We start from the raw sequence: 56,794 nt of genomic DNA, 5'->3' as shown, positions 1-56,794 counted from the left end.
GTGTGCCGACGTCGCCCGAGCTGCGCAGCAAGGTGTAGCCGGCGCCAGGAGGCGGCGCCATCAGCGCCAGCGTCGCGGTTTCCTCAATGCCGGTGACGTTGCTGGTCCAGGTGGGCTTGGCCGCCGACGCGTTTCTGGTTTCCCACACGCCGCCGCCATGCACATGCAGGATGTGCTCGCGATCGTTTGGGTCGATCTCGACGTCGTCGACCCAGCCCGACCAGCCGTCCTTGTCGGTACCGTGCGGTGCCATGGCGGAGATTTCGCGCCAGGTGGCGCCGGCGTCGTCCGACAGTTGCACGATGGGCTGGCCATCCCAGTTGCCCCAGGAATTGGTGGTGCCGAGCGCGATGCGGGTGGTGGCGCCGGCGCCCGACACCGACAGGCCGCCCATGCCGAAGTTGACCCATTGCTCGAGGTCGTACTTTTTCAGCAGGGTCCAGTTGGCGCCGTCGAACTTGTACAGCCGCGACGCGCCGGGTGCGCCGGGACCGGTTTCCTGGGCGAAGGCCACGTACATCATCCCGTCCTTGTTGCGCACCATGTGGGGAATGTAGAAGCCGGCAACTTCGGCGGGCGTGCCAATGCCGTGCCAGGTGGCGCCGCCGTCGGTGGTCTTGTACATGCTGTAGCCGAGTCCGGCCACGGCGGCGTAATCCTTGCCGACGGCCGTGTAGATGGTCTGCGTGGCGTTGCCGGTGCCCTTGGTGCTGGTGTCGAAGATCACCTGCTCCATGCCGACCACGCCTTTCCAGAAGACGGCTTCGATTTCCTGTTGGCTCATCGTGTGCGTCGCCAGCGAACCCACCTGGTTCCATGTGTGGCCATAGTCGGCGCTCTTCCACAGGCCGCTGGTGCGCGTGGCGTAGAACAGGATCGACGGCTGGTTCGGATCGACCATCAGGCGCTCGCCGATGGCGCGGCCCTGGCTGTTGCCGCCCGCCTGGAACGGCAAGTCGACGTGCTCCCAGTTGTCGCCGCGGTCGGTGGACATGTACAGGCGCGCGTTGCGCCCTGCCCCCAGATACAGCCCGGCGCTCATGTAGACGCGCTTGTCATCGTTCGGATCGAGGGCCATGGTTTCGCTGCCGTGGTAGAACTCGTCGGTGACGCCCATCATGTCGGTGATCGCCACCCAGGCTTTGGTCGGGGCGTCCCAACGGTAGGCGCCGCCGATGTCGGTGCGGGCGTACAGCACGTCCGGGCTGGTCGGATGGTAAATCAGCCCGGGAACGTAGCCGCCGCCGCCGAACTTCACGCTGCCCCATCGGGCGGGCGCCGCCGCCCTGGCTGCGGCGCCCACGAACGTCGTCGCGGCAAACCGGGGTGTCGCCGTCGAACCGGTGCTTTCACGGCCGCTACCGCAGCCGGCCACCAGGGCAGCCAGCACGCTGCTGAGGCCAATGATATTTTTTTTGTTCATATCGAGTCTCCAGGAATAATAGTGAATTGGCGAATCTTCCGCTTCAGTACGTGTAGCGCAGCGCCAGGCGATAGCTGCGGCCGGGCTCGAACCAGGCACGGGTCATGTTGCCGATATGCTGTTGCTGGGTCTGCTTAACGATGGTGTCGAGCAGGTTGCTCGCCGAGAAGCTGGCCTGCACATGCTCGGTGATCTTGTAATCGAAACCGAAGTCCAGCTGACCGGTCGCCTCCTGCCAGGTCGGCAAACCCCAGGCGACGTCGGTCGGATAGACCGTCTTGCCGTTGACAACGCTCGCCCGGCTCGGATCGGCGCTGGTGGCGCCGCCGTTGCCGTCGGACGTGCCATTGACCGCCACACCCTGCAGGAAACGGCTGCGCCAGCTGTAGGCTAGCCGCATCGACAGCGGACCCTTGTCGTACAAGAACATCAAGTTGAAGGCGTTCGGCGACAGATACTGCAAGGGCATGTCAGTGAACGGCAGGCCGTCGGTGTCGCAGCCGTACATGCTCAATGAACTGTTGTTGAACGAGCCGGCGGCCGGGCAGTATTTCAGATTGAACGGCTGGTGCAGCTTCTGCTTGCTCTTAAGGTAGGTATAGTTGGCGGAAATGCCGAAGCCCTTGGCCCATTCCGGCAGCTTGCCTTCCAACCCCGGCACATTGTTGAAGTAGGTCTGGCCGGCGAGCTCCAGCCCGGCAACGTGGCCGTCCGATGCATTGGTCGGCGCGGTGATCAGGAAGGTTTGCGGGTTGCCGGCCAAGTCGTTGTAGTCGGCCACGTAGGCCGAGTTCATGATGATGTCGCGTACTTTTTTGTAGAAAAAGGCGGCGGTCAGCGACGAGCCGTTGCCTGGATACCATTCGAGCGTGGCGTCAAAGCTGTTGGCCCGGATCGGGTTCAGCTTGACGTTGCCCTTGTTTTCACCCTTGTAGTTGATGTTCTGGATGGCGTTGTTGGTATCGTAGACGATCTGTTGCTCCAGCTTCACGTACTCGGCCAGGTCGCCAAAACCCGGCCGGTACATCGACTGCGCGAAGGCGAAGCGCGCTTGCAGCTTGTCGGTCAAATCGACCTTCAAGTTAAGACTCGGCAGCACGTCGACATAGCTGTGGCTGGAATCGATCGGCTGGTTGATCGGACCGAACTGCGGCACCGACGGCGCGATGGTGGCGCTGTAGGTCGGCAGGAACACGGTGTAACCGTGGGCCGTCGTTTTGGTGTGAACCACGCGCACGCCGGCGCTGCCCTCGACCGGGAAGCGCAGATCGTCGAAGCCAAAGCGTGTCGACAGGTAGGCCGCCTGCGTCTTTTCCGATTGCAGCCTGGTTTTGGACGGGTCGCCGTCGTAGGCGAACGGCTTCCAGTCGCTGCCCGCCGTCGAGCAGTCGTCGGTTTTGTGCCAATACGCGTTGTTGTCCTCGCATTGGTATTTTTTGACCAGCGCCAAATTCGCGTAAGTGTTGGGATAGTCCTTGACGGCGGCCATCGTCGGCTGCACCAGGGTGCCCGGCGTCGGGACCTTGCCGTTGAAGAAGTTGTTGTAATTGAAGGTGGTGACCGGCATCAGCGCGGCGTACTTCGGATCGCTCAGGTAGCCAAAGCTGGCGCGCGGCTGCCAGCCCGGATCGCTCGCGGTGGGCAACTGGCCCGGCACGGTGGTGGGCCGCACCGACCATGGCTCGGCGATGCTGTACCAGGTCGAGCCGGTCGCCTCGGTATGGTTGGACGAGCGCTTGGTCAGGCGCAGGCCGAAGCGCACGTCGCGCATCACCGGATGGTCGAACTTGAAGCGCACATCGCTCTTCCACGCGTACAGGTCGGCGGTCGCCTTTTCCTGGCTCGGCTGCACATTGGAAACGTAGTAGTTGGCCGGATTGGCCAGGAATTTTTTCGCCGCGTCGTCGAACGTGATCTGCCCGGGATTGCCGGTCAGGTCGATATTCATGCTCGGCACAAAGGTGCCCAGCACGATGCCGCCACCCACACTCTGGTTCGTCGCGTGGACCCATTGCAGGTCGTTCTGCAGCGACCAGCGCTCGTTGATGTTCCACTTGGCGTTCCAGGCGATCTCCCGGGTCTTCGAGTGCCTGTCGTAGTAGGCCTGGTTGGAGTTGAAGCCCAGGCCGCCCTCGGCGAAATTATTGGCGCCGGCGCCGCCGATCGGATAGGTGTACTTGGCCGATTGCAGTATACCTTTGCTATCGAACACGGGGTCGATGAGCTTGGACAGGTAGGGACTCTCGACACCGGTGAACAGCGCGTTCTCGGTGCCGCTTTCCTTGTAGGACGACTGGAAAAACGTCAGCGCCGACTCCATGCCGGCCTTTTTCCACTGCAACGCGCCGTAGACGCCGGCCCGGTCGTTGATGCTGGTATTGGTGCGCCACGATCCCGATTTCGGCACCCACACGGTTTTGCCATCGACGATGTCGGTGCGCGGGAAGTAGGCGTCCACCTGGATCGAGTCGTTATGGGTATTGCTGCGGCTGGCGGACAGGTCGAGCAGCGCGCCCCACTGGCCGAAGTCGTTTTCCCAACGCTTCGACACCAGGCCGGAGACGGCGGGCGATGATTTCGACCCCAGCTGGTTGTAGTTGACGTAGGTCGAGGCAGAGAATTTATCGCCCTTGTAATCGAACGGCAACGCGGTACGCAGGTCGACTTGTCCGCTGACCCCGCCTTCGACCAGTTCGGCCGGCGGGTTCTTGTGCACGATCACCGCCGACATCAGCTCCGGCGGTATGTCGCTCCAGCTCAATTCTCGCCCGGGCCAGCCGGCCGAAAACGATTCGCGGCCGTTCAAGGTCGACGAGCCCCAGCTCAGGCCGCGCACCGAAATGCCGGAACCCTCGACCGAATAGTGCTCCGGATCGCCGCGCGAGCGGTTGCGGTCCATCGTCACGCCGACGATGCGCTGCAGCACTTCGGTGATCGACTTGTCCGGCAGCTTGCCGGCCTCTTCGGCGACGACGCCGTCGATGACCTCCTCGGCATTTTGCTTGAGCTTGACGGCCGACTGCATCGCAGCGCGCTGGCCGGTGACCACCACGGTCGCCCCCTCCCCGTCCGTGGCGTCCGTGGCGGCACGCGCCGTTTGCGCCTGCGCGTCGCCGCTGTACAGCGCTGCGAGCTGCGCCGCCGCGAACGCCAGCGCGGTCATCCTCAAGGGTTTGCGCTTGATCGCTGTTTTGATGTTCCTCATTGTCTCTCTCCTCTTATCATCGTTGTAGTTGCTTTGGCTAACCGTCGGCCCTCATTGGAAGGTGATCGGTCCGGTCAGCATGTAGTCGGTCTTGGGCGCGTAGGGCGTCACCGGGGAGACAGTTGGCGCGCCGTGGCGGCGACGTCGCCGTCGCCGCCGGCCTGGTTGGCGCTCACCGAGCACTCGCCTCCCTCCAGCAACGCGGTGCAGGCGAGGCCGGTGGTCGTCATCTGGAATTTCCATCGTATGTCTCCTCATTGGAATTTTCCTTTTTATTGTGCCGGCGACAACTGTTCCCGCTCGCTGCGCAATCGGTCCCGGTACGCGCGCGGCGTGCAGCCAAGTTCGCGCTTGAACACGCGATGCATGTTATGGATGGAGGTCAGGCCGCTGCTCAGCGCCACGTCCGCGATGCTGCGGTCGCCGCTATCCAGACCGGCCTTGGCGGCATTGAGCTTGAAGTCCAGGATCACGTCGTGCACGCTGCAGCCGAGCTCCTCGCGGAAGTCGGCGTCGAGCGTCGAGCGCGACACGCCCACGTGTTCGGCCACCTGTCCGGTCTTGATGCCCTGGCAGGCATACTGGCGAATGAAGTGGCGCGCCCGCATCACGTTCGGATGCCTGATCAGCTGGTACTGGCTGGACGCGTGCACGTTGACGCCGGCCGGCGGCACCACGATCGGCGTGTCCCTGGGTTGCACGCCGTGCACCATCTGCTCGATCAGATGGGCCGCCGCGCGACCCATCTCCTGCGCGCCGTGGATCACCGAGCTGAGCGGTATGCGGGTGAGCCGGCGCACCAGCGGATCGTTGTCGATGCCGATGATCGCCACCTGTTCCGGCACTTCGATGCCGGCGATAATGCAGGCCTGCAATAGCTGACGTGCGCGCGCGTCCGAGACGGCGATGACGCCCACCGGTTTGGGCAAGCTGCGCAACCACGCGATCTGCCCCTGGACCGCCTCGCCCCAGGAGCCGACGCTGGTGCCGCAGCCACGGAAAATCTCCGCCGCCACCTGCTCGCCGCGCATCAGCCGACGGAAGGCGTTCTCGCGCTCCTGCGCCCAGCGGTTGTCGCCGGAGGCTGGAACGCTGAACATGGCGAAACGCTCCAGGCCGACATCGATCAGGTGCTGGCGCGCCAGTTCGACCAGCTTGACGTTGTCGGTCGCCACGTAGGGCACGCCGGCCGGATAATCGGCCGGGTCGGCATACGAACCGCCCACCGCCACCACCGGCACGGCGCAGCGCGACAAGGCTTGCGCCACGGCCGGATCGTCGAAGTTGGCGATAATACCGTCGCCTTGCCACTGCTCGATGCCTGACAGGCGCAACCGGAAATCTTCCTCCAGGAATAAATTCCAGGCCGCGCGCGTACTGCCGAAATAGGCGGCGATACCGGCCGTGACGTCGTGATCGAATATTTGGTTGGCGTTGAATAACAACGCGATCCGGTGCACTTTCGGCGTCTTCATGTGGCGGCTATTTCGTCGACAGCACCAGCACGGTCACCGAATACGGCGCGAAGCTGTAGCTGAACTGCTTGCCCAGGCCGCTCGCCTTGCTGGTCACCGGCGCCACCCTGGTCGGCTCGGCGATGGTGTTGGTGTCTTCCTTTTTAGCCGAGGCAAGCACGATGGCCTTGCCTTCCGAAGCGACGTTGCCGGCGCCGGCGAGGTCGACCCGCACCGCCTGCGCCGTGCCGATCGCGTTAACGACCTTCAGGTAGATCTCGCCGCGCTGCGCCGATTTGGTCGCCGAGAAGAACATGGTCGGCACTTCCCTGACCGGCGGCAGCACCTGCGGCGTATCCTCCCTGGCCGGCTGCTGCCAAGTCTGCGTAACGACCTTCTCCGCCGTCACCGGCAGCGACACGTTGCCCAGATAATTGCTGAACATCTTCTGCACGTGGTACGACGGCGAGCCGTAGCTGGTTTGCACGTCGTAGCCGACCAGGTTCGATTTCCACTGCATGCCGCCAGGGTTGACGTTCACCAGCAGCGGCGCGTAACAGGACATTTCGACGACGTCGGCATTGCGCTCCATGCCGGCCATGAAGGCGGCGTCGGCCAGCGCCGCGTGCAGGTTGGTGGTCGGATCGCCTTCGCGCGCGGCCCACTCGCCGATAAACACTTTCGGACCCTTGCGTTCGTAGCTATCGTAGCGCCCGGCGTCGTGCATCATCTCCATCGCGCTGTAATAGAAATGCTCGTCGACCAGGTCGGGCGCCCGGCTGGTCAGCGCCTGTTGCTGGCTCAGCCAGTCCTTGCCGCCAACGGTGGAGATCAGCTTGAGCTGCGGGTGCTTGGCCTTGATGGCGTCGTGGAACTGGGTGTAGCGGGCATCGTAGGTCTTGCCTTTGTCGAAGCCGTCCTCGTTGCCGATCTCGACGTAGCGCAGTTTGAACGGCGCCGGGTGGCCGTCCCTGGCGCGCTGCGCACCCCATTTGGTGGTGATGTCGCCGGTGACGTATTCGATTTCCTCAAGCGCTTCGTCCACGAAAGGCTGCAGCGCCGCGCCAGCGGGAATGGACTCGCCGTTGAGCGCGTAGCCGGCGAACACCGCCAGCACCGGCTCGGCCTTCATATCCTCGCACCATTCGAGAAATTCAAGCAGGCCCATGCCGTCGGACGAACGGTAGCCCCAGGTGCCGGGATGGCCGGGCCGCTGGTCGATCGGGCCCAGCGTTTCCTTCCACTTGAAGCGGGTGTCCACGGAATAGCCCTCGAGGTAATTTCCGCCAGGAAAGCGCAGGAAGCCCGGCTTCATGTCGACCAGCTTTTGCATCAGGTCGACCCGGTTGCCGTTCGGCCGGTTCTTGTAGGTCGGCGGGAACAGCGAAACCTGGTTGAACCAGACGGTGCCCGGGCTTTCGGTGGCGATCACCAGCCGCGCGTCGGCGGTCGGCTTGACGTTGGCGGCGGTGGTCAGGGAAACGTTGTAGCGCTGCCATTCGCCGCTGATGCGGCCGCCCTCGGCCCGGGCGTACACCTTCTTGCCGTCCGTCCCTTCGATGCTGACGGTTAGCGGCACGCCGCCCGCGCCGGTGGTTTTGGCGTAGAAGCTGGCGCGGTAGCGGGTGTTCGGCTTGACGGGAATGCCCCAATACCCGGCGTTGGCGATGCCGACCCGGTGGCCGCGCGCGGCGCCGGTGGCATCGAGCCGCAGGCTGGTGGTCAGGGCGGTGGCCGGGACCGGGTAGCGCTGGTCGAGCGCGATCGCGGCGCTGCCGCCGCTGTCCTGCACCACCGACCAGTGCGCGGGCGACCCGCCGTCGTCCTTGAAGACGCGGTTGCGCACCAGCTCGGCGTACAAGCCGCCATCGTAGGAGAAATTGATTTCCTCGGTCATCAGGCCGTACAAGGTGGGGCTGACCGGAATGCCCGGCTTGGCAAGATCTATCCTGACGGCGGTCTGGGCCGTCGCCAGCGGCGCGATCAGCGCAGCCAGCGACAGCACCAGGGTGGCGAACCCGTTCGAACCGAGCCAGCGCATCGGCTGGCTGCGTCCATCCGCGTTAGTGTCGATTGTCATTTTCTTCAACTGCATCGTATCTCCCTGTATTTGTTCTTTAACTTACGGGCCGCCGCCATGCGCAGCGCACCAGTCTGAAAAGAATAGGCCAGCGAGCACGGGCGACGGTATCGCCGCGAATCGATTCCTTTGCAAACCGCAGAAATTGCAAGCAATGTTAGCTATGGTAGAAATCGGCCCGTGGCCGGCGGCGGGAGGTCGGGCAGGCGGATTGGGAGATGGCGGGCGGACCGGCGCCTGGCGGGCGCTGGAGGGCGGCGCCTCAGCCGGGCGCACGCCGGGCAATGGGGACGGACGGGATCAGGCCGCGTGGTCGAAACCAGGCGGCGTCAGTGAGGGGTTGGGATGAAGCGGGTCAGGCGGGTGGTGTCGACGGCGCGCCGTCGGCGGGCTGCTGCTGTCGCTGGGCCGCAAGCAGCCGGAAGGACTTCGGCGTGCAGCCAAATTCTTCCTTGAACAGCTTGTTAAAGTACGGAACATTCGAGTAGCCGACCAAGTACGCGATTTCCGACACGGCGGCGCTGCTTTTCTCAGTCAACAACCTGGACGCCTCGGTCAGGCGCAGTTTATTCAGGTAACTGGTGAATGTCATGCCGAGTTCGGATTTCAGTACCTCATTGATCTTATAGCGGTTCGCGCCGGTCCCCTCCACCACGGCCTCCAGGTCCAGCTTGGGATCGGTGTAGGAACTGGCGATATAGCGCAAGATCGACGCTTTTTCCTTGTCCTTGTATGGCTCCAGCGTTAATTGCCGATAGGCCACCAACGGCAAGTTGATTTTCATCTTGGAATCGACACCGGCCAACAGCGCGCGGGAATACGCCAGGAAAAACCAGATACCGAACGCCACCCAGCCGCCAAGGACCAGGACCGCCAGCGCCGCCAGATAGCGGTAATCGCGGCCATGCAAGGTCAGTTCGCTGATTTCAACATGCGCATCGACATTGCGCGGCGTGGCGGTGGTCGTCCCGAACAGGACCTTCCCGACCCGGTCCAATTGATAACCCTGGCGCGCCAGGTCCAGCTTCATTGCGGGAAACCACCATTCGGGAATCAGCAGCCGGGCCAGGTCGAGCGCGACCGGCATGCCCTGTTCATTGCACGAAAAATACGTCCTGGGTGGACGGTAAGTCGCGAACGTGCCCGGCTTGGAGAGTTTTTCATCGAACGTGGACACCTCGAACATCATGGAAGTGGCCGGCGTACATCTGGCGATAAAGGTGATGGTGTGGAAATTCGACCAATCCTCGTGGACCGGCCGCCCCTCGGCGTCATCGAAGAACAGGTCGGCGGCGACAAAAGGATAGGCGGCCACCTCCTTCAGCTTGTAGTCGAAGCGCAACCGGTCGCGCGACGTGTCGTGCAAGCTGACCGACGACCCGCCGCCAGTGGCCACATCGGAATAGGTTCCGTAATGCCAGCGGTAGCCGCTTTTATACGACGGCAACAGTGTCTGGGTGGGAAAGGTCCGGTACAGGAAAAAAACCGCCAGCAGCGCGTCCACGACGAGCAGGGCAACCAGCGCCAGCAGCGCCTTTTTATAGAACTCTTGCATATAGTTATGGTGTTGAACTGTCTCGGCGCCGCACTCTTTAGCGGTGCGGTCCCGGCATCATAACAGGCGACCTACGGACGGTCCGATGAATTTTTGAAGCGGACGCATCTATGAAAAGACACAAACAACACCGCGCCCCCAACGCAAAAAGGGCAGCCACATGGCTGCCCTTCTACATACTGGAGCGGGAGAAGAGTCTCGAACTCTCGACCTCAACCTTGGCAAGGTTGCGCTCTACCAACTGAGCTACTCCCGCTTGGAGTTCAAATTGTCTGGAGGCGAGGACGGGAGTCGAACCCGTCTACACGGCTTTGCAGGCCGCTGCATAACCGCTTTGCTACCTCGCCAGAGGAAACTATTACCTGAGACGGCAGCGGGTTACGCGCTGCGATCCGAAATTCTGGAGCGGGAGAAGAGTCTCGAACTCTCGACCTCAACCTTGGCAAGGTTGCGCTCTACCAACTGAGCTACTCCCGCATTGGAGTTACGTTTTTATTACTTTTTACCGCACCGGCCAGCTTCAGGGAAACTGGAGCGGGAGAAGAGTCTCGAACTCTCGACCTCAACCTTGGCAAGGTTGCGCTCTACCAACTGAGCTACTCCCGCATTGGAGTCCAACATCATAGCAGCAAGCTGCTCGTAATTCTAGTCCTACTTGCTACCGACACCACGCTGTCCAGAGAACTGGAGCGGGAGAAGAGTCTCGAACTCTCGACCTCAACCTTGGCAAGGTTGCGCTCTACCAACTGAGCTACTCCCGCGTCGTCATCAGCAACAACAGGCCAGCATTATAGAGTATCTGGGCAGGCTGTCAATGGTCAAAACTTTGCCCAACGAAAAAGATTGAATATTGTTTATCCCAAGCCAAGTCCTACAAGGTCCCGGCTTTTTCCTTGATCAGCGGCCAAGCCAGGCGCAGGTAGTAGAACATCGACCACACCGTCAGCACAGCCGCGATCTCCAGCAGGCGCGCGCCCCAGAACTGGGTGTCGACCGTGCCGAACAGCACGTCGTGGTACAGCAGTAGCGGGATCGCGGTCATTTGCGCGGTTGTTTTAATCTTGCCTAGCGAACTGACGGCGACCGATTTGGAGGCGCCGATCTGCGCCATCCATTCGCGCAACGCCGAGATGGCGATTTCCCGCCCGATAATGACGAACGACAGCACGGCGTTGGCGCGGTCGAGCTGCACCAGCACCAGCAAGGCCCCCGCCACCATCAATTTGTCGGCCACCGGATCGAGGAAGGCGCCAAAGGCCGAGGTCTGGTTCCAGCGGCGCGCCAGGAAACCGTCGAACCAGTCCGTGACGGCGGCGATGATGAACACCAGCGTAGCCGCCAGGTTTTGATCGGCCACCGGCAGCATCGTCGTCGGCAGATAGTAGACGCCCACCACCAGCGGAATCAGCGCGACGCGCAACCAGGTTAACAGTATCGGTATATTGAAAGGCATAGGTTCGAAAGAAGGTGCGGGTGTGATTGTTTTCGCTGTGACTATTTTGTTACGCGCCGCTAGTCTACCTTGCCCCCGCACATTAAACCAGCACGTTTGCCCCAGGCTTCACCAACCCGCCCCGCCGCTGCCGGCCCTAGTGCAGCTGGCGGTAGATTTCCTCGGCCAGCGCGCTGGAAATGCCTTCGACCTGTTTCAAGTCCTCGACGCTGGCGTTGACCACGCCGCGCAGGCCGCCGAAGCGCGCCAGCAGGCGCTGGCGGCGTTTGGCGCCGATGCCTTCGATCTCCTCCAGCCGCGAGGTCTGGCGCGTCTTGGCGCGCTTGGCGCGCATGCCGGTGATGGCGAAGCGGTGCGCCTCGTCGCGGATCAGCGCCACCAGCATCAGCGCCGCCGATTCCTTGCCCAGTTCCTGCGACGGCCTGCCGTCGACGAACATCAGCGTCTCCAGGCCGACACGGCGCCCCTCCCCCTTGGCCACGCCGACGATCAGGCTGATATCGAGTCCAAGTTCGGCAAACACCTGGCGCGCCATCTCGATCTGGCCCTTGCCGCCGTCGATCAGCACCACGTCGGGCATCACGCCGTCGCCGTTGGCCACCTTCTCGTAGCGGCGGAACAGCACCTGCCGCATCGCCGCGTAATCGTCGCCCGGCGTGATGTCGTTGATGTTGTAGCGGCGGTATTCGCCGTTCTGCATCTGGTGGTGATGGAATACCACGCACGAGGCTTGCGTCGCCTCGCCCTGCGTGTGCGAGATGTCGAAGCATTCGATGCGCAGCAGGTCGATATCCTCCGGCTCCAGCGCCAGCGCCTCGACCAGCGCGCGCGTGCGCGACTGCTGCGAGCCCTGCTCCGACAGCAGGCGCGCCAGCGAGATCTCGGCGCCCTTCTGCGCCAGTTCCAGCCACTTGCGGCGCTGGTCCTGCGGCTGGAAGATCAGGTTGATGCGGTGGCCGCACTGCTCCTGCAACGCCACCATCAGCGCCGGCTGGTCGAATTCGATATTCAGGATCAGCGTGCCGGGGATGAATTTCTCGGTGTAGTGCTGGACCAGAAAGGCGGCCAGCACCTCCACTTCGATCGGGTCCTCGGCGATGGCGGCGGCGTCGCCGATGTGGTTGGGGAAGTAGGCGCGGTCGCCCAGGTGGCGGCCGCCGCGCACCATCGCCAGGTTGACGCAGGCGCGCCCGCCCTGCACCAGCACGGCGATGATGTCGACGTCGGCGTCGCCGGTGGTTTCCATGCTTTGCTGGTGCAGCACGCGCGACAGCGACTGGATCTGGTTGCGCACCGACGCGGCCTGCTCGAATTTGAGGTCGGCGGCGTAGGCGTGCATTTTCCGCTCCAGGTCTTCCATCACTTCGCTCTGGCGTCCGCGCAGGAAGCGCGCGGCGTTTTCCACATCGACCTTGTAGTCTTCCTTGCTGATCAAATCCACGCACGGCCCGCTGCAACGGCCGATCTGGTGCAGCAGGCAGGGGCGCGTACGGTTCGAGTAGACGCTGTCCTCGCAGGTGCGGATCAGGAATACCTTCTGCAAAATCTGCATCGATTCCTTAACCGCCCAGGAACTGGGGAACGGGCCGAAATACTGGTTCTTCTTGTCGACCGCGCCGCGGTAGTAGACCATGCGAGGCGAGTCGCCGCCGGTGATCTTCAGGTACGGGTAAGATTTATCGTCGCGGAACAGGATGTTGAAGCGCGGCGCCAGCGCCTTGATCAGGTTATTTTCCAGGATCAGCGCCTCGGCCTCGCTGTGTGTGACCGTGGTTTCGAGCCGGGCGATGCGCTCGACCATCATGGCGATGCGCGGGCTGGCGATGTTCTTCTGGAAGTAGCTCGAGACGCGTTTTTTCAGGTCGCGCGCCTTGCCGACGTAGAGGACCTTGTCCTCGGCATCGAAATAGCGGTACACGCCCGGCAGATTGGGCAGCTTGGCCACGGTGGCCAGCACTTGCTCGCGCGGATCGGGCGCTTTTACGATCGGTGCGACTTCAGTCATTACGGGTCTCGGTGCGTCTCTCGGTGCTGTCTCAAATGGTTTGCTTATTGCTGCTGCTCGACAATGACGAAGGCGACGGCGTATTCCGCCTCGTCGCTGACCGTCACCTGTGTCGTCAGCTTGTTCTTGTCCATGAATTCCTTCAGTACGCCGCTGCACACGATCATCGGTTTGCCGCTCGGCGCGTTGAGCATTTGCGCGGCCGGCCACGTCATCGGCATGCGGATACCGAGGCCGATGGCCTTGGCGAAAGCCTCCTTGGCGGCGAAACGGGTGGCGACGAAACGGATGCCGCGCACGGGATTCTTGGCCTTGCGCGCCAGGTACTTCTCCATCTCCTGAGGCCCCAGTATCTTTTTGGCGAAACGGTCGCCATGGCGCGCCAAGGCCTCCTCGATACGCGGAATTTTGCAGATATCGGTGCCGATACCGTAAATCACCGCGCCCCCAGCCTGGTCGACACCATGATGGCCTTCATTTCGCGCACGGCGTTTTCCCAGCCGACGAACACCGAATGGGCGACGATGGCGTGGCCGATGTTCAGCTCCGCGATGTCCGGAATGGCGGCGATGGCCTGCACGTTGGAGTAGTGCAGACCGTGGCCGGCGTTGACCTTCAGTCCTTTGGAGACGCCAAACAGCACGCCGCGCTTGACCCGTTCCAGCTCGGCCGCCTGCTCGGCGCCCTCGGTGTCGGCATAGCGGCCGGTGTGCAGTTCGATCACCGGCGCGCCCGCTTCCACCGTGGCGGCGATCTGCGCTTCGTCGGCGTCGATGAACAGGCTGACGCGAATGCCCTCGGCCTGCAACTGCTTGACAGCCGCCTGCACCGCCTTGAAATGGGTGACGACATCGAGACCACCCTCGGTGGTGACCTCGGTGCGCTTTTCCGGCACCAGGCAGACATCGTGCGGCTTGATGCGGCAGGCGAAGTCGATCATCTCCTGCGTCACGGCGGCCTCCAGGTTCATACGGGTGAGCAGTTGCGGCGCGATGGCGATGACGTCGGCATCCTTGATGTGGCGGCGGTCTTCGCGCAAGTGCAGGGTGATGCAGTCGGCGCCGGCCTGCTCGGCCAGCAGCGCGGCGCGGATCGGGTCCGGATACATGGTGCCGCGCGCGTTGCGCAAAGTGGCAACGTGGTCGATATTCACGCCAAGGTCGATGATGGTGCCGGAAGGATGCAAGTAGCTCATTTGTCTTTACCGTTGAGGTTTATTGTGCGTTGTTATAACTGCGACAGGTCGATCAGTATCTGGCGCGTATTCAGCGGCGCGCCGCCCAGGTGGTGCGCCAGCAGGAAGCGCATCAGCTGCTTGCTCTGCGATTGGGTGGCCGCGTCCCGATAGTCTTCGCGCTCCATGTCGAGCAAAGTCTTGCCGGCCACGCGCGGCGACTGGTCGGACGCGCGCTCGGGACGCGGACCGCGCTCCGGATCGACCACATAGACCACGTCCGCCCGCACCGGCGCGCGCGTGGCGGTGCAGCGCGACAGGTCGGCGGACACCCCTGTTTCCTTAAGTAAGGCCCTTTCGAACTTTCGCAAGACGATGGGCGCAGGTTCGTTGTGCGCGAGCTGGTTCAGCGTGGCGACGTAATGGTCGAACAAGGCCGGATGGGCGTCGTCGCGCGCCAGCAGCTTGACCAGCAATTCGTTCAGGTAGAAGCCGCACAGCAGCGCGGTTTTCTCCAGCGGCAGCATGCCGCCCACCCACTCGGCGTCGGTCAAGGTGCGCAGTTCGGATTTGCCGACCCAGCTCGACGACAACGGCTGGAAGGTTTGCAGCACGCCGCGCAATTGCGAGTGCGGCCGCTTGGCGCCCTTGGCGATCAAGGCCACGCGGCCGAAGTCGCGCGTGAACAGATCGATGATCAGGCTGGTTTCTTTGTAGGGATAGCTGTGCAGGACGAAGGCCGGCTGGCCGGCGACCTTGGTGCCGAAGGTGCGCTCGCGCGACGGCGCGCGGGGACGCTTGGGGGAAGCTGCGGGAACGGCCGGGGTGGTCGGGGTTGCCGGGGTTGCGATGACGGGCGCCGACGCCGACGCAGGCGTTATGGCGGGCACTACGCCACGCTCCGCCACAGGCGCGGCCTGTCGCGGTTCGGCCGTGGAATCGGCGTCGGCCGCGGCGTCATGCGTGGTGTTGGACATCGGTCCTCTTTTATTCGTAGCCGTAGGCGCGCAGCCCCGCTTCGTTATCGGCCCAGCCGGATTTGACCTTGACCCAGATCTCCAGGTAGACAGGTCCGCCGAACAGCTTTTCCATGTCCAGCCGCGCCTGCGTCGACACTTCCTTCAGGCGCGCGCCCTTGTTACCGATGATCATGGACTTGTGCGTGTCGCGCTCGACCAGGATGGCGGCAAACACGCGGCGCAGGTCGCCCTCCTGCTCGAACTGCTCGATCAGCACGGTGCTGGTGTAAGGCAGCTCGTCGCCGACAAAGCGGAACAGTTTTTCGCGGACGATCTCGGAAGCGAGGAACTTCTCGCTGCGGTCGGTGATGTCGTCCGGTCCGAAGATCGGCTGGTTCTCCGGCAGGAACTTCTTGATCTCTTTTTCCAGGCCGTCGAGCTGGAAGCGCAGCTTGGCCGACACCGGCACGATGGCGGCGAAGTTGAACTTGGCCGCGACCTGCTGGGCGAACGGCAGCAATACCGCCTTGTCCTTGACCCTGTCGGACTTGTTGATCACCAGGATCACCGGCACTTCGGCCGGCAGCAGGTCCATCACTTGCTGGTCGGCCGGGCCGAAGGTGCCCGCCTCGATCACGTACAGGATCAGGTCCGACGAGATCAGCGTATTGGTGACGGTTTTGTTGAGCGTCTTGTTGAGCGCATTGGCATGGCGGGTTTGGAAGCCGGGCGTGTCGACGTAAATGAATTGCGCGTCGTCATGCGTCTGGATGCCGGTGATGCGGTGGCGCGTGGTCTGCGCCTTGCGCGACGTGATGCTGACCTTGGCGCCGATGAGCGTGTTCATCAGCGTCGATTTGCCCACGTTGGGGCGGCCGACAATGGCGATATAGCCACAACGGAAGTTGGCGGGGGTCGTTTCGGTAGTCATGCTATATCGCTTCAGAGTATGGTGTTGCGCTTCGTGTCATGCAGTGTTCAGCGGTTACTTGTTGGCCGCCTTGGCGGGCGCGGCCGCTGCCGCCGGCTCGCCGCCGGCCTCGCCCTGCACCGTGGCGATGCCGGCCAGCTTGAGCTGGGCGGCGCGCGGCTTGGCCTTGCGGCCGGCGGCCGGGGTCTTCAGCAACGCCTGTTCGGCCACTTCCAGCGCCAGCTTGGCGGCGGCCTGTTCGCCGGCGCGGCGGCTGCCGCCGCGTCCGTAGACCTGGATGCCCAGCTTGGGCACCAGGCATTCGATCTCGAATTCCTGGCTGTGCGCGGCGCCATGGGTGGCCACCACATTGTACAGCGGAAGCGAAATCTTCTTACTTTGCAGGAATTCCTGCAGCAAGGTCTTGGCGTCCTTGCCCAAGGTTTGCGGGTCGACGGTGTCGAGGATGGGGATGTAGAAGGCGCGGATCACGTCGCGCGCCGGGTTGAAGCCGCCATCGAGAAAAATGGCGCCCAGCAGCGCCTCGAGCGTGTCGGCCAGGATCGAAGGACGGCGGAAACCGCCGGACTTGAGCTCGCCCTCGCCCAGGCGCAGGAACTGCGACAGCTCCAGCTTCTGGGCGATTTCGTACAGAGACTGCTGCTTGACCAGGTTGGCGCGCAGGCGCGACAGGTCACCCTCGTCGATCGCCACGTAACGCTCGTACAGGATCGACGCCACCACGCAGTTAAGGATCGAATCGCCAAGGAACTCCAGCCGTTCGTTATGCAAACTGCTGTGGCTACGATGCGTCAAGGCCTGCTGCAGAAGGGCGGCATCCTGGAACGTATAGCCTAAACGGTTTTGCAATAACTGAAGATTCATTGTTTGATCGGTTCTGTGTGACGTCGTCTCGACGTTTAAATTAATCGGCTGGCTTTATTGATCGATTTTGGCGGTCGTCCCCGGCAGACCGGATTTGGCGGTCGTGCCCTGGTATTCGAGCAGCAGGCTGGCCGGTCCGACCAGCGGGATTTTCTTTTCGTAGGCGAAACTCACTTCCATCTCGCCGTTTTCCTTGCCGATGACCAGATCGTGGCTGTTGATCGAGCTGATGTATCCGGTCGTGGCGCTGGCGTCGAACGCCTTCTGGATTTCGACCACCGAATTGCCGCCGACCGCCTTGGCGGTGACGATGGCGTTCTGGATCGCCCGGTATTCGGTGTAGGTGGGCACGATCTTCAGCCCCAGCACGCCGATAAAGCCCAGTATGGCGAGGACCAGGATCAGTCCCACCAGAGAAATACCCTGTTGCCTGCGCTGTTTGCCGCAGCGACGAACTGATTGCATGTTAGTCCCTTTCGGTCCGCCCTGCGTCCACCAACCGGTTGCGGATTACTGGATGCTGCCGATGCGGCGCAGGTTACCCAGGTTCATCCAGACAAAGAATGCTTTTCCAACAATATTCTTATCAGGAACGAAGCCCCAGTAGCGGCTGTCGAGGCTGTTGTCGCGGTTATCACCCATCATGAAGTAGTTGCCTTTCGGAACTACACACGTGAAGCTGTCATAGGTGTAGGTGCACGACTCTTCCTTCAACGGGAACTGCTGCACTTCGGCCGGGTTCAGGGTCGGCGCGCGCTCGTTGTTCAGAATGCGGTGCGTGACGCCGGTCAGGCCTTCCTGATACTGCTTGTTGTACACCAGGCGTTCATCGTCCAGGTAATCGTCCAGCGCGGTGTACTTCACTTCCACGCCGTTGACCGTCAAACGCTTGTTTGCATACGTGATCTTATCACCCGGCACGCCGACCACGCGCTTGATGTAATCCTGGCTCATGTCGCGTGGGTATTTGAACACCATCACGTCGCCGCGCTGCGGATCGTTGATCTGGATGACTTTCTTGTTGAGCACAGGCAGGCGGATGCCGTAGGTGAACTTGTTCACCAGGATCAAATCGCCCACCAGCAGGGTCGGCACCATCGACGACGACGGGATCTTGAACGGCTCGTACAGGAACGAGCGCAGGAAGAACACCAGCGCGATGACCGGGAAGAAGCTGCCCGAGTACTCGATCCACACCGGCTGGCGCAGGATGCCGGCCTCGATCGCGGCGCGGTTGCCGGTGTTGTCGACCTTGATGCCATCGGCGGTCAGCTTGGCGTTGCGCGCGTCGTACTCGGCCAGCGCGCGGTTGGCGGCGGCACGGCGCTGCTTGGCCAGGTAGAACACGTCCAGGAACCAGATCACGCCCGTGATCACCATCAGCACGAACAGGATTAAAGCGAAGTTACCTAAGATCACTTGCAGGTTCATTTATCGTCCACTTGTAAGATTGCCAGGAATGCTTCTTGTGGAATCTCGACCGAGCCCACTTGTTTCATGCGTTTTTTACCGGCTTTTTGCTTTTCCAACAGTTTCTTCTTACGGCTGATGTCGCCGCCGTAGCACTTGGCCAGCACGTTCTTGCGCAAGGCCTTGACGTTTTCACGCGAGATCACGTTGACACCGATGGCGGCCTGGATCGCCACGTCGAACATCTGGCGCGGGATCAGTTCGCGCATCTTGGCGGCCACCTGGCGGCCGCGATAGGCCGAGTTGGAGCGGTGGACGATGATGGCCAGCGCGTCGACCTTCTCGCCGTTGATCAGCATGTCGACCTTGACGACGTCGGAGGCGCGGTATTCCTTGAACTCATAGTCCATCGAGGCGTAGCCGCGCGAAGTCGACTTCAGCTTGTCGAAGAAATCGAGCACGATCTCGCCCATCGGCATCTCGTACACCAGCTTGACCTGGCGGCCGTGGTAAGCCATGTCCATCTGGACGCCGCGCTTGCCGATACACAAGGTGATCACCGAGCCGACGTATTCTTGCGGCATGTACAGGTTGACCGTGACGATCGGTTCGCGGATCTCGTTGATCTTGGTCGGCTCCGGCATCTTCGATGGATTGTCCACCTTGAGGATGCTGTTGTCGCGCATGACGACCTCGTACACCACGGTCGGCGCCGTGGTGATCAGGTCCATGTCGAATTCGCGCTCCAGGCGTTCCTGGACGATTTCCATGTGCAACAGGCCGAGGAAGCCGCAGCGGAAGCCGAAGCCCAGCGCCTGCGACACTTCCGGCTCGTACATCAGCGCGGCGTCGTTCAATTTGAGCTTTTCCAGCGAGTCGCGCAGCGCGTCGTACTGGTTGGCCTCGACCGGGAACAGGCCGGCGAACACCTGCGGCTGGACTTCCTTGAAGCCCGGCAGCGGCGCGGCGGCCGGACGGTTGGCCAGGGTGACGGTGTCGCCCACCTTGGCGGCCTTCAATTCCTTGATGCCGGCGATGATGAAGCCCACCTGGCCGGCCGACAACTGCGGCAGCGAGACCGAGCGCGGCGCGAAGATGCCGACGTCCTCGACCAGCTGCAGCGAGTCGGTCGCCATCAGTTTGATCTTGTCTTTTGGTTTCAAGGTGCCGTTGATCACGCGCACCAGCATGACGACGCCGACGTACGGGTCGTACCAGGAATCGACGATCAGCGCCTGCAGCGGCGCGTCCGGGTCGCCCTTCGGCGGCGGGACTTTGGCGATGATCGACTCGAGCACGTCTTCGACGCCGAGACCGGTCTTGGCCGAGCAATGGACGGCGTCGCCCGCTTCGATGCCGATGACGTCTTCGATTTCGGCGATCGCGTTCGGCGGATCGGCGTTCGGCAAGTCGATCTTGTTGAGCACCGGCACCACTTCGACGCCCAGGTCGAGCGCGGTGTAGCAGTTGGCCACGGTCTGGGCTTCCACGCCTTGCGAGGCGTCGACCACCAGCAGCGCGCCTTCGCAGGCCGACAGCGAACGCGAGACTTCGTACGAGAAGTCGACGTGGCCGGGCGTGTCGATCAGGTTCAGGTTGTAGACCACGCCGTCGCGCGCCTTGTATTGCAGCGCGGCGGTTTGCGCCTTGATCGTGATGCCGCGTTCGCGCTCCAGATCCATCGAATCGAGCACCTGCGACTCCATCTCGCGGTCGGACAAGCCGCCGCACAATTGAATGATGCGGTCTGCCAGGGTCGATTTACCGTGGTCGATGTGGGCGATGATGGAAAAATTGCGTATGTTGTTCATTAACAAATATTCAAAAACGGGAGTGAGACGACGGGCGCGCGTGGAAGTTACATCCTGTGCGCAATACAAAAAAAGCGCTCCGAGCGGGGCTGGAATGCCCTGGCGAGCGCCTAATGTAGCTAACCCCGCATTTTACCGGATTTCAGAGGGGAAAGGCCGACTTCTGCACTGCGACATGGTTTTGCTTATTTATTGAGCAATGCCAACACGCGGGGCTCGTCGAGGAAGTAGTGGCACAGCTCGGGTTGGGACAGGTCGGCGTACAGCACGGGCACCAGCTCGTCGAAACGGGCCAGCAGCGTGGCATCGTCCGAGGTGTCGATGTCGACAACGTCGACGGTGAACGGGCGCGACGGCGTTTGCAAACGCAGCAAAGCGTCGAGCATGTCCTGGCACAGGTGGCAATAGCCGCGGGAATAGAGGGTGAAGTGCATCGTGATGAAAGCTCCAGCCCGTCCCCCGGCGACGTCGCGCCAAGGTGACGGGCGGCGCCGCCGCTTACTTCTCTTTTGCGGCTGCGCTTGGACGCAACGAGATAAACTGCGTTGCCTCGCCACGGCGCACCAGCAGCACCGACGGCTTCTTCGGATCGAGCTTGGCCACCAGCGCGTTGAACTGCTTGGCGTCCTTGATCTCGCTGTTATTGAGTTGCAGCACGATGTCGCCCTCCTGCAGGCGCGAGGCCACGCCTTCGGCCGATTCCACCGCCACACCGCCGCTCACGCCCAGCGTTTTCTTCTGGTCCGCCGTCAGGTCGCTGACGACCAGGCCCAGCGCGTTCGGCTTGCCTGCCACCTCCGGCTCGGCCTGCTCACCCTTGCCCTTGCCTTTGCCTTTGGAAGCCTTGGCGCCCTTCTCCGGCTCCAGCTCGGCCACCACCACCGGCAGGTCGATCTGCGCGCCTTTGCGCCACACCGTCACGGTCGCCTTGCTGTTGATGGCGGTGCCGCCCACCAGACGCGGCAGATCCGACGAGCGGGTCACCGGCGCGCCGTTGAATTTCAGGATGATGTCGCCCGACTTGATGCCGGCCTTGTCGGCGGGACCACCCGGCTCGACCAGCGACACTTCGGCGCCTTGCGCGGTTTTCAAGCCCAGCGATTCGGCCACTTCCTTGCTCACTTCGCCGATCTGCACGCCGATGCGTCCGCGCGTGACCTTGCCGGACTTCTTCAATTGCTCGGAGACGCGGATCGCCTCGTCGATCGGCACCGCGAACGAGATGCCGTTGTAGGCGCCGGACAAGGTGGCGATCTGCGAGTTGATGCCGATGACTTCGCCACGCATATTGATCAGCGGGCCGCCCGAGTTGCCGGGATTGACGGCGACGTCGCTCTGGATCAGCGCCAGGTAGTCGCCGGTGTCGCGCTGCTTGGCCGAAATGATGCCGGCGGTGACGGTGTTTTCCAGGTTGAACGGGGAGCCGATGGCGATCACCCATTCGCCGACGCGGATCTTGTCCGAGTCGCCCATCACCAGGAACGGCAGCTTGTCGCCTTCGATCTTCAGCACGGCAACGTCGGTGCGGGCGTCGGCGCCCAGCACCTTGGCCTTGAACTCGCGCTTGTCGGTCAGCGTGACGAACACTTCGTCGGCGCCCTCGACCACGTGGGCGTTGGTCATCACATAGCCGTCGGCCGACAGGATGAAGCCCGAGCCGACGCCGCGCTGGACCGGCTCCTCGGGCGCCTGGCGGCGTCCGCGCGGATTGCCCCGGCCCGGGGGAACGGCCTTGCCGCCGGGGCCTGGCTGAGGGATGGCGCCGCCAAAGAAGCGGCGCAGGAATTCCTGCATTTCCTCGTCGCCGAGTTCTTCGCCGCGACCGCCCTGCTTCATCACTTCCGTGGTGCGGATATTGACCACCGCCGGGCCGACCTTGTCGACCAGATCGGCGAAATCAGGCAAGCCCAGCACGGCGCCGGTGACCGGCGCGGCCGCAGTGGCGGGCGCCATGCCCAGTAGCGCCGGAGACATCCATACGCTTGCGCCGACCAACAGCGCGGAAAGAGTTTTACCACCAGCAGTGAAATTATTTTTCATGGAAAGTATCGGTCTCTATAAAGTTCTTGGATGCGTTTAACCACCGGTCGGCGCCAGGCGTCACCGGTGGTTAGCATACATGGTAAGCGAAAAGTCGCCCGCCAGCTTGCGCGAAGTTATTATAAGAGTATGTGACGACTGCTGGCTTAAGCGAGAATTACGGCGGAATTACGCCACTGTCACGGAAGGATAACGTCGGCGCGCGACTCGGGCAGATCTTCGGACGGCTGGCCGGCGTCGAACGGCGGCGCCGCCGGATCGCTGACGCCGGATGTGAACGGCGATAACTCGTGGGCCGGCTCGGCCGCCAGGCGCTGGGCCAGCGCCGCGCTGAATCCGTCGCTGAGGGTGCCGTCGGCCTGGTCGCGCAGCACGTCGCCGGTCAGGTGGTAAGCGCGCCAGGCCGCCTGCCCGTCCGCCGTGTCGAGGGCGGCGAATGCCAGCTCCCGTTCGTTGTGCGGCAGCTCACCGTCGGCCAGCGCCGAGATGTTTTCGTGCAGTCTTTTCTGGGTTTCCATCGCGTATCCCGCCATCTTAAAACACATCCACCCCGGTGCCGCCTAGTCGGCACTTGCTGGACGCCAACAACTGTTGCCATCATTACTGCCTTACCAGCGCTTGTCAATCGGCATGTCCAGTAAAGGCTTCAATTTTTCGGCGATGACTTCGCGTGCACGGAAGATGCGACTGCGGACCGTGCCAATCGGACACGCCATGATGTCTGAAATCTCCTCATAGCTCAATCCTTCGATCTCGCGCAAGGCAATCGCGGTGCGCAAATCAACCGGCAAGGCATCCATGGCCGCATTGACCGTCTGCGCGATCTGTTTGCTGGCCAGCATGGATTCCGGCGTGTTGATGTCGCGCAGATGCTCGCCATCGTTAAAGGCCTCCGCTTGTTCCGCATCCGCTTCGGTCGACGTGGGCGTACGGCGGCCCTGCGTCGCCAGGAAGTTCTTGGCGGTATTGATGCCGATGCGGTACAACCACGTGTAGAAGGCGGAGTCGCCGCGAAAATGCCGCAACGCCCGGTACGCCTTGATAAACGTCTCTTGTACCACATCTTCGGCCTCGGCCGGGTCGTGCACGATACGTGACAGCAAGCGCATCAGGCGGCGTTGATACTTCGCCACCAGCATATCAAACGCCTGCTTGTCACCGGCCCGGACCCGGTCGACCAGCACCTGGTCACATTCACGTTCTGTCGTCACTCCTGCATTCCTCAGTGGCCTGCAGCATCGCCAAATCTCATAGTCATATATGCTATAGAGTTAGCCCGCTGCAAGAAGTTCACAGTGTTGGCGTTTTTATTTCAGTGCGTCCAGCAACGGCACGGCACGCCAGCGATAGCGCACGCAGCTCGGGCCGCGTTACACCATCGGGCAGCACCAGCACCCACCGCACCCTGCCGTCATCGCCACCCAGGCGTAACAACAACATGCCCGGCCACAAGGTCGACCCATCGAGCAGGCGCAAGGCCGTCCCTGGCTGTTGGTATACCGCCAGCCGCAAGCGGCCGACACCCGATATATCAAGCTGCAGCGCGATACCGCAGGGACGTCCCATCACCCAGCCGAACACGCCGGCCAAGACACACAGCAGCGGCGCCAGCACGCCCGGACAGACAGCGCCCGACATCGTCACGCAACTACACAGACCGGCATGCAAAAGACGCAAGCCGGCCGACGGGCGAAGGATGACGGACACCGCAATCGACATGACGGCAGCACCACAAAACGCTTACACAAAAAATAGGGGGAAACAACACAGCTTGGAAGCGCCAGCAAAGGCTGGGCAATTCTGGCGCTGGCGAATGCCAGCGCCGAATCCACGCTCACTTTGGTTGGACCAGGTGAGCTCGGATTTAGTTCAACGCGGAGTCAAACTTTTTTACACTTTACCGAACAGCAGGCTGCCGTTGGTGCCGCCGAACCCGAAGGAGTTCTTCAGCGCGTACTCGATCTTGATCGGACGGGCGACGTTGGCGCAGAAGTCCAGGTCGCAGGCGGGGTCCTGGTTGAAGATGTTGATGGTCGGTGGCGAGACCTGATGGTGCATCGCCAGAACCGTAAACACCGCTTCCAGACCGCCGGCGCCGCCCAGCAGGTGGCCGGTCAACGACTTGGTCGAGTTGACCACCAGCTTTTTGGCGTGGTCGCCGAAGGTGCGCTTGATGCCCTGCACCTCGGCCACGTCGCCCTGCGGCGTCGAGGTGCCGTGCGCGTTCACATACTGCACCTGGTCGGGGTTGACACCGGCGTTGCGCAACGCGGCTTGCGCCGACTTGCTGCCGCCGGCGCCGTCTTCCAACGGCGAGGTCATGTGATAGGCGTCGGCGCTCATGCCAAAGCCCAGCAGTTCGGCGTAGATCGTCGCCCCGCGCGCCTTGGCGTGCTCGTACTCTTCGAGCACCATGACGCCGGCGCCCTCGCCCAGCACGAAGCCGTCGCGGTCCGTATCCCATGGACGGGACGCGGTCGCCGGATCGTCGTTGCGCGACGACAGCGCCTTGGCCGAGGCGAAACCGCCCAGGCCCAGCGGCGAAATGGTCGATTCCGCGCCGCCGGCCACCATCACGTCGGCATCGCCGTACTCGATCAGACGAGCGGCGGCGCCGATGCAGTGCAGGCCGGTGGTGCAGGCCGTCACGATCGACAGGTTAGGGCCACGCATGCCGTACTTGATCGACAGGTTACCGGAGATCATGTTGATGATCGACGCTGGCACGAAGAACGGGGAGATACGGCGCGGACCGCGCTTGTCGTAGTCTTCCTTCTGCTCTTCGATCATCGGCAGGCCGCCGATGCCGGAACCGATGATGACGCCGATGCGGTCGGCGTTCTCTTCGGTCACGACCACGCCGGAATCCTGCACGGCCTGGATGCCGGCCGCCATGCCGTAATGGATAAACGTATCCATATGGCGGGCTTCCTTGGCCGAGATGTAGTCTTCAATATTGAAGCCTTTGACTTCACCGGCAAAACGGGTACTGAAAGCTTGCGCGTCAAACTTGGTGATGGTGGCAATACCGGACTTACCCTCGAGCGCCGCCGCCCACGTGTCGGCAACATTGTTGCCGATCGGGGAAACGGCGCCAAGGCCGGTAATGACAACACGACGGTTTTTAGAACCTCTCAAGCGATTCTCCTAAAGTCGATCGGGCGGTAAATCAGGCCTTGACGTGTGCAGTAGCGTAGTCGATCGCTTGCTGTACGGTCGTGATCTTTTCAGCCTGTTCGTCAGGGATTTCCATTTCGAATTCATCTTCCAGGGCCATCACCAGCTCGACGGTGTCCAGCGAGTCAGCGCCCAGGTCGTCGACGAACGAGGATTCGATCTTGATGTCTGCTTCGGCGACGCCCAGTTGCTCAGCGACGATTTTCTTAACGCGTTGTTCGATATCCGACATGTTATGGCTCCATTTGTTTGTTACGGAAAGCGCGCATTTTATCAGGTTTGCGCACTGAAAAACTAATTTCGATGTCTGCCGCTAATTTACTGCAAACTCTTTCGAAATCACTGGTAAAAGACGGGAATCGGTATTTTATTACCGACGAAACCCATCAATTCATGTACATACCGCCGTTCACGTGCAGGGTGGTACCGGTAATATATGCCGCTTGCGGCGAGGCCAGGAACGCCACCGCCGCGGCGATGTCCTCCGGCTTGCCCAGGCGCGCCAGCGGAATCTGCGTCAGCAGCGCCGCGTGTTGCTCTTCGCCCAGGGCCTTGGTCATGTCGGTATCGATGAAGCCCGGCGCCACACTGTTGACGGTGATATTGCGGCTGCCGATCTCGCGCGCCAGCGCGCGGCCCATGCCCTCGACGCCGGCCTTGGCGGCGGCGTAATTCATCTGGCCTGGATTGCCCGACGACGCCACGACCGAAGTGATGTTAATAATACGCCCAGTTTTCGCTTTCATCATGCCGCGCAGTACAGCGCGCGACAAACGGCCGACCGAGGTCAGGTTGGTGGCGATGACGCTGTCCCATTCCTCGTCCTTCATGCGCATGGCCAGCTGGTCCTGCGTGATGCCGGCGTTGTTGACCAGGATGCCGACGGCGCCGAAGGTTTTGGCGATCTCGTCGATGACGGCGGCGCAGCGCTCGGCGTCGGTCACGTTCAGCACCAAGCCCTTGCCCGCCTCCGCGCCGAACTCGGCCAGGTAGGCGCTGATCGCCTCCGCGCCCGCCTCGGTGGTGGCGGTGCCGATCACGCGCGCGCCCTGGCGGGCCAGCTCTTGCGCGATGGCCTTGCCGATGCCGCGCGATGCGCCCGTGACCAGAGCGACTTGATTTGCTAAATTCATGGTTGTCCTTCTACGTAAATAACGAGTGTGCGATTGTTTGACTGCCGCGACCGGATTACTTGAGCGAGGTCAAGATGCGGTCCAGCGCAGCCTGGTCGGTGATGGCGTCGCCCAGCAGGGCGGCATCGATGCGTTTGGTCAGGCCCATCAGCACCTTGCCCGGACCGCATTCGACCACCTGGGTGATGCCTTCGGCGGCGATTTTTTGCATCGTCTCGACCCAGCGCACCGGCGCGGCGGCCTGGCGCACCAGCGCATCCTTGATGGCGGCCGGATCGTTGAGCACGGCCACGTCGACGTTGTTGATCAGCGCGATTTGCGGCGCCGAGAAATTCAGGTCGGCCATGTAGTCGCGCAGGCGGTCCGAGGCTGGCTTGAGCAGCGACGAGTGGAACGGCGCCGACACCGGCAGCTTCATGGCGCGCTTGGCGCCCTTGGCCTTGGCGATCTCGCAGGCGCGCTCGACGGCGGCCGTTTCACCGGCGATCACAACCTGGGCCGGCGCGTTGAAGTTGACCGCCTCAACCACCGAACCCGGCGTGGCGGCGACCGCTTGGGCGCAGGCGGCGCGGACGTCGTCGTCCGACAGGCCCAGCACCACGGCCATCGTACCCTGCCCGACCGGCACGGCTTCCTGCATCGCTTGCGCGCGGAAGCGCACCAGCGGCACCGCGTCCTTGAACGCGATCACGCCGGCGGCGACCAGCGCCGAGTACTCACCCAGGCTGTGCCCGGCCACAATCGACGGCACCGGGCCGCCGGCGGCGATCCACGCGCGGTAGGTGGCGACGGCGGCGGTCAGCATGACCGGCTGGGTGTTGGTGGTCAGGTCCAGCTCTTCCTTCGGACCTTCGGCCATCAGTTTGCCCAGGTCGAAGTTCAACGCGTCCGATGCCTCGGCGATGGTCTGCGCCACCACCGGGTTGCCGGCAAAGCCGTCCATCATCGCGATCGCCTGCGAACCCTGGCCTGGAAATACAAAAGCAAATTTAGTCATCACACATCCATCTCGTTAATTTACGTGATCCCGTGGTCACGCTAACACGGCCTCATGACGATGCCACTACCGCCGGGCTCGTTAGAACTCTAATTCTAATTCAATCAAAACTTGGCAAGTCCTAGCGGGCAAGCAGGTCATCAGTCAACCTCGCCAGGACGGCGCCCCACGTAAAGCCGCCGCCAACACCTTCCATCAAGATGTTCTGGCCCTTCCGGATGCGGCCATCGCGCACCGCGACATCCAACGCCAGCGGAATCGACGCGGCCGACGTATTGCCATGCTGATCGACGGTCACCACCATCTTCTCCAGCGGCAAACCGAGCTTCTTGGCGGTACTGTTCATGATGCGGATATTGGCCTGGTGCGGAATCAGCCAGTCGATCTGGTCCTGCGCCATATCGGCTTTTTCCAGCGCCTCGTGCGCCACCTTCTCCAGCACCGACACGGCCAGCTTGAACACCGCCGGGCCGTCCATGTACAGGTAGGCCTCGCCGGCCACCGCGCCGCCGAACGAATCGGGCATGCACAGGATGCCGGAATGGCGGCCGTCCGCATGCAGCGCGGTCGCCAAAATGCCCGGCTCCTGCGACGCGGTCAGCACCACGGCGCCGGCGCCGTCGCCGAACAGCACGCAAGTGGTGCGGTCGTTGAAATCGAGGATGCGCGAGAACACTTCCGAGCCGATCACCAGCACGTTCTTGTTCATGCCGGCACGGATGAAGGCGTCGGCGGTGGACATCGCATAGACGAAGCCGCTGCAGACGGCCTGCACATCGACGGCCGCGCCGTTGTTGGTGATGCCCAGCTTTTGCTGGACGATGCAGGCGGTGCTCGGGAAGCTGCCGAAGAAGTCCGGCGTCGAACTGGCCAGCACGATCAGATCGATATCGTTGGGCTGCAAGCCGGCCATGTCGAGCGCGCGCTGGGCGGCCTTGACGGCCAGGTCGGACGACTTTTCGCCCGGCTCGGCAAAGTGGCGCGCCGAGATGCCGCTGCGGCTGACGATCCACTCGTCCGAGGTCTCGATGCCCTTGGCGGCGAGTTGATCGGTCAGATCCTGATTAGTGACACGCCGCTCAGGCAGGTAGCTGCCGGTGCCGATTATTTTGCTGTACAAAGTCATGCCGTCCACCATCCACTAAATAGTTGAGCTTGGAACTTCCGGGGTTTCCGTGTTGCGTGGCATGAGTTCGGCGATTAACGTCGAAATGTGCGGCAACACATCATTTTTTGCAGCATCATACGCCCGCTTGATCGCCCACTCGAAAGAATATGCGTCGGCGCCGCCATGGCTCTTGAACACCAGGCCGCGCAAACCGAGCAGGCTGGCGCCGTTATAGCGCGACGGCGACAGGCGGCTTTTGATGTTGTTCAGGGCCCCGCGACCGAGCAGAGCGCTCAGTATCGTCAGCGGATTGCGTTTGAATTCGGTCTTGACGGTGTCGGCGAAAAAGCGTGCCACGCCCTCCACCGCCTTCAGGGTAACGTTGCCGACGAAGCCGTCGCAGACGACGATATCGGTGGTGCCCTTGAAGATGTCGTTGCCCTCCACGTTGCCGTAGAAGTTCAGCGCGCCGCGCTCGTGGTCGGCCTGCAGCAGCTTGCTGGTGGCCTTGACAACGTCGTTGCCTTTGATGTCCTCGGTGCCGACGTTGAGCAGGCCCAGGGTCGGGCGCGGGATGCTTTCCATCGCCGACACCAGCACCGAACCCATGATGGCGAACTGGTGCAAGTGGTGCGGTTCGCAATCGACGTTGGCGCCCAGGTCGAGCATGTAAGTCGGGCCGCCCTTTTGGTTCGGCATGATGCTGCAGATGGCTGGACGGTCGACCCCGGTCATGGTCTTGAGCACGTAGCGGGCCACCGCCATCAGCGCCCCGGTGTTGCCGGCCGAGACGCACGCCTGGGCGCTGCCGCCCTTGACCTGCTCGATGGCGACGCGCATCGACGAATCCTTCTTGCGGCGCAGCGCCACTTCAAGCGGATCGTCCATGGTGACTTGTTCGGATGCATGCACGACGGACAGGCGCGGATGCGCGTCGGCGTGATGTTTTTTCAATTCTGCGCGGATAACGTCTTCCAAACCGACCAATATCAGTTCAGCCTCGGGTTCGCGTTTGACGAAGGAAATAGCTGCGGGGATGGTGACCGATGGACCGTGATCTCCGCCCATGCAGTCGATAGAAATTTTGATTGTCATTGTTTTGATTCAGTACCACGCTCCAGCCCTTGTCTGGGCAAGCTGCGGCAAGCGGCGGACCACTGAAATCCAGGTCTACGCGTTTCAAAATGACGGTGTGCAAAAGAGGATTGCAGCCGATGAAAAAAGAAAAAGCGATGCTTCATAAGACAGCACCGCCTATTTCCGGGTCCAGCAAAAGCGTCGATTACTCGTCGTTTTTGGTTTTCAGGACTTTACGGCCACGATAAAAGCCGTTAGGGCTGATGTGGTGACGCAGGTGGGTTTCACCGGTGGTTGGCTCGATACCCAGTTGTGGAGCAACCAGGAAATCGTGCGAACGGTGCATACCGCGCTTCGAAGGGGACTTCTTGTTCTGTTGAACTGCCATGTTAATGACTCCTAATACATAAGTTCTAAAATTTTAACACATTCGACCAGCAAATACATGCGAATCGAGTATCCTGCCGGCAAAACGGAACCGGCATAGTTAAACTGAGATTTACTACATTGCCCTACTGACTTGCCATACTCGACTACAACACGTGCGTGGCACGTACTTTACGTACTACTTGTTCTGTACTACTTGTTCGGTACTTATTCGGATTTGAGGCCCTTGAGGGCGTCGAACGGCGAGATCTTCTCGCTTTTCGCCTTGTCCAGCAGGGCGTTATCGGGGCAGACATCATGTTTCGGCGTATGCGGCAAGGCCAGCAGCGCTTCGTCTTCCACCAGATCCGCCACCGACATGGTGCGGCTACCGACGATCACGTCGATGCTCTCGTCGTCGATCATTTCTTCGATTTCATCCGCCTGCTGATCATCCTTACCCAGCATCAACAGCGTCGACGAATCGATGGTGTGAGCGTATGGGGTCAGGCAGCGCTGGCAAACCAATTGCACGGTGCCGGAAACAGACAGCTTCATTTGCGGGAAGCCCATCTTGCCGGTGCCGCCTTCGACCTTCCAGGTGATGGTGCCCGAGTTGTCGGCACAATCCTTGGTCAGGCGGGTCATTTCGGCAACAGGCGTCACGCCTTGCTGGCTGCCGTTGTTCCGACAAAACTCAAAAGCGTCGATGACAATAGCATTCATTACAGAAAATTCCCCGGAAAACCTGCGATAATAACAGGGTTTCCCGCACCAAGTCAAAGCCTGCGCGGCTTTTTCCCGTTTTTCGTCTTTTTCCGTCGCGCTTCAAGCCGGCGACAGAGCATATAACATTCCCCCTATGACATCAAGCGCAACCGCTCAAATCGCCCCACAACGACTCGTTTTAGCCTCCAGTTCGGCCTACCGCAAGGAATTATTATCACGGCTACAACTGCCGTTCGAGGTGGCCGTGCCCGATATCGACGAGACGCCCCTGCCCGGCGAAACGCCCAGCGCCACCGCGCTGCGCCTGGCGCGTGAAAAGGCTGCCGCCGTGGCCGCCAAGCTGCCCGGCTGCATCGTCATCGGCTCCGACCAGGTCGCCACGTTGGACGAGCAGCAGATCGGCAAGCCGGGCAACCACGCCAACGCGCTGGCGCAGCTGCAAACCATGCGCGGGCGCGAAGTGGTGTTCCACACCGCGCTGTGCGTCTGGGACGGCCGCGCCGCCGATCCGGCAGCCGCCGCGCAGGTGGAGGACATTCGCACAATCGTGAAGTTCCGCGACCTGCCGGACGCCGAGCTCGACGCCTACCTGCGCATCGAGCAGCCGTACGACTGCGCCGGCAGCGCCAAGAACGAAGCGCTCGGTATCGCCATCCTCGAACGCATCGACAGCAGCGACCCGACCGCCCTCACCGGCTTGCCTTTGATCGCGCTGACAGGCATGCTGCGCAAGATTGGCGTTTCCTTTTTCAACACTCAAACAAATAACAGCTAGATTTTTATGGCCGGCACCCTCTTTTTAATACCGAACACCCTGGGCGAGACTGAAGCGCTCTCCTCCGTCCTGCCCGAGCAGGTACAACAGATCACGTCGCAGCTGGATTACTTCGTCGCGGAGAACGCCAAGACCGCGCGCGCCTTCCTCAAGCTGGTCAATGCCAACCATGCGCTGGCCAAGCCGCTGCAAGAGATCACCATTTCCGAATTGAACGTCAACACGCCTGCGGCCGCGCTGGCCGGACTGCTGGCGCCGCTGCTGGCGGGCCGCGATGGCGGACTGGTGTCGGAGGCCGGCGTGCCGGCGGTGGCCGATCCGGGCGCCGACCTGGTGCGGTTGGCGCATCAGCACAATATCCCGGTGCGGCCGCTGGTCGGACCGTCGTCGCTGTTGCTGGCCGTGATGGCGAGCGGCCTGAACGGCCAGAGTTTCGCCTTCAACGGCTATCTGCCGACAGACGCCGCGCAACGCGCCGCACGCATCAAGGAGCTGGAAACGCGCTCGCGCAAGGAAAAGCAGACGCAGCTGTTTATCGAAACGCCCTACCGCAACGCCGCGATGCTGGAAGCGCTGGTGGCCTCCTGCTCGCCATCGACCCTGGTGTGCGTCGCGACCGACCTGAGTCTGGCGTCGGAAACGATCGGCACGATGACGGCGGCGCAATGGAAAAGCGCCAAGGCGCCGGATTTCCACAAGAAGCCGACAGTTTTCCTGCTGCTGGCGCAATAACTGAAATCGCCAGGTAGGGATAAGGAAATAGCTGGCGACACACAAGATAGGCATGGGCAGAAATATCGAGGACATCATCAAGAGCCTACCGGCTGACCGCCAAGCCAAAATTGCCGATATTTCCGAGAAAAAAATCGCAGAAATGCTGACCTACGCCTCCACCCTCGCCGATTTTCGTAAAGCCGTTGGAAAGACCCAGGCGGACGTAGCCAAGAAGCTAGGTATCAATCAGAACGCTGTGTCGCAACTCGAAACCCGCACCGATACCTATCTTTCGACGCTGCGACGATATTTGAAGTCACTCGGGATGACGCTTGAGTTATCGGTCGTTGCCAAAGACGGATCACGCATCGATTTACCAAACTTTCTTCCGTGGGACGATGTAACCCCTGACGCGCGACCGCCTACCGTTTCTGCAAAGACGGCCGCCCGGGGCGCAAAAGCGGCAGCACCGTCAGCTTTAAATGGCACGCGAAAGCTTGCTATCGCCCCAAAAGCGACAGCCAAAGCCACCCCGACAAAAAAGCCGGTTGCCCCGTCCAAGCTTGGATCCAAGGCCTCATCGTCATAAACGCCGATGCGGATCGTATTTCATGCACCCGCTCCAAGGGACGAGATTAAGGCAGGTCGCGTCGCCGGCTCCGGCGCAGCCAGGTCAACCGGACAAGCACCACCACAAACAGCCAAAACATCGCAGTCAGCGTCAGCTGCGGCCACAAAACGTCGTCCTCGCCTAGCAACAGGGACAACGGGTCCCTTGCCACCGAGCCGACTGGTGAAATCGCCTGACTGTCAGCGACAAACGGCAGCGGAAAGCCGTAAGCGATCACAGGACAATAGACCGGCGCGCCCAGGTCGGAGCACACGGCGCTGACGCGTCCAGGCACGAGCAGTGAAACATAGGTCAGCACCGCAGCAGCGACGCACGCCACTACGATCGTCTTGATACGCAATAGCACCTTGCCCAATCAGCCTCCCTAATGATCAGCCCGTGTACGAATGCCAGACTTGACCCCCATCGTAACTGAGTCACCGATTTTTGTCGGCAAAATAGTCACAGATAAACTCGACGAAGGCGCTCACCTTGGTGCTGACCAAACGTCGCGATGCATGCAGCACCCACACCTCCACGGGCGGCAAGGCCGACGCGCCCCATTGCACCAGACGCCCAGCGGCCACATCGTCGGCGACAATCGCGACCGGCACCATCGCCGCGCCGGCGCCGGCCAGGACGGCGTCCCGGATCGATAGCGGCGACGACAGCCGCAGCACCGCCTGCGGACGATATCTGCGGCTGACGCCGTCGCGCGGATCGACAATCGTCCAGGTGTCGCCGTCGACCATTCCCGTGCGCATCACGGCGGGAAACGTCTGCTGATCCCCGTCCGGGCGCGGCAAGGCGCACGGCGCGACCAGCACTAGCGGACTGCGCAAGAAACAGCGGCCAACAAGATCGTCATCGGGGCGCGGATTGGCGCGGATGACAAGGTCGGCCTCGCCATCGCGCAAGTCGACGAAACCGTCGTCGGTGCTGACTTCGAGCAGCACATCCGGATACGCCACCAAGAACGCTGCGGCCAATGGCCCCAGCGACATGCTGGCGAACAGCAGCGGCGCACTGATGCGCAAGCGACCACGCGGACGATTCAGCCCGGCCTTGATGCTCTGCAAGGCGTCGGTGATCGCCACAAACGGTTCGTCGGTGCGCGCGTAAAGTGCCGCGCCCTCCTCCGTCAGCCGCAACGGTCGCGCGCCGCGCTCGATGAGCCGCGCGCCGAGACTCTCCTCCAGCTCGCGCACGCGGCGCGACAAGGTCGACTTCGACGTCGCCGTGGCACGGCTTGCGGCGCCAAAGCCGCCATGTTTGGCGACAAGATTAAAATCGGTGACTGCGGTCAAATCCATCGTCGTTCCACATTTGGCACAAGGTGTGTCGATATTAGCATCTGTGCAATCATTGCTGAATACACTAGGATAGTGCGACCATTCACGACCACCGAGGACAAGCACTATGAAGAGCACCGGCAATACCATTCTGATCACCGGCGGTGGTTCGGGCATCGGCCAGGCCCTGGCACATCGTTGGCACGACGCCGGCAACAGCGTCATCATCACGGGACGCCGCCAGCAGGCGCTGAACGAAGCCGTCGCCGGCCGCGAGCGCTTGACCGCCTATGTGCTGGACGTCACCTCGCAAGACGAGGTCGACGCGTTCGCGCGGCAAGTCGTCGCCGACCATCCCGGCCTCAACGTGCTGCTCAACAACGCGGGCGTGTACAGCCCGGAGAAAATCACCGCCCGCCGCGACTTGGCGGACGCCGAACAGATGATCACAACCAACATTCTCGGGCCGATCCGCATGACGAACGCCTTGATCGATCATCTGAGCACTGCGGCCGACGCGGCCATCATCAACGTGTCGTCGGGGCTGGCATTCGTTCCGTATCCGGCGGCGCCGACCTACAGCGCGACCAAGGCCGCGATACACTCGTACACGGCGGCGATCCGCCCTCTGCTGAAGGGCAAGGTGGAGGTGATTGAGATTGTGCCGCCGCAAGTGCAGACGGAATTGTCGCCGGGTCAGTCGAAGGATCCGAACAGCATGCCGCTCGACGCCTTTGCCGACGAGGTCATGGCCTTGCTGCACGCGGCGGACACGCCAACGGAGGTGTGTGTGGAAGGCGTGCGGTATTTCCGCGAGGCCGAGGCCAAGGGACAATTTGACGAAGCGTTGCAAATGCTCGCACAGCACAGCTGATCGCGGGCGAAACCGGGGGCAAACTGCCCCGACTGCTGGTTAGAATCCGCGCGTGTAATCCGTCACCCACTCGATCGCGGCCAGCTGGATCGCGTACAGATCCGCCGGCTTTAGCGACATTTGGCTCAGCATCTGCGCCAGCACCTGCGTTTCACGCCCATGCTCGATGTGCTCGATTAAACTGAGCATGCTGCCGTAGTCCCCGCCCCGATGCAGCAACGCCGCCCGCACTTCGTCCAGCACGTTCACGCTCTCGAGCACGTCGCGCATCTGGATCGAGAACAGCGTGTCCATCAACGACATCACGCCGACCGTGAAGCCGATGTCGGCGCTGACCCGCTGCCCGGGGCGCAAATGCTCGACCATCAGCTCGATCGTCTTGCCGCGCGTGGTTGCCAGTTGCAGCAGCGGCGACGTGAACTCCTGCGCGCCGGCGCCCTTCACATACAACAAAATCTGCAGCCAGCGCTTGAGCTGGCGGCGTCCCAACACCATCAGCGCATGCCCCACCGAGTTGATGCGGTAGCGCGTGCCGACCGCGGGCGTGTTCACCAGGCGCAGCAGGTTCAACGTGAGCACGGCGTCATGCTTGACGCTGCTTTCGATCTCGTGACTGCTGGCGTCCGCGTCGAGCAACTCCAGCAGATGCAGCACGCTGCGCTGCGTCGGCGAGATCTTCTTGCCGCTCAAAATCACCGGCCGGGCGAAATAATAACCCTGGAAATATTCGAAGCCGAGATCCATGCATAGGCGGAATTCCTCGACCGTTTCCACCTTCTCGGCCAGCAGCTTGTGCTTGGGATTCTTGAGCGCGCGCGCCAGCGCCGGCAGGGCACCGGGCGGCATGTCCTGGATGTCTACCTTGATGACGTCGCAGAGCGCCTGCAGCTTTTGCACGTCCTCGCTCGGGCCGACGACGTCGTCGAGCGCGAAGCGGAAGCCGGCCTGTTTGAGCTCGCGGATGCGGTCCAGCACGTCCGGCGTGGCTTTGACGGTCTCGAGGATTTCGAGGATGACTTTGTCGTTCGGAAGAAAACGGATGAAGTCGCTCATCAAGCCGACGCCGTCGACGTTGACGAAGGCCATCTGGTCGCCGACCACGTGGCCCATGCCCAGCTCGGCGGCATGGGCAATCACGGTGGCCGTCGCTGCGGCCTGGTCGGTGATGTTGGCGGCGTTGTTGGTGTGCGCGTCCCGAAACAGCAATTCGTAGCCGACCAGCCGCTGCCCCCGGTTGAGGATGGGCTGGCGGGCCAGAAAGAAATTATCCGCAAGCGTGGACGGCGGCAGCTCTGGCGCTGTCATCATTCATTTCCCAGTCTGTGTTGCATTATTCGGATCGCTAACTCAATGAGCGACCCGCCAGCCACCAGACTAACCCCGCTCCTACCGTCTTGACAATGTTTTTCTATCGGGTAACAGGACGGCGCACGGCGGTGTTGCGCGTAGAAGTCGGTTTGCCGCTCTCGAGCGTGAATCGGGCGCCGGCATCCTTGGCCAGCGCCTTGACCAGCCACGGCATCACTTCCTTGAGCATCGGCTCGAGCGTGTACGGCGGATTCAGGATGAACATGCCGCTGCTGTGCAGGCCAAAGCCGTCCGGCATCGGCGTGTGCGTGGTCAGCACCACATTGAGCCAGTCGCTGCATGGCAGTTGCTTGAGCTTGTCGGCGAACTGGCGCGATTCCATACGCTGCAGCAGCGGATACCAGACCGCGTAAGTGCCGGTCGGGAAGCGGCCCAGCGCCTCGGCCAAGGTGTCCTTGACCTTTTTGTAGTCCATCTTGTCTTCGTACGGCGGGTCGATCAGCACCAGCGCGCGGCGCGACGGCGGCGGCAACAGCGCTTTAAGGGCCTGGAAACCATCGCCACGGGTGACCAGCACGCGCTTGCCGCGCGTGGTCGGACGGATGCCCTGCTGCGCGGCGTGCTCGTCGAGCTTGCGGAAGTTATCGGCCAGCAGTTTCGAATCGGCCGGGTGCAGCTCGAACAGGCGCAGACGGTCGTGCTCGCGCGCGACCTGGTCGGCGATGTACGGCGAGCCCGGGTAGTAGCGCATCTTGCCGCTCGGGTTCATGGCCTTGATCAGGTCGACATATTCCTTGATCGGCGCCGGCAGATCGGTGCGTTCCCACAGCGGGCCGATGCCAGTGTCGTATTCGGCGTTCTTGGACGCAAACGCGCTGTCGAGCGCGTACACGCCGGCGCCGGAGTGCGTGTCGATGTAGCTGTACGCGGTATCTTTCTGGTTCAGATACTGCATAAGCTGGATGGTCACAAAATGCTTCAAGACATCGGCGTGATTGCCAGCGTGAAAGCCGTGGCGGTAACTCAACATAGCTTGGGTACTTCCTAATATAAATGGTGCATCACAATCCCGCATTATCCACTAGAAAGCCCCGGCGGACAAAAAACGCGCCACATCGTTTTCGTCAAAGCGGACTCAATCACAGTGACTAAGATGGAATAGCCGCTCTGGCATTCGCCGCTGCGACGTATCTTTTTGGAGGAAATTATGTCATTTACTAACGTAGGTCCGCTGACCTTCCTGGCGCCCGGTCAAACGGCGTTCTGGAACTACAGCTACCCGGCCGACCGTGGCACGCAGTTCGCATCGGCCGACGTCAAAGTACCCAACCAGGGTGCGGTGCACGTCGCCGAGGAGCAGGCCAAGCGCAAGGAAAACAATGGCAACGCCACCTATTTCGTGCAGATCCGCAATCGCGGCATCGGTGGCGCCTTTCACAATCTACAAGGCGGAGGCATGTCATGAAAATGACCATCATCACCGACGGCCAAGGCAATATTCTTGGCGCCGTGCAGGGACACTCCCTGTCGGGGAAACAAGGCGAGGTCGAGGCTAGCGTCTCGTTCGCGGAGGGCTATCAGACCCACCTGACGGAAGTGGACGACGACATGGGCACCATCGAAGACGCCGCCATCTTCCAGCACCGCCTGCGCAAGCATCTCGATCTGCACATGCAAAAGGCCCATCCGTAAGGATCGGCATGATGTCAACGAAGCCCCCGCATGGGGGCTTTTTTGCGTCCTGGCGTCAGGCCAGTTTTTGCTGGGCCACCAAAATACCATCGGCGTCGGCATAAATCCAGTCCCCCGGATTGACGGCGACGCCGGCGATATGCACCCGCACGTTGCGCTCGCCGGCGCCCTTCTTGCTGCTCTTTTGCGGATGGGCGCCGAGCGCGCGCACGCCGATTTCACAGGCGTTGAGTTCATCGGTGTCGCGGATGCAGCCATCGACCACGATGCCGGCCCAGCCATTATCCTGCGCCAGCAAGCCCAGCTGGCCGCCGACCAGCGCGCGCCGCAGGCTGCCGCCGCCATCGACAACCAGCACATTGCCATCGCCCGGCGTCTCCAGCGCCGCGCGCACCAGCGCGTTATCCTCGTGCACCTTCAGGGTGGTGACGCGGCCGGAAAACCGCACGTGCTTGCCGAACTGCCGGAACACCGGCGGCAGCACGGCGAGCCGTCCATCCTCCAGCAGGTTGGAATTGTCGTCGCACAGATCGGTGGTGGCAAAGCTCATCGTCCTACCTCGCAGCTGAATTGAGATAAAGGCAATTCTATGCTGTTTTCGGGACGCCGGCCATGCGGCTGTTATTGCCGACGCCGATCGTGGTGACGATCACCAGCGCCTGGAACACGCCGATGAAGACAAACACGCCGGCCGGATGGTTGGCATCCATCAGCGCGCCGAACAACAGCGGCCCGAGCGCCAGCCCGCTGTCGAGCCCCGAATAAACCACGCCGAACACGCGCCCGGTGGCGTTGGCCGGCGCCGCGCCGCGTATCATCAAATCGCGCGACGGCCCGGCGATGCCGGTGACCAGCCCGATCAGTCCCATCAACACGACCGCCATCCACGCCGGCACCACGGCGGCGGCGAGCACCAGCGCCAGCACTGCCGCGCTGGCGAAGGCCAGCATGATGATGCGGTCGTGGTGGCGGCTGCCGGCGCCAAGGAAGCCGCCGTACAACATGCCGGCGGCGGACGCGAACATGAAGCAGGTGTACGCCGACGTCGCCCATTGCAGCGACATGCCGTACAGGCTCACCAGGCTGGTGGCGGCGAAGGTCTGGATGCCGGCCAGCGCGACGGCCGAGATCAAAAAGAAGCCAAAGCACATCCACACCACCTTCAGGCGCAGGAAATCGAGCGCGCCGGCCGGTGCCGGGGCTCCGGCGACGGCGGCGACCGGTGCGGCGAGCGGTTCGGGACGCAGCGCGTGACGGTTCCACAGCAGCAGCGCCAGCACGGCCAGCGGCAGCAGCGCGGCGCTCAACAGCGCGGTGCGCCAGTCGGTGCGGCCCGCAACAAACGTCAGGAACAACGGCGACAGCGCCCAGCCGATATTGCCGCTGATGCCGTGCACCGAGAAGCCATGCGTCAGCCGTGCCTTGGAGACGCGCTGGTTGAGCAAGGTGTAGTCGGCCGGGTGGAATACGCAATTGCCGCAGCCGGCGAGGAAGGCGCCGGCCATCAACTGGGCGTAGCTGTGGGCGCCGGCCAGCATCACCGCCGACAATCCCAGCAGCGCGATGCCGGTGAACAGAACGGCGCGCGCGCCAAAGCGGTCGACCACGAAGCCGGCCATCGCCTGGCCGATGCCCGAGACGGTGAAAAACACCGTCATCAGCAGGCCCAGTTCGGCATAGCTGAGATGAAATTCCGGCTTGAGCCAGGGGATCAGCGCGGCCAGGATCACGTGGTAGAAGTGGGACGTGCCGTGGGCCAGCCCGACCAGCGTGATGACTTTGGCGTCCTGGCGCAGCAGTGAGTTGTCGGTCATTCCGCGTTCCTTGTTGAGTTTCTGCAAAGTTATCGGCGTAGTGTATCAATCGGCGCCAGTCTGATTTAAGATAGAGCGACAACTTTTATCGCATTTGCGCCATCGTCGCGTCGAGCCCATGCCCATTCCCATCATCACCCACACCCAATTCAACTGGGACTGCGACTATCCGACGCCGGAGCGGCCGCTGACGATGTCCGGCCGCGACCTGCCGGCGGACGCCAACCTGCTGTCGCACCACCATCCGTGGGGACAATTCACGTATGCGATGCAGGGCGTGATGCGGGTGACCGCCAACAACAGCAGCTGGATCGTGCCGCCGCAACGGGCGATCTGGATCGCGCCGGACGTGGTGCACGCGGTCACGGTGCTCGAACCCACCCGTCTGCGGCCGTTGTGCGTGCACGCCAGCCGCTCGCCGTTTCCGGGCGAGGAATGCAAGGTGCTGGAGGTATCGAGCCTGCTGCGCGAGCTGATCGCCGCGCTGGAACAGCACGACCAGCATGAGCAATCAGGGCGGGAGCGCTTGTTGGGCGAGATGATATTGGACGAGCTGCCGCGCTGCGCGGTGCGTCCGATCAGGGTGCCGCTGCCGGCCGACAAACGTTTGAAGTCGCTGTGCGACGCGCTGATCGCCGATCCGGGCGCGGAGCTGACCTTGCGCCAGTGGGCCGGCCAGGTCGGCGCGTCGGACCGCACGCTCACGCGGCTGTTCGAGCGGGAATTGGGGATGAGTTTCGTGCAGTGGCGCCAGCAGGTGCGGCTGGCGCACGCCGCGCCGTTGATCGCGCGCGGCGTGCCCCTGTCGCAGGTGGCGGCCGAATTGGGCTACGCCAGCCAGTCGGCGTTTTCCGCGATGTTCAAAAAGACCTTCGGTAACAGCCCGTCGGCCTTTTTCGACCAGCGCTAACGCTGGCCACCGGTCCTACGGCCGGAACACCAGCTCGCCGTTGTCGGCATCGACGTTGATCGTGTCCTTCGGCCCGAAACGCCCCTGCAGGATCAACTTCGACAGCGGATTTTCGATCTGCTGCTGGATCGCCCGCTTCAGCGGCCGCGCGCCGTACACCGGATCGTAGCCCGCCTCGGCGATTTTGTGCAGCGCCGCGTCGGTGATCGTCAACGTCATCTCCATCTTGGCCAGACGCTGCTCCAGGATCGCCAGCTGGATCTTGGCGATGGCGCCGATGTTCTTCTCATCGAGACCATGGAACACGACGATTTCATCGATACGGTTGATGAACTCCGGCCGGAAGTGCGACCGCACCTCCGCCATCACCGCCAGCTTGACGACGCCGGGGTCCGACTCCTCCATCGCCTGGATCTTGTGCGAGCCAAGGTTGGACGTCATGATGATGACGGTGTTCTTGAAGTCCACCGTGCGCCCCTGGCCGTCCGTCATGCGGCCGTCGTCGAGCGCCTGCAGCAGCACGTTGAACACGTCCGGATGCGCCTTCTCCACCTCGTCCAGCAGGATCACGCTGTACGGCTTGCGGCGCACCGCCTCGGTCAGATAACCGCCTTCGTCGTAACCCACGTAGCCCGGCGGCGCGCCGATCAGGCGGGCCACCGAATGCTTCTCCATGAATTCACTCATGTCGATGCGGATCATCGATTCCTCGGTATCGAACAGGAACCCCGCCAGCGCCTTCGACAGCTCGGTCTTGCCGACGCCGGTCGGTCCCAGGAACATGAACGAACCATACGGACGATTCGGATCGGACAGCCCGGCGCGCGAACGGCGGATCGCGTCCGACACGGCGGAAATCGCCTCGTCCTGGCCGACCACGCGCTCGTGCAGCTTCTCTTCGATGTGCAGCAGTTTGTCACGCTCGCCCTGCATCATGCGCGACACCGGGATACCGGTCGCGCGCGACACCACCTCGGCGATTTCCTCGGCGCCGACCTCGGTGCGCAGCAGCTTCTGTTTCGCCGGCGTGTTCTTCTCGAGCGACACGCCGTTGGCCGTCGCCGTCTCGGCCTGCTTCAGCTGCGCCTCCAGTTCCGGCAGGCGGCCGTATTGCAGCTCCGAGACGCGCTGCCAGTTGCTCTCGCGCGTGGCCTGCTCCATCTGCAGCTTGATGCGATCGATCTCTTCCTTGATGTGGGTGCTGCCCTGCACGACGGCCTTCTCGGCCTTGAGGATCTCCTCGAAGTCGTTCAACTCCCGCTGCAGACGCAGAATCTCTTCCTCGATCAGGTCCAGACGACGGCGCGAGCCTTCGTCCTTCTCCTTCTTGACGGCTTCCTTCTCGATCTTCAGCTGGATCAGGCGGCGTTCCAGCTTGTCCATCACCTCGGGCTTGGAATCGATCTCGATCTTGATCTTGGCCGCCGCCTCGTCGATCAGATCGATCGCCTTGTCGGGCAGGAAGCGGTCGGTGATATAGCGGTGCGACAGCTCGGCCGCCGCAATGATGGCGGCGTCCGAGATAGCGACCTTGTGGTGCAGCTCATACTTGTCCTGCAGGCCGCGCAGGATGGCGATGGTCGCCTCCACGGTCGGCTCGTCGACCAGGATTTTCTGGAAGCGGCGCTCCAGCGCGGCGTCCTTTTCGATGTATTTGCGGTATTCGTCGAGCGTGGTGGCGCCGACGCAATGCAGCTCGCCGCGCGCCAGCGCGGGCTTGAGCATGTTACCGGCGTCCATCGCGCCCTCGGCCTTGCCGGCGCCGACCATCGTGTGCATCTCGTCGATGAAGACGATGGTCTGGCCCTCGTCCATGGCGAGTTCCTTGAGCACCGCCTTCAGGCGCTCCTCGAACTCGCCGCGATACTTGGCGCCGGCGACCAGCGCCGCCATGTCGAGCGCCAGCACGCGCTTGCCCTTGAGCGACTCGGGTACCTCGTTGTTGACGATGCGCTGCGCCAGTCCTTCGACGATGGCGGTCTTGCCGACGCCTGGTTCACCGATCAGCACCGGGTTGTTTTTGCTGCGACGCTGCAGCACCTGGATGGCGCGGCGGATTTCGTCGTCGCGGCCGATCACCGGATCGAGCTTGCCGGCGCGGGCGCGCTCGGTCAGGTCCATCGTGTACTTTTTGAGGGCTTCGCGCTGGCCTTCGGCCTCCTGGGAATCGACCTTGGCGCCACCGCGCACGGTGTCGATGGCCGCTTCCAGCGCTTTGCGCGACAGCCCGTTTTCGCGCGCCAGCGTGCCGGCGTCGGACTTGTCGTCGGTCAGCGCCAGCAGCACCATCTCGCTGGAGATGAACTGGTCGACGCGTTTTTGGGATTCCTTGTCCGCGAGGTTCAGCACCGCGACCAGCTCGCGGCTGGCCTGGACGTCGCCGCCGGTGCCGGAAACCTTCGGCAGGCGGTCGAGCGAGGCTTTGAGCGCCTTGGTCAGGCCGCCGACGTTGACGCCGGCGCGTTGCAGCAGCGAGCGCGCGCTGCCGTCGTCCTGGTTCAGCAGGGCCGTCAGCAGGTGCACGGGTTCGATGTACTGGTTGTCATTGCCCACGGCCAGACTCTGTGAGTCCGACAGGGCTTCCTGGAGTTTGGTGGTGAGTTTGTCTTGCCGCATGGTATTGCTCCGATATATTTAACTTATCACGTAGATAGTGTTATACGGGCAGTTTTCAAGGGCGGTGGCGGGAGGTCCGGTGGGGAGTGCGACTATCTGATCATTGCCACTTCGACAACGCCGCATCGTCGCTGACGCGGGCGTCGACCCACCTTGCGCCGTCGGGCGTCTGTTCCTTCTTCCAGAACGGCGCTTCGGTCTTCAGATAATCGATGATAAATTCACAAGCCGCGAACGCCTCGCCGCGATGCGCGGCGGTCGCCGCCACAAGAACGATCTGGTCCAGCGGCTTGAGCGGCCCCACCCGATGGATCACCAGGGCGCCCAAGGTCGGCCAGCGCTGCCGCGCCTGCTCGATGATGGCGCCGATCGACTGCTCGGTCATGCCGGGATAGTGCTCCAGCTCCATCTCGGCCACGCTGGCGCCCTCGTTCAGGTCGCGCACCACGCCCACAAACGTCACAATGGCGCCGATCTTTGGGTTGGCCGCGCGCAAAGCGGCCACCTCGGCGCTCAGATCGAAATCCCCGGTCTGGATGCGAACCTGATTCAATCCGCCGCCCAAACTCATGCGCGCTCCGAGGCGCCGATGCGGCGGAACAGCTGTTCGATGCGGCTCGCGGTGCGGGCGTCGGCCAGGGCCGGCATCGCGCACAACTGCAGGTACGCGGCGGCAGCCGTCAACGGCTTCTGGCCGGACTTGAGCGACGATTGCAGCACCTCGACCTGCATCTTGAGCCGCTCCCGCGCGAATTCGGCGCCGCTGTCGACACCGGCGACTATCTCCAGCCGCAATACCTCGTCGAGCAACTTGGCACGATTGCGCTCAAGCAGCGCGGCGTAGGCCTCGCGCTTGCCGTCCAACGCGGCCAGCCCGGCCGTGAAGCGGCCATGCAGCGCGCGCTCATACTCTGGCGCCAGCGGCGGCAGGGCGGCCCAGCGGCCTTGCCACTCGGCCGCGTCGATACCATCGGCGCCGTCGATACCGGCGATGGCCGCTTCCAGCGCCTGGCACAAGCGCAGCTTGTCGCGCAGCGCGTTGGCCTGGGCGGCGCCGGCGCGGCGTTTGATCGCCTCCGCCTGCCCCTGCACGGACGCCACGGCGGCCTGGTAGCGCTGCCCGATCTTGGCTTCGGCCGCGCGCGGCACGGTGCCGGACGCGTTCCACGCGGCGGCGGCGTCGCGCAGCGTTTTGGCGATGGCCGCCAGCTGCGCCTTGTCGTCGCCGCTGAAGGTGGCCGTTTCCAGTTCCTTGCAGATGGCCTCGCGCGCGTGCAGATGCGTCTTGCGCTCGTGATCGGCGGCGTGGGCGGTTTCCTTGCGCTTGGCGAAAATCGCGTCGCAGGCGGCGCGGAAACGCTGCCACAGCGCCTGTTCGACCTTGCGCTCGAGCGGCAGCGCCTTGGCCTGTTCCTGCCAGCGTTCCTGCAAACTGCGCAGCTTGTCGAGCGTATTGCGCTCCGACGGCTGCAGTTGCTCGGCCTCGGCGATCAATTGTTCGCGATTGGCCGTTTCGATCTTGCGCTGCTCGGACAACGGCGCCAGCATCTGCGACAGCGCCTTGTCGAAGGCCTGGTCGAGCTTGCGCTTTTCCTTGCGGTCGATGGTGCCCAGACGGCCCCATACCTGGCGCAGGCGCTGTCCGGCGGCGGCGACATTCTTCAAATCGGCGTTTTCACTCGCGGCGGCCTCGGCCATCGCATGGGTCTCGTCGATCAGCGCCTGCGCCTTGGCGGCGTTGGCGTGACGCTCGTCCGCCAATTGCTTGAAGTGCGCGGCCGCCGGCGCGTAGGCCGTGGTGCAGGCGGCGTCGAAACGCTCCCACAAGCTTTTCGGCGCGTGACCGGAAACGGTGTCGAGCGATTTCCAGCGCTCGCGCATGCTGCCGACCTTCTTGGCCAGCTCGCTCATCGGCAAGCCCAGCGCAGGCAGTTCCTCCACCGCCTTGACCAGCTCCTCGCGCGAGACGTTGCCGCCCCAGCGGGCCCAGTCGCCCAGGCGCTTGAGTTCGGCGCGCACGTGGTTCAGACGGTCGGTCTGCGCCGGCGTCAGGCGGGTTTTGTGCTCTTTCAACCATTTATCATGCTCGGCAGCATCATGCAGCGAGCCTTGCTCGAGCGCAGCTTCCAGCGCATCCAGCGTTTCAAGGAACTTCTTGTCGGTTTCCCTGGGCGGCTGCGCCGGCTTGGCCGGTTTGGGGCCCCTGCCGGCGTTGGCCTGGTTGGACTGGTTGGCCGGCTTGGGCTGGGCCTGGGCGTCGGCCTTCGGCGTCGTCCCGTCCGCTGCGCCGGCTCCGGTGTCGGCGACCTCGGCGCCCGCCACTTCCGTACCGGCAGCGGATGCCGACGATGGCTGCGGCGGCGCCGGACGCTGCGCGGCGGCCGACAGCGCGGCGCGCGCCTGCTCGATCGCCTGCGCGAAATCGCTCAGCAGATGTTTGGGCAGCGCGTTGTGCTCGGGCGCCTGCTGGTATCCGGCCAGCGCTTCGGCCGCGCGCTCCAGCGCCTGCGTCGCGTCGTCCGGCGCCAGGCCGGCGGCCGGCAACTGGCGCACACCGGCCATCGCATCGATGACGGCGCGCTGCAAGTTGACCTGCGCCTCGAGCCGGGCCGCCAGCGCGGCGCGCGCGGCGTCGAACTGCGCGGCCAGCTCCGGCACCGCCGAGGTGATCTTCCACTGGCGATCGAGCTCGGCGACCTGATTTGGCGTCAATTTTTCATCCTGCAACAGGCGGTTCGCATGGTCGAGGCAGGCTTGCGCCTTTTGCAATTCCGCCTGCTGGTAGCGAATCGCGTCGAGCCGTCCCTGCATCAGTTTGGCCACCCGGCGGTCGGTGTTGCGCATTGCCTGCTGCACCTGCTCCAGATAGGGCTGCGACCGCACATGCTCGGCGGCGGCAAGGCGCACGCCGGCGAATTCGCTTTGAAGGATCAGCTCGACAGCGGCGGCTTCATCGCCGGCCAGCGCGGCGGCGCGGCGCGCCTGCTCCTCGCGGCGGCTGGCCGATAACGCGGCGGCGGCGGCCTGCTCCGGTGCCGCCGGGGCGGCATCGGCGGCGGCTGGCTGGTCGGTAGTGCGCTTGAAGATGAAATCGAACATGGTGCGCTATGTGATGGAGAAAACCACCATCATAGCAAAGCAGGGGAAATTTGCCCGAGGCGCGCGCTATCTGGCGGCTATTTAGTTATAGCGTCGTCCAGCGACCGCTTCCGGGCGCCACGTAACGGGGCTGGAGCCGGTTTCACGTCGGCATCGTCGAGCTCCACTGTCGGCAACACTTGCAGGCCCGGAATGGCGATCCGGGCCTCGTCGGTCCGGGCGGCGGCTGCGCGCGGCGCGCCTGCCGCTTGTGCTTGGGTTTGGGCTTGGGTTTGGGCTTGCGTCTGTGCCTGCGCCTGGGCTTGCGCCTCCACGTTGGCCTTGGCTTTGGCCTTGGCCGCCACGGCCGGCGGCGCCTGGTCGCCCAGCGCCACGCCTGAACGCTTCATCTCTTCCAGGTGCTTGTCGTGCATCATCAGCTGATTGGCGATCGAGAACCAGGTCTCCCCTGCTATCAGACCGCGCGCCATGGCAAACAGTTCCTGCTCTTCTTTTTCCAGCCGCTTGAGCAGCGACGCGCAGCAGGTCTCGATGCTCTCGCACACCTGCTCGACGCGAAAGTCGCGCACATCCGCCGCGATGCCCATACGTTCCTGCAAGGTGCGGATGGCGGCCAGCGCGGCCTGGTTCAACCGGTTAAGCTCGTCGAGCAGCGCGTCGGCGCGCTCGGTCGTCTCGCGCAGCGCCGGGATCAGGTACATCTCGGTCTTGCGCCAATGACAGGCCTGATACAGGCTGTTGAGGTTCTCGCACGCGTATTCCAGCTGGGACAGGGTTATGCTGTTCTGCTGCATCAGCGTCGAGCGCACATACTTTTGAAACGATAACAAACTGAGGCGAACGCTGGACTGTTCGACCGACAGCGCTACCAGGGTATATGTGGCCGTTAACATTCTTACTCCCAAGACTAAAGTTGCGCTCACCCGGATGGGCGGCAAGAGCGGAAGTGAAAGTGTAAATAAAACCGACACGGACGCCTTGAGCTAAAACAAACACGTTCCCGCGCTTCGGTTTATTTTAAACGTCAAATATATATCAACCCGATAACGAACACTATTGCAAAGGCAGTTGGAGACGCACCATTCCGGCCTCGGGATGCGCCGATACCACACCGCCAAAGTGCCGCACCAGTTTCTGCACGCCGAGGTTCTCCGACAGCGCTTCGCCAACGATCTCAGCCGTACCGTGGGCGCGGAAGTAATCGATCAGCTTGCCGAACAGGATGTAGCCCAACCCCTTCCCCTTCAGGTCGGAGCGCACGATGATGGCGAATTCAGCGTACTGATTGTCGGGATCAGTGATGGCGCGCACCACGCCCAGGGTTTCCGGCGTGCCATCGGCGCCGTTGCGGGTGGCGATGAAGGCCATCGCGCGGTCGTAGTCGATTTGCGTCAGGCGCGCCAGCTGGGCCGGCGGCAGCTCGCGCATGGCCGAGAAAAAGCGCAGCCGCACGTCGTCCGGATCGAGCGCGTGGAAGAAGGTTTGGTGCTGCGGACCGTCCTCGGGACGGATCGGCCGCAGCAGAATCCGGCCGCCATCCCAGGCGACTTCCTGCTCCAGCTCTTGCGGATAGGGCCGGATCGCCAACGTTGCCGTGCCCCGCGCCGCCGGTCCGGACCTCAGCCGCAGCCGCGCGCCCAGCGCCACCACAACGCCGCCGATGGCAAGCAAGGGATCGAGGTCCAGCTCGGCCAGTTCCGGCAGCTCGGTGACCATGTCGGCCACCTGCACCAAGGTGCGCACGATGGCGTCGGCATCGGCCGCCGTCTGGCCCTGTGCGAACCCCAACAGCTGCGCCACGCGGGTGCGGCCGACCATATCGCGCGCCAGCACCATATTAAGAGGCGGCAGGCCGGCGGCGCGGTCGGCCGCGACATCGGCGGCGATGCCGCCCTGGCCGAAAAACACCACCGGCCCGAACACCGGATCGATGCCGCTCTGGATGCGTGCCGCCGCCAGGGTGTGGCCCGACAGCGCGGCTTGCCGCGGCGTGGCCAGCGCGATGCCGTAGGCGGCCAGCAGCGCGCGGGCGTCATCGTCGGACAGCTCAGTGCGGCCAGCCGCCAGCGCCGCCGCGACCAGCGAGCGCGCCGCCGCCCGCTCCGGCGCCGAGGTGGTCGGCAGGCCGGCCGGCACCTCCATCAACAGTTCCTGGTTGCGGCGGTATTGCGCGATCTGCACGAAGCCGTTGACCGCCTTCTCGGGCGTGTCGTAGGTGGGCAGGCCGGCGTCGGCGAAGACCTGGCGCGCGGCCGTCACCGAACTGCCGCCGAGCCAGCACGACAGCACGTTCTTGCCGACCGAGCGCATCAACGGCGCCACCGCCTCGGCTATCAGCTGGCTCGACACCATGGCCGTCGGCGCGTGCAGGAACAGCAGCGCGTCGGCCTGCGACTCGCGCAGCAAGGTCTCCACCGCCGCCGTGTAGCGCTTGACCGGCGCGTCGGCCAGCAGATCGACCGGATTGGCGGGTGGCGCGCCGGCCTGCGCCAGCTGCCTGAGCGATTCGGCCGACAGCGGCGCCAGCCGGGCTTGCCCCGTCCCGCCGCTGTCGAGGGCGTCGGCCGCGATCAGTCCCAGCCCGGCGCTGTTGGTCAGCACGGCCAGCCGCTCGCCGCGCTGGGGGCGGCGCCGCGCCAGGGTTTCGACGGCGTCGAACAAGTCCTCGATCGACCGCACGCGCAGCATGCCGGCGCGGCGGATGGCCGCGTCGAACACCAGATCGGCGCCAGGCGCCGGGTCGCGCCCGACCTTGAGCACGATGACCGGCTTGCCGCGCGCGGCCAGCCGCCCGGCCGACATGAACTTGCGCGCGGAGCTCAGGTTCTCGATGCACAGCAGCATCGCGTGAGTGCTGTTGTCGGCGGCCAGATAGTCGAGCAGGTCGCCGAAATCGACGTCAGCGCCCTCTCCCATCGCGATGCAGCGTGAAAAACCGATGCCGCGCAACGCCGCCCAGTCCAGCACGGCCGCCGCCAGCGCACCGGATTGCGACACGAAAGCCAGTTTGCCAGCACCGGCCGGCAGGTGGTTGAAGCTGGCGTTCAGGCCCAGCGCCGGCGATTGCAGGCCAATGCTGCCCGGCCCGAGGATGCGCAGCAGATGCGGCTTGGCCGCGTCCAGCATCGCCTGGCGCAGCGTGTTGGAACGGCCGTCGGTGGCGGTCATGACAATGGCGGCCCTGGTGCCGCGCGCGCCCAGCTCGGCGATCAGGCCGGGAATGCCGGTCGGCGGCGTACAGATGATGGCCAGGTCCGGCGCCGCCGGCAACGCCGACACCCTGGCGTGGCATGGCAGGCCGCGCAGCTGCGCATACTTGGGATTGACCGGCCAGACCGCCCCGCCATCGGCGACGAACGTCCCTTGCAGAAGATTGTCCAGCACGCGCGTGCCGATGCGCTCCGGTTTTTCCGACGCGCCGATCAGGGCCACCGAGCGCGGTTGAAACAGTCGGTCGAGATTCCTGATGCTCATGGCGCGGCGTTCCCAGGTTGGGTGAGGATTACCAGCGTGACGAATGATCCTCGGTCACGCCCATCATTTGCGTGACGATGCGTTTCGGCTGGTCCGGCGCGCTGCGCACCCAGCCGCTAAAGGTGCCGACCGGCTGCAGATAACGGCTGGCGGCGAAAAACTTCTTCTTGTTGTCGCGGCGCGCGCCTTCCGGCGTGAAGTGCAGCTCCAGCAAATCGTCCTCGGTGAAGATATGCCATGGCGACAGCGGATCGCTGCCATCGTACAGGAAGTGCGCCGGCGCCAGCGCGTGCACCTCGCCGTCGAGCCACAGCGCGTTCTCGTGGCCCCGGAAATAACCGGCCTGCAGGTTGAAACCCATCTCCAGCGTGTGGGCCGAGGCCCAGCGCCACGCCGTCTCGCGCGCCAGCAGGCCGTTCGAATAGTCGAAACTGGCCACGCCGCCGGCCAGGTCGTACTCCTCGCGCCAGGTGCGCACTTCGCCCGTCAGCGGCATGCCGGACGATTTTTGCGCCGCGTGCACCGAGCCGCGCGCCACCGGCCCCGTCGCCAGCAGCAGCGGCGAGGCGCCCGGTCCGAACGCGGCGTCGATCTCCAGAAACTCGCAGCGCAGCGAAAGTTCATAACGGCCCTCGCCGTCGCTGTCGATGGCGATAAGGTCGCCGCCGCGCTTGAACCAGCTGTCCCCGCCGGCGTGGTCGGCCAGTCGCGCCGACCGTCCGGGCAAGCCATCCTGCGAAAAATTGGCCAGCATGTCGCCGTCGTTGCGGTCGAAGGCGTAGGCGAACGCGGTGCAGGCCCAGCCCAGATCGACGATGGCGACGGCGCAGAACACCCGCTCCGTGCACAGCGCTACGTAGTGCCAGCGCTTGTGGTGCAAGCGCCGCCACAGCCGCCCGCGCGCGAACGGCGCGGCCAGCCCGGTCCAGTCGATGGGACCGGTCTGCCCGGCGTAGCGGCCGAACAGCGGCTGGCCGTCGGGTCCGACCAGGCGGGCGGGCGCGGCGGGCAAGCTCATACGGCGCCCCGGTATGCGGACGGATCCATCGGCTGCATTTTCAATTCGGTCAAGGCTGTTCCTCAGGACAGGGCCAGCCGCTATTTTAATAAGGAAATCCACACCACCTGTGAACGGAATGCATTATTTTTGACGGGCGCGTGGGGAAACCGGATACAAAGAGTATATTTCCGTGCAGAATATCCACTGATGGCGCCCCTATAGCTCTCTCGATGACCCTACAAACAGACAGTCCGACGCTCGATTCCCTCCGCACACTGTATCGTTCGATGCTGTTGCCGGCTTTCGCGCTGCTGGTGCTCGCGCTCATGTGGTCGGCGGTCGTGTACCAGGTGCGGCAGGAAAAGCGCAGCGCCCGCTTCGAAGCGGTGCTGCACAGTCAATCGCTGGCGCAAAACCTGGCCGAACACGCCAACCATGTGCTGCGTCAGACCGACCACGCCACGCAGCTGTTCAAACTCAAATTCGAGGCCTCGGACGGCGCGTTGCGGCTGGCCGCATTCACCGGCCATAACGGCATGCTCGACACGCTGATGCCGACCAAATTCGATCTGCCGTTCGCGCGCCTGGACGCCGCCGGCAAAGTGGTCGACAGCAGCAATGGTCATTTTCCGCCGGACCTGAGCGGCCAGGCCTTTTTCAAAAGCCACGCCGCCAGCGCCGAACAACGCGCGGTGATCGCCACACCGGTGGTCGAGCCGCGCACCAACAAATGGCAGATCCAGATCTCGCGCCGCCTCGACGGACCGCGCGGCCAGTTCACCGGCGTGGTGCTGGCGATGATCGACCCGGCCGAACTGGTGGACGACTACGACCGCGTAAGTGTCGACAACGGCGGCGCGGTGATGCTGATCAGCCGTGAGAACGGCATGGCCACCGCCCGCATCGACGAGCAGGTGTTGATCGGCGACGTTATCGACTTTCGGGTGGAGCCCCGCAGCGCCGACCGCGCGGCCGAAGAGTTGGTGCTCAAGCGGCCGTTCGACGGCGTCGATCGCATCTACGGTTATGCCGAGATGCCGCGCTATCTGCTCATGGCGGCGGTGGGCAATCCGGTAACGAGCGCAATGGCCGGTTTTGTCAAACAACGTTTGCTGTACTACGGCGCGGTGACGGTGGCCTCGCTGCTGGTGCTGGCGGTGGTCGCGCTGCTGATGCGCCAGGGACGGCGCGTGCGCGACAGCGCGCGGCAGGTGCTCGAGGCCGAGCTGCTGCTGCGCGCGGCGGCCGACGCCAGCCTGGACGCGCTGTACCTGCTCAAGGCGGTGCGCGCGTCGGGCGCGGGAGGGGAAGTCACCGATTTCGTCATCGCCGACCTCAATGAGCATGCCGCCGAGAGGCTTGGCTACCAGGCCCGCGAGATCAAGGGCAGGCCGCTGCGCGAGGTGACGCCCTACCTGCACAGCAACGGCATGGTGGAGAAGTTCAGGCAGGTGCTGGCCAGCGGCCAGCCGCTGCAGGAAGAAGTCGAGCGCGATGGCACCGGCCCCGGCACCGAACGCTGGCTGCACCGCCAGGTGGTCGCCATCAGCAACGGTGTGGCCGTCACCACCCGCGACATCACGCCATACAAGGAAGCCGAGCTGGCGATGCGCCAGAAGCAGGCGGAGCTTGCCGCCGTCAACGATGCCTCCCCGCTTGGCCTGATCCGCGCGGACGCCACCGGCAAATGCACCTATGTCAACCGCACCTTCGAATTCATCACCGGCTTGGGCCGCGACCAGGCGCTCGGCGATGCCTGGCTGCTGGCGATCCATCCGCTGGACCGCGCGGGGCTCAAAAAGTCGCTGCGACGCATGGTCAGAACCCGGCTGCCGCACCAGGACACCGTACGCTGCATCCATCCGGACGGCATGGTGATCTGGATCTCGTTCAAGGCCGCCGCGATGGTGGTCGACGGGCGGGTGTACGGCTATGTCGGCACGGTCGACGACATCACCCACGTGCGCAAGTCGGTGATGGCGCTGCGCGAGAGCGAGGCGCGGCTGCGCACCATCGCCGACACGCTGCCGGCCATGGTGGCCTACATCGATCGCGAGCAGGTGTACCGCTTCCATAACATCGCCTACGAGCGGGAATTCAACCGCGGCGGCATCGTCGTGCTGGGCAAGACCATCCGTCAAACGATGGGTGAGGAGCGCTACAGCGTGCTGGCGCCCTACATCCAGCGCGTGCTCGCCGGCGAGGCGCTGACGTTCGAGGAAGACGACGGCAGCGGCGTTGCCGAGCGCACCTTCGAAGTCGATTACATCCCGCAGCGCGACGCTGACAGCGACACGGTGGTGGGCTTTCACGTGATGCGCCAGGACGTGACGGCGCAAAAACATGAAAAACAGCGGCTGCTCAAGCTCTCGCAGGTCGATGCGCTCACCGGCCTGACCAACCGCGCCGGCTTCCTGCAAAAACTCCACGAGGGCATGGAGGCCGCCCGGTCGGGCGGCGCCATGATGGCGGTGATGTACATGGATATCGATCATTTCAAACCGGTCAACGACACCTATGGCCACAGTGTAGGCGACGCGCTGCTGAAGATATTCTCGGCGCGGCTGACCCACGCCATGCGCGCCAGCGACACCGTCGCCCGGCTGGGCGGCGACGAGTTCACCATCATCATGGAGCGCCTGCACCGCGTGGAGGACGCCACCGCGCTGGCGGCCAAGATCGTCGGCGTGATGCAGGCGCCGTTCGACTTGAGCGGGACGGTGGTGTCGGTATCGGCCAGCATCGGTGTTGCCTACTATCAAGGCGAAGACGTTACCCCCGCCGAGCTGCTCAACCGCGCCGACATGTTGCTGTACGAAGCCAAGCAGGCCGGCCGCAACACCTTCCGGGCCGGTGCGGCGCTGGCGTCCCCGCTGTAAAACCGGCCCGCTCATCATTTCTCAAGTCGCGCTCGTCCATCTTGCGCTATATTGTGCGCTTCCCGGCTGTTTTGCTGTTTTTTGCTGTTTCCACTACACACTCCATGCGTCTGCTGCACACTTCCGACTGGCATCTGGGCCAATCCCTGCATAATTTCGAACGTCACTACGAACACCAGCGTTTTCTGGACTGGCTGCTCGACACCATCGTCAGCGAGCGTGCCGACGCCCTGCTGATCGCCGGCGACATCTTCGACAATGCCAATCCATCGTCGGCGTCGCAAAAGCAGTTGTACCGTTTCCTGCAGCGGGCAAAGGAACGCGTGCCGCATCTGAACCTGATCGTCATCGCCGGCAATCACGACTCGCCGGGCCGCCTGGAGGCTCCCGGCCCACTGCTCGAGGCGCACGGCACCCGCGTGGTCGGCGCCGTGCAGCGCGACGCCGACGGCGCCATCGATATCGAATCGCTGGTGCTGCCGCTGACCGGCAGCGACGGCGCCGTCGAGGCCTGGTGCCTGGCCGTGCCTTTCTTGCGTCCGGGCGACGTGCCAAGAATGGCGGCCGATGACAACGAAAACGTGGCCGATCCCTACCTGGCCGGCATCGCCCTGCTCTACAAACAGGCGCTGGAACTGGCGCTGTCCAGGCGCGGCGACGGCCAGGCGATCCTGGCGATGGGCCACTGCCACATGGTCGACGGCCAGATGTCCAACGACTCCGAACGCCGCATCGTCATCGGCGGCACCGAGATGCTGCCGGCCGGGATCTTCGACCCCGCCATCGTCTACGCCGCGCTGGGACACCTGCATCTGGCGCAGGCGGTCGGCAAGCAGGATCACATCCGCTACTGCGGCAGCCCGATACCGCTGTCGTTCGCGGAGGTCGGCTACCAGCACCAGATCCTGCGCATCGACATCGACGGCGCCGCCGTGGGCGCGATCACGCCGATCCATGTCCCGCGCGCGGTGCAGCTGCTGCGCGTTCCCGCCAAACCGGCGCCGCTGGCGCAGGTGCTGGAGGAGCTGGCGGCGCTGGACGTGCCGGACGCTCCACCCGACCAGCAACCGTTCCTGGAGGTGCGCGTGCGGCTCGACGCGCCGGAACCCGGCCTGCGTTCGCGCATCGAAGCGGCGCTGGAAGGCAAGCCGGTAAGGCTGGCCAAGATCGAGACGTCCAGCGCCGCGCGCGCGTCGTCCATCGACAGCGACGTGATGACGCTCGACCAGCTCGAACAGCTCAAGCCGGACGAGATTTTCCGCCAGCTTTATCAGCAGCGCTTCGGCAACGACGCCCCGTCCGAACAACTGAGCGCGTTCGCGGAGTTGATGCTGCCATGAGAATCCTGAGAATCGGCGGCAAGAACCTGGCCTCGCTGGCCGGCGAATTCGGCGTGGACTTCGAAACCGAACCGCTGGCCTCGACCGGCCTGTTCGCCATCAGCGGGCCGACAGGCGCCGGCAAAAGCACGCTGCTCGACGCCCTTTGCCTGGCCTTGTACGACGCTACGCCACGCCTGCTCAAGGTCGCCGGCCGCAACTATCTGACCGACGTCGGCGCCGAAACCGTCTCCACCCAGGACACGCGCACCCTGCTGCGCCGGGGCACCGCCGAAGGCTACGCGGAAGTCGATTTCGTCGGCAACGATGGCGCCTCCTACCGCGCGCGGTGGAGCGTGCGGCGCTCGCGCACCAAGGCCGAAGGCGCCTTGCAGCCAACGGCCATGTCCTTGCTGCTGCTGCCGGCGCTACAACCGATAGGCGGTACCAAGACCGAAGTGAAGGCGGAAATCGAAAAGCGCATCGGCCTGTCGTTCGAGCAGTTCACGCGCGCGGTGCTGCTGGCGCAGAACGAGTTTTCGGCCTTCCTCAAATCCGAGGACAACGAACGTGGCGAATTGCTGGAAACGCTCACCGGCAGCACCATCTACACCGAGATCTCGATGCGCGCCTTCGAGCGCGCCAAGCTCGAACAACTGGCGCTGCAAAAGCTGAACGCGCGCCTGGCCGACCAGAAGCCCCTGAGCGGCGAGCAGCGCGGCGAACTGGAAGCGCAAAGCCTGGCCGCAGCGGAAACGCTGCACGGACTGGAACAGCGCAAGGCGGAGCTGGAACAGGAACTGCGCTGGCACAAGCAGGCCGAAAAGCTGCGGGACGACGAACTGGCCGCGCAGCAGGCCAGCGAGCTGGCCGCCGCCGAAGTACAGGCATCGGCGCCACAACGCGGCGCCCTCGCCCGCATCCTCGCCGTGCAGCCGGCGCGCGCATTGGCCGACGACATCCGCCGCATCGACGCCGACATCGCCGCCGCGCAGGCCACCATCGCCGCCGGCACCCAGGCCGCCGCCGATGCCGCGCTGGAGCTGGAACGCGCGAACGCAGCGCATACGCATGCGACGGCACACGTACTGGAGGCGGAAAACGCGCAACGCGCCGCCGCGCCGCTGCTCGACCAGGCCAAAGCGCTGGACGCGCGCATCGAAGCGATGCTGCCTGCCTACCGCCAGGCGTCCGCCGCCTGCGAAAAGGCGGAACAAGCCGATGCCGCCGCTAAATCGGCGATGCAATCCAAACAGGATGAACGCGTGCGCCTGGACGCGCAGCAAGCGGCCGGTGTCACCTGGTTGGGCCAGCACAAGCAATGGAAAACCCTCGCGCAATCGTGGGAGCGCTGGGACGTACTGTTCGTGCAGGCCGGCCAGGCCGCGTCGCAAGCGGAAAAGCTCGGCAACGCCGTCGCCCGCGTACAGCGCAACGCCAAGGCCCATCGCGACGAGGAGGCCGACG

At 63.5% G+C, this 56,794-nt stretch carries 51 protein-coding genes and 5 tRNA genes (2 of these 56 running past the window's edge); 10 read left to right on the top strand and 46 right to left on the bottom strand.

The genetic code is table 11. The features are described 5' to 3' along the window. The 34 genes from ACZ0BA_RS03830 to ACZ0BA_RS03665 all read right to left on the bottom strand — a co-directional run. Nucleotides 1-1,423, bottom strand: the 5' portion of a protein-coding gene (locus tag ACZ0BA_RS03830; protein WP_463450009.1) for a sialidase family protein. Its footprint begins 941 nt before the window's first position; only the first 1,423 of its 2,364 coding nucleotides appear in the window; its start codon is at nt 1,421-1,423; its stop codon lies beyond the left edge, outside the window. A gap of 43 nt (nt 1,424-1,466) precedes the next feature. Next, the gene (locus tag ACZ0BA_RS03825; RefSeq protein WP_463450008.1) at nt 1,467-4,628 is read right to left on the bottom strand and encodes a TonB-dependent receptor; all 3,162 of its coding nucleotides are present in this window, start codon (nt 4,626-4,628) and stop codon (nt 1,467-1,469) included. 107 nt (nt 4,629-4,735) lie between these two features. After that, a complete protein-coding gene (locus tag ACZ0BA_RS03820; RefSeq protein WP_463450007.1) occupies nt 4,736-4,858 on the bottom strand; it encodes a hypothetical protein in 123 nt (40 codons plus the stop codon). Between the two features lie 42 nt (nt 4,859-4,900). Then, a complete protein-coding gene (locus ACZ0BA_RS03815) occupies nt 4,901-6,103 on the bottom strand; it encodes a XylR family transcriptional regulator (RefSeq protein WP_463450006.1) in 1,203 nt (400 codons plus the stop codon). 7 nt (nt 6,104-6,110) lie between these two features. Continuing rightward, a complete protein-coding gene (locus ACZ0BA_RS03810; protein ID WP_463450005.1) occupies nt 6,111-8,162 on the bottom strand; it encodes an alpha-L-arabinofuranosidase C-terminal domain-containing protein in 2,052 nt (683 codons plus the stop codon). A 355-nt stretch (nt 8,163-8,517) separates the two neighbouring features. Then, nucleotides 8,518-9,717, bottom strand: coding sequence for a helix-turn-helix transcriptional regulator (locus tag ACZ0BA_RS03805; protein WP_463450004.1), 1,200 nt, complete (start codon nt 9,715-9,717; stop codon nt 8,518-8,520). A 180-nt stretch (nt 9,718-9,897) separates the two neighbouring features. Continuing rightward, nucleotides 9,898-9,973: transfer RNA gene (locus tag ACZ0BA_RS03800), tRNA-Gly, on the bottom strand. Between the two features lie 17 nt (nt 9,974-9,990). After that, a tRNA-Cys gene (locus tag ACZ0BA_RS03795) sits at nt 9,991-10,064 on the bottom strand. 54 nt (nt 10,065-10,118) lie between these two features. Next, nucleotides 10,119-10,194 (bottom strand) — tRNA-Gly (locus ACZ0BA_RS03790). Between the two features lie 53 nt (nt 10,195-10,247). Next, a tRNA-Gly gene (locus ACZ0BA_RS03785) sits at nt 10,248-10,323 on the bottom strand. A 79-nt stretch (nt 10,324-10,402) separates the two neighbouring features. Further along, a tRNA-Gly gene (locus tag ACZ0BA_RS03780) sits at nt 10,403-10,478 on the bottom strand. A gap of 110 nt (nt 10,479-10,588) precedes the next feature. Then, complete coding sequence (gene pgsA, locus ACZ0BA_RS03775; protein WP_463450003.1) at nt 10,589-11,170, bottom strand: CDP-diacylglycerol--glycerol-3-phosphate 3-phosphatidyltransferase; 582 nt, start codon at nt 11,168-11,170, stop codon at nt 10,589-10,591. Nucleotides 11,171-11,306: 136 nt separating this feature from the next. Continuing rightward, entirely contained in the window at nt 11,307-13,175 is a 1,869-nt protein-coding gene (uvrC, locus tag ACZ0BA_RS03770) for an excinuclease ABC subunit UvrC (RefSeq protein ID WP_463450002.1), read from the bottom strand. Between the two features lie 44 nt (nt 13,176-13,219). Beyond that, complete coding sequence (acpS, locus tag ACZ0BA_RS03765; RefSeq protein ID WP_090314272.1) at nt 13,220-13,615, bottom strand: holo-ACP synthase; 396 nt, start codon at nt 13,613-13,615, stop codon at nt 13,220-13,222. Further along, nucleotides 13,612-14,370 carry a pyridoxine 5'-phosphate synthase gene (gene pdxJ / locus ACZ0BA_RS03760; protein WP_463450001.1) on the bottom strand — a complete coding sequence of 253 codons (759 nt, stop codon included), beginning with the start codon at nt 14,368-14,370 and terminating at the stop codon, nt 13,612-13,614. Before pdxJ ends, acpS begins: the two co-directional genes overlap by 4 nt. 32 nt (nt 14,371-14,402) lie before the next feature. Beyond that, on the bottom strand, nt 14,403-15,326 hold the full coding sequence (gene recO, locus ACZ0BA_RS03755) for a DNA repair protein RecO (protein WP_463450000.1): 924 nt from the start codon (nt 15,324-15,326) through the stop codon (nt 14,403-14,405). Between the two features lie 10 nt (nt 15,327-15,336). Further along, complete coding sequence (era, locus tag ACZ0BA_RS03750; protein WP_463449999.1) at nt 15,337-16,239, bottom strand: GTPase Era; 903 nt, start codon at nt 16,237-16,239, stop codon at nt 15,337-15,339. 54 nt (nt 16,240-16,293) lie between these two features. Further along, nucleotides 16,294-17,103: a ribonuclease III gene (rnc, locus tag ACZ0BA_RS03745; protein ID WP_463449998.1), complete on the bottom strand. Its 810-nt coding sequence runs from the start codon at nt 17,101-17,103 to the stop codon at nt 16,294-16,296. Between the two features lie 54 nt (nt 17,104-17,157). Further along, entirely contained in the window at nt 17,158-17,568 is a 411-nt protein-coding gene (locus tag ACZ0BA_RS03740) for a DUF4845 domain-containing protein (protein ID WP_463449997.1), read from the bottom strand. 45 nt (nt 17,569-17,613) lie between these two features. Next, nucleotides 17,614-18,534: a signal peptidase I gene (gene lepB / locus ACZ0BA_RS03735; RefSeq protein ID WP_463449996.1), complete on the bottom strand. Its 921-nt coding sequence runs from the start codon at nt 18,532-18,534 to the stop codon at nt 17,614-17,616. Then, nucleotides 18,531-20,324, bottom strand: a complete 1,794-nt coding sequence (gene lepA, locus ACZ0BA_RS03730) for a translation elongation factor 4 (protein WP_463449995.1) — start codon at nt 20,322-20,324, stop codon at nt 18,531-18,533. Before lepA ends, lepB begins: the two co-directional genes overlap by 4 nt. Nucleotides 20,325-20,509: 185 nt before the next feature. Continuing rightward, nucleotides 20,510-20,758, bottom strand: a complete 249-nt coding sequence (locus ACZ0BA_RS03725) for a glutaredoxin family protein (protein ID WP_463449994.1) — start codon at nt 20,756-20,758, stop codon at nt 20,510-20,512. Nucleotides 20,759-20,822: 64 nt separating this feature from the next. Continuing rightward, a complete protein-coding gene (locus tag ACZ0BA_RS03720) occupies nt 20,823-22,364 on the bottom strand; it encodes a Do family serine endopeptidase (RefSeq protein ID WP_463449993.1) in 1,542 nt (513 codons plus the stop codon). 179 nt (nt 22,365-22,543) lie between these two features. Continuing rightward, the gene (locus ACZ0BA_RS03715; protein ID WP_463449992.1) at nt 22,544-22,882 is read right to left on the bottom strand and encodes a sigma-E factor negative regulatory protein; all 339 of its coding nucleotides are present in this window, start codon (nt 22,880-22,882) and stop codon (nt 22,544-22,546) included. Between the two features lie 90 nt (nt 22,883-22,972). Next, the gene (gene rpoE / locus ACZ0BA_RS03710) at nt 22,973-23,575 is read right to left on the bottom strand and encodes an RNA polymerase sigma factor RpoE (protein ID WP_463449991.1); all 603 of its coding nucleotides are present in this window, start codon (nt 23,573-23,575) and stop codon (nt 22,973-22,975) included. Nucleotides 23,576-23,654: 79 nt separating this feature from the next. After that, on the bottom strand, nt 23,655-24,071 hold the full coding sequence (locus tag ACZ0BA_RS03705; RefSeq protein WP_463449990.1) for a hypothetical protein: 417 nt from the start codon (nt 24,069-24,071) through the stop codon (nt 23,655-23,657). A 183-nt stretch (nt 24,072-24,254) separates the two neighbouring features. Next, a complete protein-coding gene (fabF, locus tag ACZ0BA_RS03700; RefSeq protein WP_463449989.1) occupies nt 24,255-25,502 on the bottom strand; it encodes a beta-ketoacyl-ACP synthase II in 1,248 nt (415 codons plus the stop codon). Nucleotides 25,503-25,533: 31 nt separating this feature from the next. Continuing rightward, nucleotides 25,534-25,773, bottom strand: a complete 240-nt coding sequence (gene acpP / locus ACZ0BA_RS03695; protein WP_008449912.1) for an acyl carrier protein — start codon at nt 25,771-25,773, stop codon at nt 25,534-25,536. 154 nt (nt 25,774-25,927) lie between these two features. After that, nucleotides 25,928-26,674, bottom strand: a complete 747-nt coding sequence (fabG, locus tag ACZ0BA_RS03690) for a 3-oxoacyl-ACP reductase FabG (protein ID WP_463449988.1) — start codon at nt 26,672-26,674, stop codon at nt 25,928-25,930. A 55-nt stretch (nt 26,675-26,729) separates the two neighbouring features. Further along, nucleotides 26,730-27,671 (bottom strand): ACP S-malonyltransferase, encoded by a 942-nt coding sequence (fabD, locus tag ACZ0BA_RS03685; RefSeq protein ID WP_463449987.1) that lies wholly within the window; start codon nt 27,669-27,671, stop codon nt 26,730-26,732. Between the two features lie 121 nt (nt 27,672-27,792). Further along, entirely contained in the window at nt 27,793-28,797 is a 1,005-nt protein-coding gene (locus ACZ0BA_RS03680; protein ID WP_463449986.1) for a beta-ketoacyl-ACP synthase III, read from the bottom strand. Between the two features lie 15 nt (nt 28,798-28,812). Continuing rightward, nucleotides 28,813-29,874: a phosphate acyltransferase PlsX gene (plsX, locus tag ACZ0BA_RS03675; RefSeq protein WP_463449985.1), complete on the bottom strand. Its 1,062-nt coding sequence runs from the start codon at nt 29,872-29,874 to the stop codon at nt 28,813-28,815. A 187-nt stretch (nt 29,875-30,061) separates the two neighbouring features. Beyond that, on the bottom strand, nt 30,062-30,244 hold the full coding sequence (gene rpmF / locus ACZ0BA_RS03670) for a 50S ribosomal protein L32 (RefSeq protein WP_008449924.1): 183 nt from the start codon (nt 30,242-30,244) through the stop codon (nt 30,062-30,064). A gap of 206 nt (nt 30,245-30,450) precedes the next feature. Continuing rightward, nucleotides 30,451-30,948: a YceD family protein gene (locus tag ACZ0BA_RS03665; protein ID WP_463449984.1), complete on the bottom strand. Its 498-nt coding sequence runs from the start codon at nt 30,946-30,948 to the stop codon at nt 30,451-30,453. A 136-nt stretch (nt 30,949-31,084) separates the two neighbouring features. On the opposite strand from ACZ0BA_RS03665, the gene ACZ0BA_RS03660 reads away from it, so the two are divergent. The 3 genes from ACZ0BA_RS03660 to ACZ0BA_RS03650 are packed head-to-tail and all read left to right on the top strand — an operon-like array spanning nt 31,085 to nt 33,029. Beyond that, the gene (locus tag ACZ0BA_RS03660) at nt 31,085-31,726 is read left to right on the top strand and encodes a Maf-like protein (RefSeq protein ID WP_463449983.1); all 642 of its coding nucleotides are present in this window, start codon (nt 31,085-31,087) and stop codon (nt 31,724-31,726) included. 6 nt (nt 31,727-31,732) lie between these two features. After that, nucleotides 31,733-32,458 carry an SAM-dependent methyltransferase gene (locus ACZ0BA_RS03655; protein ID WP_463449982.1) on the top strand — a complete coding sequence of 242 codons (726 nt, stop codon included), beginning with the start codon at nt 31,733-31,735 and terminating at the stop codon, nt 32,456-32,458. Between the two features lie 52 nt (nt 32,459-32,510). After that, entirely contained in the window at nt 32,511-33,029 is a 519-nt protein-coding gene (locus ACZ0BA_RS03650) for an XRE family transcriptional regulator (RefSeq protein ID WP_463449981.1), read from the top strand. Nucleotides 33,030-33,075: 46 nt separating this feature from the next. Here the strand turns inward: ACZ0BA_RS03650 and ACZ0BA_RS03645 are convergent, their stop codons facing one another. Both ACZ0BA_RS03645 and ACZ0BA_RS03640 read right to left on the bottom strand, forming a co-directional pair. After that, nucleotides 33,076-33,426 (bottom strand): hypothetical protein, encoded by a 351-nt coding sequence (locus ACZ0BA_RS03645; RefSeq protein ID WP_463449980.1) that lies wholly within the window; start codon nt 33,424-33,426, stop codon nt 33,076-33,078. A 61-nt stretch (nt 33,427-33,487) separates the two neighbouring features. Next, nucleotides 33,488-34,363: a LysR family transcriptional regulator gene (locus ACZ0BA_RS03640; protein WP_463449979.1), complete on the bottom strand. Its 876-nt coding sequence runs from the start codon at nt 34,361-34,363 to the stop codon at nt 33,488-33,490. 106 nt (nt 34,364-34,469) lie between these two features. Here ACZ0BA_RS03640 and ACZ0BA_RS03635 point away from each other — a divergent pair, with 106 nt between their 5' ends. Next, complete coding sequence (locus tag ACZ0BA_RS03635) at nt 34,470-35,216, top strand: SDR family oxidoreductase (protein ID WP_463449978.1); 747 nt, start codon at nt 34,470-34,472, stop codon at nt 35,214-35,216. 39 nt (nt 35,217-35,255) lie between these two features. Here ACZ0BA_RS03635 and ACZ0BA_RS03630 read toward each other — a convergent pair whose 3' ends face one another. Together ACZ0BA_RS03630 and ACZ0BA_RS03625 are read right to left on the bottom strand one after the other, a co-directional pair. Further along, on the bottom strand, nt 35,256-36,524 hold the full coding sequence (locus tag ACZ0BA_RS03630) for an EAL and HDOD domain-containing protein (protein WP_463449977.1): 1,269 nt from the start codon (nt 36,522-36,524) through the stop codon (nt 35,256-35,258). A 100-nt stretch (nt 36,525-36,624) separates the two neighbouring features. Next, nucleotides 36,625-37,554, bottom strand: coding sequence for a 23S rRNA (adenine(2030)-N(6))-methyltransferase RlmJ (locus ACZ0BA_RS03625; protein WP_463449976.1), 930 nt, complete (start codon nt 37,552-37,554; stop codon nt 36,625-36,627). Between the two features lie 177 nt (nt 37,555-37,731). Here ACZ0BA_RS03625 and ACZ0BA_RS03620 point away from each other — a divergent pair, with 177 nt between their 5' ends. Continuing rightward, nucleotides 37,732-37,989 carry a hypothetical protein gene (locus tag ACZ0BA_RS03620; protein ID WP_463449975.1) on the top strand — a complete coding sequence of 86 codons (258 nt, stop codon included), beginning with the start codon at nt 37,732-37,734 and terminating at the stop codon, nt 37,987-37,989. Continuing rightward, nucleotides 37,986-38,216 (top strand): hypothetical protein, encoded by a 231-nt coding sequence (locus tag ACZ0BA_RS03615; protein ID WP_463449974.1) that lies wholly within the window; start codon nt 37,986-37,988, stop codon nt 38,214-38,216. Before ACZ0BA_RS03620 ends, ACZ0BA_RS03615 begins: the two co-directional genes overlap by 4 nt. A 55-nt stretch (nt 38,217-38,271) precedes the next feature. Here the strand turns inward: ACZ0BA_RS03615 and rraA are convergent, their stop codons facing one another. Next, on the bottom strand, nt 38,272-38,766 hold the full coding sequence (gene rraA, locus ACZ0BA_RS03610) for a ribonuclease E activity regulator RraA (protein ID WP_463449973.1): 495 nt from the start codon (nt 38,764-38,766) through the stop codon (nt 38,272-38,274). A gap of 37 nt (nt 38,767-38,803) precedes the next feature. After that, nucleotides 38,804-40,030 carry an MFS transporter gene (locus ACZ0BA_RS03605; protein ID WP_463449972.1) on the bottom strand — a complete coding sequence of 409 codons (1,227 nt, stop codon included), beginning with the start codon at nt 40,028-40,030 and terminating at the stop codon, nt 38,804-38,806. Nucleotides 40,031-40,148: 118 nt separating this feature from the next. On the opposite strand from ACZ0BA_RS03605, the gene ACZ0BA_RS03600 reads away from it, so the two are divergent. Beyond that, nucleotides 40,149-40,940 carry an AraC family transcriptional regulator gene (locus ACZ0BA_RS03600; protein WP_463449971.1) on the top strand — a complete coding sequence of 264 codons (792 nt, stop codon included), beginning with the start codon at nt 40,149-40,151 and terminating at the stop codon, nt 40,938-40,940. Nucleotides 40,941-40,955: 15 nt separating this feature from the next. Here the strand turns inward: ACZ0BA_RS03600 and clpB are convergent, their stop codons facing one another. The 6 genes from clpB to ACZ0BA_RS03570 all read right to left on the bottom strand — a co-directional run bounded on the left by clpB (nt 40,956) and on the right by ACZ0BA_RS03570 (nt 51,147). Then, nucleotides 40,956-43,556 (bottom strand): ATP-dependent chaperone ClpB, encoded by a 2,601-nt coding sequence (clpB, locus tag ACZ0BA_RS03595; RefSeq protein ID WP_463449970.1) that lies wholly within the window; start codon nt 43,554-43,556, stop codon nt 40,956-40,958. A gap of 100 nt (nt 43,557-43,656) precedes the next feature. Next, on the bottom strand, nt 43,657-44,127 hold the full coding sequence (locus ACZ0BA_RS03590; RefSeq protein ID WP_463449969.1) for a molybdenum cofactor biosynthesis protein MoaE: 471 nt from the start codon (nt 44,125-44,127) through the stop codon (nt 43,657-43,659). After that, complete coding sequence (locus ACZ0BA_RS03585; protein ID WP_463449968.1) at nt 44,124-46,655, bottom strand: DUF349 domain-containing protein; 2,532 nt, start codon at nt 46,653-46,655, stop codon at nt 44,124-44,126. The genes ACZ0BA_RS03590 and ACZ0BA_RS03585 overlap by 4 nt, the downstream gene beginning before the upstream one ends. Nucleotides 46,656-46,732: 77 nt before the next feature. Then, nucleotides 46,733-47,548, bottom strand: a complete 816-nt coding sequence (locus ACZ0BA_RS03580; protein ID WP_463449967.1) for a hypothetical protein — start codon at nt 47,546-47,548, stop codon at nt 46,733-46,735. Between the two features lie 160 nt (nt 47,549-47,708). Beyond that, nucleotides 47,709-50,129, bottom strand: coding sequence for a bifunctional acetate--CoA ligase family protein/GNAT family N-acetyltransferase (locus ACZ0BA_RS03575; protein WP_463449966.1), 2,421 nt, complete (start codon nt 50,127-50,129; stop codon nt 47,709-47,711). A 28-nt stretch (nt 50,130-50,157) separates the two neighbouring features. Further along, nucleotides 50,158-51,147 (bottom strand): DUF2804 domain-containing protein, encoded by a 990-nt coding sequence (locus ACZ0BA_RS03570; protein WP_463449965.1) that lies wholly within the window; start codon nt 51,145-51,147, stop codon nt 50,158-50,160. Nucleotides 51,148-51,359: 212 nt separating this feature from the next. Between ACZ0BA_RS03570 and ACZ0BA_RS03565 the strand changes: the two genes are divergently transcribed. From ACZ0BA_RS03565 to ACZ0BA_RS03555, 3 genes are all read left to right on the top strand, one after another. After that, the gene (locus tag ACZ0BA_RS03565; RefSeq protein ID WP_463449964.1) at nt 51,360-54,008 is read left to right on the top strand and encodes a sensor domain-containing diguanylate cyclase; all 2,649 of its coding nucleotides are present in this window, start codon (nt 51,360-51,362) and stop codon (nt 54,006-54,008) included. 104 nt (nt 54,009-54,112) lie between these two features. Beyond that, nucleotides 54,113-55,348, top strand: a complete 1,236-nt coding sequence (locus ACZ0BA_RS03560) for an exonuclease SbcCD subunit D C-terminal domain-containing protein (protein ID WP_463449963.1) — start codon at nt 54,113-54,115, stop codon at nt 55,346-55,348. After that, a protein-coding gene (locus ACZ0BA_RS03555; protein ID WP_463449962.1) for an AAA family ATPase crosses the window boundary here: on the top strand, nt 55,345-56,794 show its 5' end (the start). It continues 2,381 nt past the right edge of the window; 1,450 of the gene's 3,831 nt are visible here — the first part of the coding sequence; the start codon lies at nt 55,345-55,347; the stop codon falls past the right edge of the window. Before ACZ0BA_RS03560 ends, ACZ0BA_RS03555 begins: the two co-directional genes overlap by 4 nt.

The organism is Duganella sp. AC917, from assembly GCF_979258245.1.
Note: the sequence above shows the minus strand (reverse complement) of the source record. Positions and strands in the feature narration are given on the sequence as shown.

Excerpts from the sequence above, each read along its gene's own strand:
- ACZ0BA_RS03825 (WP_463450008.1), bottom strand. The coding sequence starts at position 4,628 with ATGAGGAACATCAAAACAGCGATCAAGCGCAAACCCTTGAGGATGACC.
- ACZ0BA_RS03820 (WP_463450007.1), bottom strand. The coding sequence starts at position 4,858 with ATGACGACCACCGGCCTCGCCTGCACCGCGTTGCTGGAGGGAGGCGAG.
- ACZ0BA_RS03815 (WP_463450006.1), bottom strand. The coding sequence starts at position 6,103 with ATGAAGACGCCGAAAGTGCACCGGATCGCGTTGTTATTCAACGCCAAC.
- ACZ0BA_RS03810 (WP_463450005.1), bottom strand. The coding sequence starts at position 8,162 with ATGACAATCGACACTAACGCGGATGGACGCAGCCAGCCGATGCGCTGG.
- ACZ0BA_RS03805 (WP_463450004.1), bottom strand. The coding sequence starts at position 9,717 with ATGCAAGAGTTCTATAAAAAGGCGCTGCTGGCGCTGGTTGCCCTGCTC.
- pgsA (WP_463450003.1), bottom strand. The coding sequence starts at position 11,170 with ATGCCTTTCAATATACCGATACTGTTAACCTGGTTGCGCGTCGCGCTG.
- uvrC (WP_463450002.1), bottom strand. The coding sequence starts at position 13,175 with ATGACTGAAGTCGCACCGATCGTAAAAGCGCCCGATCCGCGCGAGCAA.
- pdxJ (WP_463450001.1), bottom strand. The coding sequence starts at position 14,370 with ATGAGCTACTTGCATCCTTCCGGCACCATCATCGACCTTGGCGTGAAT.
- recO (WP_463450000.1), bottom strand. The coding sequence starts at position 15,326 with ATGTCCAACACCACGCATGACGCCGCGGCCGACGCCGATTCCACGGCC.
- era (WP_463449999.1), bottom strand. The coding sequence starts at position 16,239 with ATGACTACCGAAACGACCCCCGCCAACTTCCGTTGTGGCTATATCGCC.
- rnc (WP_463449998.1), bottom strand. The coding sequence starts at position 17,103 with ATGAATCTTCAGTTATTGCAAAACCGTTTAGGCTATACGTTCCAGGAT.
- ACZ0BA_RS03740 (WP_463449997.1), bottom strand. The coding sequence starts at position 17,568 with ATGCAATCAGTTCGTCGCTGCGGCAAACAGCGCAGGCAACAGGGTATT.
- lepB (WP_463449996.1), bottom strand. The coding sequence starts at position 18,534 with ATGAACCTGCAAGTGATCTTAGGTAACTTCGCTTTAATCCTGTTCGTG.
- lepA (WP_463449995.1), bottom strand. The coding sequence starts at position 20,324 with ATGAACAACATACGCAATTTTTCCATCATCGCCCACATCGACCACGGT.
- ACZ0BA_RS03725 (WP_463449994.1), bottom strand. The coding sequence starts at position 20,758 with ATGCACTTCACCCTCTATTCCCGCGGCTATTGCCACCTGTGCCAGGAC.
- ACZ0BA_RS03720 (WP_463449993.1), bottom strand. The coding sequence starts at position 22,364 with ATGAAAAATAATTTCACTGCTGGTGGTAAAACTCTTTCCGCGCTGTTG.
- ACZ0BA_RS03715 (WP_463449992.1), bottom strand. The coding sequence starts at position 22,882 with ATGGAAACCCAGAAAAGACTGCACGAAAACATCTCGGCGCTGGCCGAC.
- acpP (WP_008449912.1), bottom strand. The coding sequence starts at position 25,773 with ATGTCGGATATCGAACAACGCGTTAAGAAAATCGTCGCTGAGCAACTG.
- fabG (WP_463449988.1), bottom strand. The coding sequence starts at position 26,674 with ATGAATTTAGCAAATCAAGTCGCTCTGGTCACGGGCGCATCGCGCGGC.
- fabD (WP_463449987.1), bottom strand. The coding sequence starts at position 27,671 with ATGACTAAATTTGCTTTTGTATTTCCAGGCCAGGGTTCGCAGGCGATC.
- ACZ0BA_RS03680 (WP_463449986.1), bottom strand. The coding sequence starts at position 28,797 with ATGACTTTGTACAGCAAAATAATCGGCACCGGCAGCTACCTGCCTGAG.
- plsX (WP_463449985.1), bottom strand. The coding sequence starts at position 29,874 with ATGACAATCAAAATTTCTATCGACTGCATGGGCGGAGATCACGGTCCA.
- rpmF (WP_008449924.1), bottom strand. The coding sequence starts at position 30,244 with ATGGCAGTTCAACAGAACAAGAAGTCCCCTTCGAAGCGCGGTATGCAC.
- ACZ0BA_RS03665 (WP_463449984.1), bottom strand. The coding sequence starts at position 30,948 with ATGAATGCTATTGTCATCGACGCTTTTGAGTTTTGTCGGAACAACGGC.
- ACZ0BA_RS03660 (WP_463449983.1), top strand. The coding sequence starts at position 31,085 with ATGACATCAAGCGCAACCGCTCAAATCGCCCCACAACGACTCGTTTTA.
- ACZ0BA_RS03655 (WP_463449982.1), top strand. The coding sequence starts at position 31,733 with ATGGCCGGCACCCTCTTTTTAATACCGAACACCCTGGGCGAGACTGAA.
- ACZ0BA_RS03650 (WP_463449981.1), top strand. The coding sequence starts at position 32,511 with ATGGGCAGAAATATCGAGGACATCATCAAGAGCCTACCGGCTGACCGC.
- ACZ0BA_RS03640 (WP_463449979.1), bottom strand. The coding sequence starts at position 34,363 with ATGGATTTGACCGCAGTCACCGATTTTAATCTTGTCGCCAAACATGGC.
- ACZ0BA_RS03635 (WP_463449978.1), top strand. The coding sequence starts at position 34,470 with ATGAAGAGCACCGGCAATACCATTCTGATCACCGGCGGTGGTTCGGGC.
- ACZ0BA_RS03630 (WP_463449977.1), bottom strand. The coding sequence starts at position 36,524 with ATGATGACAGCGCCAGAGCTGCCGCCGTCCACGCTTGCGGATAATTTC.
- ACZ0BA_RS03625 (WP_463449976.1), bottom strand. The coding sequence starts at position 37,554 with ATGTTGAGTTACCGCCACGGCTTTCACGCTGGCAATCACGCCGATGTC.
- ACZ0BA_RS03620 (WP_463449975.1), top strand. The coding sequence starts at position 37,732 with ATGTCATTTACTAACGTAGGTCCGCTGACCTTCCTGGCGCCCGGTCAA.
- ACZ0BA_RS03615 (WP_463449974.1), top strand. The coding sequence starts at position 37,986 with ATGAAAATGACCATCATCACCGACGGCCAAGGCAATATTCTTGGCGCC.
- rraA (WP_463449973.1), bottom strand. The coding sequence starts at position 38,766 with ATGAGCTTTGCCACCACCGATCTGTGCGACGACAATTCCAACCTGCTG.
- ACZ0BA_RS03605 (WP_463449972.1), bottom strand. The coding sequence starts at position 40,030 with ATGACCGACAACTCACTGCTGCGCCAGGACGCCAAAGTCATCACGCTG.
- ACZ0BA_RS03600 (WP_463449971.1), top strand. The coding sequence starts at position 40,149 with ATGCCCATTCCCATCATCACCCACACCCAATTCAACTGGGACTGCGAC.
- clpB (WP_463449970.1), bottom strand. The coding sequence starts at position 43,556 with ATGCGGCAAGACAAACTCACCACCAAACTCCAGGAAGCCCTGTCGGAC.
- ACZ0BA_RS03590 (WP_463449969.1), bottom strand. The coding sequence starts at position 44,127 with ATGAGTTTGGGCGGCGGATTGAATCAGGTTCGCATCCAGACCGGGGAT.
- ACZ0BA_RS03585 (WP_463449968.1), bottom strand. The coding sequence starts at position 46,655 with ATGTTCGATTTCATCTTCAAGCGCACTACCGACCAGCCAGCCGCCGCC.
- ACZ0BA_RS03580 (WP_463449967.1), bottom strand. The coding sequence starts at position 47,548 with ATGTTAACGGCCACATATACCCTGGTAGCGCTGTCGGTCGAACAGTCC.
- ACZ0BA_RS03575 (WP_463449966.1), bottom strand. The coding sequence starts at position 50,129 with ATGAGCATCAGGAATCTCGACCGACTGTTTCAACCGCGCTCGGTGGCC.
- ACZ0BA_RS03570 (WP_463449965.1), bottom strand. The coding sequence starts at position 51,147 with ATGAGCTTGCCCGCCGCGCCCGCCCGCCTGGTCGGACCCGACGGCCAG.
- ACZ0BA_RS03565 (WP_463449964.1), top strand. The coding sequence starts at position 51,360 with ATGACCCTACAAACAGACAGTCCGACGCTCGATTCCCTCCGCACACTG.
- ACZ0BA_RS03560 (WP_463449963.1), top strand. The coding sequence starts at position 54,113 with ATGCGTCTGCTGCACACTTCCGACTGGCATCTGGGCCAATCCCTGCAT.